Genomic DNA, 54,717 nt, shown 5'->3' with positions numbered 1-54,717 from the left:
TTTGTTGTCATGCCCGGGCTTGACCCGGGCATCCAGAGATGTCGAGGCTGCTCTGGGTGGCCCCCGGATCGCCGGGTCAAGCCCGGCGATGACAGACCTGGTCTCGCGAAAGAATCGTACGCGAGCCCACTTGATCCCGGGGCCGGTTGCGGCCACGCTCATTCCCATGAGCTTCACGCTGAACGCCGAACAAGACGCCATCCGCGATGCCGCGCGCGCCTTCGCCGCGGAGCAGATGGCCCCCCATGCCGCCCGCTGGGACGAGGAGCAGATCTTCCCGGTCGACACGCTGCGCCAGGCCGCGGCGCTGGGCTTCGCCGGCATCTATTGCGGCGAGGCGCATGGCGGCAGCGGCCTGACCCGGCGCGACGCCGCGATCGTGTTCGAGGAGCTGGCGGCGGCCTGCGTCTCCACCGCCGCCTATGTCTCGATCCACAACATGGTCGGCTGGATGATCGACAGCTTCGGGTCGGAGGAGCTGAAGGCGCGCTTCCTGCCGTCGATGATGACGATGGAGCGCTTCGCCAGCTACTGCCTGACCGAGCCCGGCTCCGGCTCCGACGCCGCGTCGCTGCGCACCCGCGCGGTGCGCGACGGCGACCATTACGTGCTGAACGGCACCAAGGCCTTCATCTCCGGCGGCTCGACCTCCGACCTCTATGTCGTGATGGCGCGGACCGGCGAGGCGGGGCCGAAGGGCATCTCGGCGATCCTGGTCGAGAAGGGCACGCCCGGCCTGTCCTTCGGCAAGAAGGAGAAGAAGCTGGGCTGGAACAGCCAGGTCACCACCATGGTGATCTTCGAGGATTGCCGCGTGCCGGTCGCCAACCGGCTGGGCGAGGAGGGGCAGGGCTTCACCTTCGCCATGAAGGGGCTCGATGGCGGCCGGGTCAACATCGGCGCCTGCTCGCTGGGGGGCGCCCGGGCCTGCCTGGAGGCGGCGCGCGGCCACATGCTGCAGCGCAGCCAGTTCGGCCGGAAGATCGCGGAGTTCCAGGCCCTGCAGTTCAAGCTGGCCGACATGGCGATCGACCTCGACGCGGCCCGGCTGATGATCCACCGCGCCGCGGATTCGCTGGACCGGCGCGACCCGGACGCGACCCAGCATTGCGCCATGGCCAAGCGCTTCGCCACCGACGCCGGCTTCCGGATCTGCAACGATGCGCTGCAGCTGCATGGCGGCTACGGCTATATCAAGGAGTATCCGGTGGAGCGCTTCCTGCGCGACGTCCGCGTCAACCAGATCCTGGAAGGCACCAACGAGATCATGCGCCTGATCGTGGCCCGCCGCCTGCTGGCGGAGTGAGGCCGGAAGACCTGTCATGACCGACGAGATCCTGATCGACCGCGAGGGGCCGATCGCCATCGTGACGCTGAACCGGCCGAAGGCGCTGAACGCGCTGACGCTGCCGATGTGCCGGGCGCTGCTGCCGCGGATGGCGGAATGGGCGGAGGATCCGGAGCTGCATGCCGTGGTGGTGCGCGGCGCCGGCGACCGCGCCTTCTGCGCCGGCGGCGACATCCGCGCCGTGTATGAGCGGGGGCCGCAATCCGGCGTGCCGGGCGACGACCGGGATGAGGACTTCTTCTGGGTCGAGTACCGGCTGAACCACTCCATCCACCATTTCCCCAAGCCCTGGATCGCACTGCTGGACGGCGTGACCATGGGCGGGGGCCTGGGCCTGTCGGTGCACGGCTCGCACCGGGTGACCACCGGCAAGACGCTGAGCGCCATGCCGGAATGCGGCATCGGCCTGTTCCCGGACATCGGCGGCGGCTGGTTCCTGTCGCGCTGCCCGGGGGAGGTCGGCACCTATCTGGCCCTGACCGGGGCGCGGATCGGTGCCGCCGACATGCTGTACAGCCGGATGGGCACGCATCACGTCGCCTCCGACCGGGTCGACGATCTGGTCGCGGCGCTGGCCGATGCAGAGTGGATCGGCCAGGGCGGGGTGGTGGCGGAGCAGGTGCTGCGGCGCTTCGCCGTCGACCCGGGCACGCCGGCGCTGGCGCCGCTGCGCCCGGCGATCGACCGCTGCTTCGGCCATGACACGGTCGAGGCGATCCTGGCGGCGCTGGATGCCGAGCCCGGCGACTGGGCGCAGGAAGCGGCGGCGCAGATCCGCGCCGGGTCGCCGACCAGTCTGAAGGTGACGCTGCGGCAGATCCGCCAGGGCAAGACCATGATCTATGACGCGGTGGCGGCGATGGAATACCGCATGGTCCACCGCTTCCTCGCCAAGCCGGACTTCTTCGAGGGCGTGCGGGCGCAACTGGTCGACAAGACCCGCGACCCCACCTGGCGGCCTGCGACGCTGGGCGAGGTGGACGACGCCGCCGTCGCCGCCTATTTCCAGCCGCTGCCCGGCCGCGAGCTGAGCTTCGACTGAACCAAGGACGGGCGGCTCACGCCTGGTTGGGAGGACTCCGATGTCGCTGCGTATCGCCTTTCTCGGGCTCGGCCATATGGGCCGGCCGATGGCGCTGAATCTGGTCAAGGCCGGGCACCAGGTGACCGGCTTCGACCCGGTGGATGCGGTGCGCGAGGCGGTGGCGAAAGAGGGCATTGCCGCCAAGCCGTCGATCGCCGCGGCGGTGGACGACGCCCAAGTGGTGATCAGCATGCTGCCGACCGGCGGCCATGCCCGCGAGGCCTATCTCGGCGACAAGGGCGTCTGCGCCGGCGCGCCGGCGGGGGCGCTCTTGATCGACTGCTCGACCATCGATGTCGACAGCGCCCGGCTGATCGCGAAGGAGGCGGCATCGCGCGGCTTCGCCATGGTCGATGCCCCGGTCTCCGGCGGCACCGGCGGCGCCGCGGCCGGCACCCTGACCTTCATGGTCGGCGGCGCGGACGACGCCTTCGGGCGGGCCGAGCCGGTGCTGCAGGCGATGGGCAAGGCGGTCATCCATACCGGCGGCCCCGGCACCGGCCAGGCGGCCAAGATCTGCAACAACATGGTGCTCGGCATCTCGATGATCGCGGTGTCGGAGGCCTTCGCTTTGGCCGACAAGCTGGGGCTGGAGCGGCAGAAGCTGTTCGACGTGTCGTCCAAGAGCTCCGGCCAGTGCTGGTCGCTGACGACCTACTGCCCGGTGCCGGGGCCGGTGCCGACCTCGCCGGCCAATCGCGACTACAAGCCCGGCTTCACCGCGGCGATGATGCTGAAGGATCTGCGCCTGTCGCAGGCTGCGGCCCAGGCCGCCGGCGCCGCCACGCCGCTCGGTGCCGCGGCCGCTTCGCTCTACACCCTGTTTGTGAACGACGGGCAGCAGGACACTGATTTCTCTGGCATCTTCAAGATGATCTCCGGTGAGTGAGCCGGCCGGGCTGCAGCGTGACCGGCTGACCCGGGTCGGGCCCGACCGGCGCATCACGGTCCGGCTGGTGGCGCCGGCCGCCCGGTCGGTGACGGTCAACTTCCATCCGGTCGGCTCCGTGCCGCTGGCCCGGAACGGAGAGGGCGTGTGGGAGGCGGTGCTGGGCCCGCTCGAGCCCGGACTGTACGAATATGGTTTCAATGTCGACGGCTTCGCCGCGCCCGACACCGGCACGGCGACGCCGAAGCCGCAGCGCCAGCTCGACGCCAGCCTGATCCTGGTGCCGGGCAGCATCCTCGACACGCGGCCGGTGCCGCATGGCGACCTGCGGGTGGTGACCCGGCACAGCATGGCCCTGGGGATGGAGCGGCAATTCCTGGTCTGGACCCCGCCGGGCTATGGCGACGCCTCCGCCCCGCTGCCGGTGCTGGTGCTCTATCACGGCTATGGCGACACGGCGTGGTCCTGGGTGCTGCAGGGCCGGGCGCCGCAGATCCTCGACAACCTGCTGGCCGAGGGCCGGATCGCGCCGATGCTCGTGGTCTTCGCCGGGACTGAGGCGGATATCCCCGGCGCGGTCCCGGAGGAGTTCCCGGACGCCACCCGCCGCCGCGACTTCTACCCGCCCAACGCGGCCGCGGTGGACCGCGAGCTGATGCAGGACATCCTCCCGCATCTGGAAGCCCAATACCGGGTGCGGACCGATGCGGCGGGGCGGGCGATCGCCGGCCTGTCCCAGGGCGGCTACCAGGCGGTGGTCTCCGGCCTCGGCCATCTCGGCCGTTTCGCCTGGCTGGGCACCTTCAGCGGCGTGTCGCAGGCGACGGTGCCGCATGACGGCATCGCCCGGGCGCTGGCGGAGCCGGACCGGGTCAACGCCACGCTGCGCGACTTCAGCATCACATTGGGCGCGGAGGACACGATAACCGGGGACGACACCCGCGGCCTGCTCCGGGCGCTGGACGCGGCCGGCATCCGCCACCGCTACACCGAATATCCCGGCCTGGCCCATGAGATGGCGGTGTGGCGGCCGTCGCTGATCGACTTCCTGCAGGTGATCTTCAAGACGTGACCGGATCGGTTCCTTCCGCTCGTCGGGCATAATCGCAGCCTGACGACTCGGGAGAGCCTCCAATGCGCAAGATCTCCGTCTCCATCGCGGTTCTCCTGGCGCTGAGCGGGGCGCCGTCGATGGCCGCCGATCCCGGCATCCCCGCCCTGCCGCCGACCGACCAGCCGCTGCGCGACTTCGTCACCCGGGTCGAGGCGGACCGCCGCATCACCTTCCGGCTGTTCGCGCCGGAGGCGAAGGCCGTCTCGGTCGTGTTCGGCTCGATGGACCCGGCCAAGGTAAAGGCGACGCCGATGACGAAGGACGGGCGCGGCGTCTGGAGCGTCGCGGCCGGCCCGGTCGAACCCGACCTCTACGAGTACTACTTCAACGTCGACGGCTTCCGCGCCACGGACATCGGCACCGCCGGGCCGAAGCCGCAGCGCCAGGTCAACACCAGCCTGATCCTGGTGCCGGGCAGCATCGTCGACACCAGGCCGGTGCCGCATGGCGACCTGCGGGTCGTGACCCTGTCCAGCCAGGCGCTGGGTTCCGAACGGCAGATGCTGGTGTGGACGCCGCCGGGCTATGGCGACGGGTCAGCGCCGCTGCCGGTGCTGTACCTCTATCACGGCTTCGGCGACACGGTGTGGTCCTGGGTCACCCAGGGAAGGGCGCCGCAGATCCTCGACAATCTGTTGGCCGAGAAGAAGATCGTGCCGATGATCGTGGTGATCCCGGACACCGAGACCGACATCGCCGCGGCGGTGGCGGAGGATTTCCCGGGCGCGACCCGGCGCCAGACCTTCTATCCGGCGAACGCGGCCGCCGCCGACCGCGAGCTGATCGGGGACATCATTCCGTATATGGAGGCGCATTACCGGGTCCGCACCGACGCGACCGGCCGGGCGCTCGCCGGCCTGTCGCAGGGCGGCTACCAGGCGCTGGTGTCCGGCCTCGGCCATCTCGGCACCTTCGCCTGGCTGGCGACCTTCAGCGGCGTGTCGCAAACCACGGTGCCCGATGCCGGCATCGCCAAGGCACTGGCCGAGCCGGCCAAGGTCAATGCCGGCCTGCGCGGCTTCATCGTCACGGTCGGCAGCGACGACACCATCACCGGCAAGGACATCGCCGGCCTTCGCAAGGACCTCGACGCCACCGGCATCCGCTACGACTACAAGGAATATCCCGGCCTTTATCACGAGATGGCGGTGTGGCGCCCCTCGCTGGCCGATTTCCTGCAGAAGATCTTCCGGGACTGACCGGGGATCAGAGCGAGTCGTCCTGCCGCTCGACCAGCTGCCAGCAGCCCTGCTTGCGGAAGACGTAGGTCAGCTGCAGGTCGGTGTCCGGCTTGGCCAGCCGCAGCACCGCCCGCTGGTCGCCGCGCTCCAGCCACGTCTGCTCGAGGCCCAGCGTCGCCCGTTCGTTGCGGGTCGGGATCACCGGGAAGGTCAGCGCGGGCTCGGACAGCATCTGGGTCACCGGCCGCGGCTCGGGATCCGCCGTGGCGTCGACATATTGGTCGTGCAACGGCTGCGCCGTGAAGGCGCGCTGCACGGCGACATCGTCGATGAAGGCCTTGAGGAAGGCGTCGATGTCGGTCGACGGGCAGGCAGGAGCGGCGGCTTCGGCCGGAGCGGCGGCGCCGATGCCGGCGGCGAGCAGCAGGGCAGGGAGCAGCCGGCGCATCAGCGGAAATCCCGGGTCAATTGCCAGCAGCCGTCGCGCGGCTCGAACAGATACGCACCGGGCTGGCCGTAGGTGCGGATCAGCTCGCCGATCTCCTCATCCTCGCCGGGCGGGCCGTATTCGGCCTTCACATAGGCGACGCGATAGGAGCCGCCGGGCTGCTCGGTGATGTCGAGCTTCAGGGACTCCAGCGCCTCGGACTGGCCTGCGTCGAAGCGGTCGGCCGATTCGGCATCGAAGAAGCCGTAGTCGATCATCGCGATCTTGAAGTCGCGATACTCCGCGCCCTTGACGGTGCGCTGGACCTGACTTGGCTTGGCGAGGCTGCGGATCTGCACTTCGGGCGCGGTGAGGGCGGCCCGCACGCCGTCATTCTGGGCGAAATAGCCGAACATCATGGTGAAGTCCCTGGCCTTGCAGGCGTCCTTCGCCAGCTGCAGGACCTCCGCCTGCGACAAGGCTTGTGCCGCCGCCGGGCCGGCCGCCAGGGCCAAGGCCAGCGCGATCATCGCCATGCGTGTCATTTCGCCGTTCTCTCCCCCAAGGAACCGCGGGCACTCTTCAGCGCAAATGTGAAGAGATTATGGGGACCCTAGTCCCAGTCGGCGACCTTGCCGGCGGCGAGGCCGTCCTCCGACAGCAGCCGGGCCGTCAGGCGGTCGGCGGCGGCGTCGGGCGCCGGCTGGGCATTGGCGGCCTCGCCCGGGAAGCCCTGCTCGCGCAGGCGGGTGGCCATCGGGCCGGGATGGAACAGCGCCACGCGCAGCGGCGTCTTCGCCGTCTCCGCCGCATAGAGCCCGGCGAGCGTGTCCAGCCCTGCCTTGGCCACGGCATAGGCGCTCCAATAGGCGATGCCGCTGCGGGCGATGCGGTCGGTGACGAAGACCGCGCGCGGCGCCGCGGCGGCGCGCAGCAGGGCGTCGACCGAGCGGATCAGCCGGTAATTGGCGTTGAGGTTGAGGTCCAGCACCTGGCCCCAGACCTTCTGGTCGCTGTAGGCGACCGGGCCGAGATGGCCGAGCATCGCGGCGTTGGCGACCAGCAGGTCGAGCTTGCCGAAGCGCTGAGCCAGCGAGCCGCCGAGCAGGTCGATCTGTTCGAACTTGAACAGGTCCATCGGCACCAGCGTGGCGCTGCCGCCGACGGCCTTGATGGCATCGTCGGTCTGCTCCAGCCCGCCGACAGTGCGGGCGGCGCAGACGACATGGGCGCCGGCAGCGGCGAGACGCACCGCGACCGCGGCGCCGAAGCCGCGCGACGCACCGGTGACGAGCGCGATCCGGCCTTCCAAAGGCCTGTTGGTCCCAGCCATCAGGTCAGACGCGCTCGGAGAGGGCGGAGCTGCGGCGCGGCGCCGCCGTGTGGTCGGTCAGCGGCGTCGGATAGTCGCCGGTGAAGCAGGCATCGCAGAACTGGCGGGCATTGCCGGCCCGCTTCGGCGCGCCCATGGCCCGGTACAGCCCGTCGATCGAGATGAAGGCCAGGCTGTCGACACCGATCAGCTCGGCCATCTGCTGCACCGAATAGTTGCTCGCCAGCAGCTTCGACTTCTCCGGCGTGTCGACGCCGTAGAAGCAGGGGTTGGTCGTCGGCGGGCTGGAGATCCGCATATGGACCTCCTTGGCGCCGGCGGCGCGCACCATCTTCACGATCTTCTGGCTGGTGGTGCCGCGCACGATCGAATCATCGACCAGCACCACCCGGCGGCCCTCGATCATCGCCCGGTTGGCGTTGTGCTTCAGGCGCACGCCGAGATGGCGGATCTGGTCGGTCGGCTCGATGAAGGTGCGGCCGACATAGTGGTTGCGGATGATGCCCAGCTCGAACGGCACGCCGCTCTGCCCGGCGAAGCCGATGGCCGAGGGCACGCCCGAATCCGGCACCGGGATGATGACGTCGGCATCGACCGGCGATTCGATCGCCAGCTCGGCCCCGATCCGCCGCCGCGCCTCGTAGACCGAGGTGCCCTCGACCACGCTGTCGGGCCGGGCGAAGTAGATGTATTCGAAGATGCAGAAGCGCCGCTCGGCCGGCTGGAACGGCTTGATGCTGGTCATGCCCTCGGCGGTCAGCACCACCATCTCGCCCGGCTCGACGTCGCGCACGAACTCGGCGTCGATGATGTCGAGGGCACAGGTCTCCGACGCCAGCACATGGCTGGTGCCCGACGCGGTCTCCAGCTTGCCCAGCACCAGCGGGCGGAAGCCCATCGGGTCGCGGATGCCGATGACGTGATCGGGCGACAGGGCGATCAGCGAATAGGCGCCCTCGACCTGGCGCATCGCCTCGACCAGCCGGTCGATCACGTTGCCGCCGCGGGCCGTCGCCATCAGGTGCAGGAACACCTCGGTGTCCGAGGTCGACTGGAACAGGCAGCCGCGGCTGACCAGCTGGTGCCGCAGCCGGCCGGCATTGGTCAGGTTGCCATTGTGCGAGATGGCGAAGCCGCCGAACTCGAAATCCGCGAACAGCGGCTGGACGTTGCGCAGCCCGGCGCCGCCGGTGGTGGCGTAGCGGTCATGACCGATCGCGGCGTTGCCCTTGAGCTGGCCGACCACCGACTGGGATGAGAAGGCGTCGCCGACCAGGCCGTTGGCGCGGTGGACATGGAACTGCTCGCCGTCATGGGAGACGATGCCGCAGGCTTCCTGACCCCGGTGCTGCAGCGCGTGCAGCCCCAGCGCCGTCATCGCGGCGGCCTCGGGATGCCCCATGATGCCAAAGATGCCGCACTCCTCACGGAGCGTGTCACCGGTGAGGTCGAAGGGGTCGGTCGTCAGCATATCGCCGCGAGGGCTCCTGGTCCTGGGCGCCATCGGCGCCATTCGGAACGTCTGCGGCCTATATAATGTCAACCGCCACCGGTTGCACCCGCGTTCGACGGGGGGGCCTAATGCGTCGACGTCTTGGGTGTCGGAGTCACAGCCGGCGAAGCCGGCGCCGGAGCGGCCGGCTGGACGTGCTGCGGCTGGGTTTGCTGAGGCTGGGCCGGCTGTGGTTGGGCCGGGGCAGGCGCGGGGGCCGGCGGCTGGCCCTGGGGCTGCGCCTGATTCTGGTTCAGCAGGCTGCCGATCGGGTCGGTGATGGTCTGCGGCGTCAAGGCCGGCGCAGCCTCCTTGGCCTTGTCCAGGGCGCCGGCCAGCGCCTCCTGCGGCACCAGGCTCTTCAGATACTCGGCGCCGGCCTGCACCCAGGGCAGCATCCGGGCGTTCTCCAGCCAGGGCGGCCGGCGGGTCTCGGGGAACACCCAGGTCAGCAGCAGATAGGCCAGGCAGACCAGCACAGCGCCGCGGACGATGCCGAAGACGAAGCCGAGCGAGCGGTCGACGGCGCTGAGGGCCGAGCCCTTCACCACCCGGGCGATCAGGTGGCTGATGGTGGAGAAGATCACCAGCGCCACGACGAAGATGCCGACCCCGGTCAGGATGTCGGCCAGCAGCTGCATCTGGATGTATTGGCGCAGATAGGGCTTGGCGTCGCCATAGGTCCACAGCGTCACCAGCGCGGCGCCGAGCCAGCCGGCGATCGACAGCACCTCGGCCACGAAGCCGCGCGCCAGCGCCAGGAAGGCGGAGATGGCGAGGATGATCAGGATTGCGATGTCGCCGGCGGCGATGGGAAGGCTATCCAGGATCGGTCTCCTCGAAACTCCTGCGGCGGCCTGAAGAAGCGCCGCGCCCGTCGACATGGAACAGCGCCACCAGCTCCTCCAGCCGGGCGATGCTGCGCCGCTCGATCGGCAGTGCGTCGCGGCTGGGGGCACGGCCCCGCTTCGGGTGCCCTTGTGGCACGATCGCGGCGGCGAATCCAAGCTTCGCGGCTTCCTTCAGCCGCGCGTCGCCCTGGCCCACCGCCCGGATCTCGCCGGACAGGCCGATCTCGCCGAACACCACGGTGTCACGCGGCACCGGCACGCCGGTGAGGGAGGAGAGCAGGGCGGCCGCCACCGCCAGGTCCGCCGCCGGCTCGGCGATGCGCAGGCCGCCGGCGACGTTGAGGTAGACGTCGTTCATGCCGATGGCGACGCCGCAGCGCGCCTCCAGCACCGCCAGCACCATGGCGAGGCGGGCATTGTCCCAGCCGACCACGGCGCGGCGCGGGGTGCCGAGCGGCGAGGGCGCGACCAGGGCCTGGATCTCGACCAGCACCGGCCGGGTGCCCTCGAGCCCGGCGAAGACCGCGGCGCCTGAGACGTCGCCGCTGCGGTCGGCCAGGAACAGCTCGGACGGGTTGCTGACCTCGGCCAGCCCGCCATCGGTCATCTCGAACACGCCGATCTCGTCGGTCGCGCCGAAGCGGTTCTTGACCGCGCGCAGGATGCGGAACTGGTGGCCGCGCTCGCCCTCGAAATAGAGCACGGTGTCGACCATGTGCTCCAGCACGCGCGGGCCGGCGATGGCGCCGTCCTTGGTGACATGGCCGACGATCAGCAGGGCGGTGCCGCGGCGCTTGGCGTGGCGGATCAGCTCGGCGGCGGAGGCGCGGACCTGGGCCACGGTGCCCGGCGCGCTTTCCAGCGCGTCGAGGAACATGGTCTGGATCGAATCGATCACCACGACCTTCGGCCCGTCGGCCCGATCCATGGCGGCGATGATGTCGCGGACATTGGACGAGGCGGCGAGGCGCACCGGCGCCTGGGCCAGGCCGAGGCGTTGCGCCCGCATGCGGATCTGGTCGACCGCCTCCTCGCCGGACACGTAGGCGCATTCGATGCTGCCGGCCAGGCGGCACAACACCTGCAGCAGCAGGGTCGACTTGCCGATGCCCGGATCGCCGCCGATCAGGATGGCCGAGCCGGGGACGATGCCGCCGCCGCAGACCCGGTCGAACTCGTCATTGCCGCTGCGCCAGCGCGGCTCGTCGATCGTGGCCGAGGCCAGGTCGGTGAAGGCGATGGCCCGGCCGCCGCCAGCCTTGGCGCCGCCGAAGGCCTTGGGCGCGGCCTCGACCACCTCCTCGACCAGGGTGTTCCACTCACCACAGGAATCGCAACGCCCGGCCCAGCGGGTGTAGCTGGAGCCGCAGTTCTGGCAGATGTATCGGGTCGCGTTCTTCGCCACGGAGAGATCCTATTGGGGAAGGCGAACGGGAAGGCGCTGCATTCTCATCCGTTCCGCTCCCGAGACCAGTCGAGCCGCGTGAGCCCCGGTATCCGGTCGAACTCGCCGGCATTGGCGGTGACGATCGGCGCCTGCCACCGCAATGCTTGGCCGGCGATCAGGACGTCGAACGGTCCGATGGGAGTCCCCGCTTTCTCCAGGGCAGCGCGCAGCTGCCCCGCTTCCCTCGCATCCTCCTGCTCGAAGGGCAGAACCTCGATCTGCCCAGACAGGAATGTCCTGATCCGCTCGGCATTTTCCGCGGGACGACCGCTTTTTGCCGCGCCGTACCAGAGCTCGAACAGGACGATGGAGGAGACGGTGACCTGTTCACCCGCCGCAAGCGCCGCGGCCAGGTTTCGCCGTACCGGTTCCGGCCGCCCGTTGAGGATGCCGATCACGACATTGGTGTCGAGGCAGAGCATCACTCGAGGTCGATCTTCTTGATCGGCATGTCGGGCTGTTCCCGGCCTTCCGGCATGAAAGGCTCTTCGACGAAGTGGTCCAGGCTGGCGAACCAGGCGGTGATATCCGTCTCGATCGGCTCCAGAAGGACGCCGTTGCCGACGCGGGTCACACGGACGGCCTCACCGGGAAGGCGGAACTCCTTGGGCAAGCGCACGGCCTGGCTGCGTCCATGTTGGAACAATCGGGCGGTTCCGGATTTCGACACGATCCGCCTCCAAATTGGTATCTATCAACAGTAGATATCATTCGGGCTGGAGAGCCGCAAGGCTGGGTCAGGACACCCGGACCTGCATCTGGATCGGCCCGTCGGCGCGGCCATGCACGAACTGGTCGACATAGGGGTTGCCGGACTCGTTGACCTGCGCCGCCGGACCGGCCCAGATGATCCGGCCCTCCCAGATCATGGCGATGCGGTCGGCGATCTTGCGGGCGCTGGCCATGTCGTGGGTGATCGACAGGGTGGTGGCGCCCAGCTCGCGGCGGCATTTCACGATCAGGTCGTTGATCACGTCGGCCATGATCGGGTCCAGGCCCGTGGTCGGCTCGTCGAAGAAAATGATCTCCGGCTCGGCCGCGATGGCGCGGGCCAGGCCGACGCGCTTCTGCATGCCGCCCGACAGCTCGGCCGGGTAGAGGGCGGCGACATCGGGGCCGAGGCCGACCTGGGCCAGCTTGTCGACCGCGATCTCCTTGGCCCGCCTGCGGGATTCGCCGCGGCCCTGGATCAGCCCGAAGGCCACGTTCTCCCAGACGCTCAGGCTGTCGAACAGGGCGGCGCCCTGGAACAGCATGCCGAAGCGCCGCATCAGGGCGACCCGGTCGCCGCCCGACAGGTCCTGGGTCTCGGCGCCGTCGATCAGGATGCGGCCACGATCCGCGCGGATCAGGCCGAGGATCGACTTCAGCAGCACCGACTTGCCGGTGCCGGAGCCGCCGATCACCACCAGGGATTCGCCGGAAGCGATCTCCAGGTCGATGCCGCGCAGCACCTGCTTCGGGCCGAACGCCTTGGTGACGCCTTCCAATCTGATCTTGGGGGTGGTCGCCATCGCCGTCACCCCACGTACAGGCCGGTGATCATGAAGTCGAACAGCAGGATCAGGATCGAGGAGGAGACCACCGCATTGGTGGTCGCCGCGCCGACGCCCTGGGCCCCCCCGCGCGAATTGTAGCCGTGGTAGCAGCCCATCAGCGCGACGACGAAGCCGAAGGCCGCCGCCTTCATCAGGCTCAGCACGACATCCTCGACCTCCAGCGCCTGCCAGGTCGCCGTCATATAGGCCGAGGGGTTGTCGCCCAGCCGGTAGACGCTGATCAGGAAGCCGCCGAACACGCCGATGATGTTGGCCACGATCACCAGGCAGGGCAGCATCAGCAGGCCGGCGATCAGCCGCGGCGCCACCAGGTACTTGTACGGGTTGGTCGACAGGGTGCTGAGCGCGTCGATCTGCTCGGTCACGCGCATGGTGCCGATCTCGGCGGCCATCGAGGCGCCGATGCGGCCGGCGACCATCAGCCCGGCCAGCACCGGCCCCAGCTCGCGCACCACCGACAGCAGCACGACGCTGGCGCCGAAGCCGCCGGCGCCGAAGCGGCTGAAGCCGGCCTGGGTCTGCAGCGCCAGCACCATGCCGGTGAACAGCGCCGTCAGCCCGACCACCGGCAGCGAGTAGTAGCCGATATCGATCACCTGGCGCAGGAACAGCCGCGGATAGAAGGGCGGCTTCAGGCACTGCGCCAGCGCGGTCAGGGTGAACAAGGCGAGGCGGCCGACCGCGGCGAGGAAGCCGAGGAAGGTGCGCCCGATCGTGGCGAGGAAGTTCATTCCACCCCGCCGACATAGCGCCGGGCATAGCGCAGCCCGAGGCTGGTGAGGATCTCGTAGCCAATGGTGCCGGCGCTCTCGCCCAGCCGGTCGGGCGTCAGCTCCGGGCCGAGGACCTCGGCCAGGGCGCCGGGCGCGGCCAGCGTTTCGGGAATGTGGGTCACGTCCACCGTGATCAGATCCATCGAGATGCGGCCGGTGATCGGCGCGGTGAAGCCTGCGATGCGCACGGCGCCGCGACCACTGGCGGCCCGCGGAACCCCGTCGGCATAGCCGACGGCGATCGTCGCGAGCCGGGCCGGACCCTTTACGCGGTGCGCGGCACCGTATCCAACGGTCATGGGGGTGTCAACGCGGCGGGTCTGCAGGATTCGGGCCTCGACCCGCACCACGCCGGCCATCGGATTCGGCCGGTCCGGCGTCGGGTTGATGCCGTAGAGCGCGGCGCCCGGGCGGGTCAGGTCGCCATGGAAGTCCTGGCCCAGGAAGATGCCGGAGGAATTGGCGATGCTGACCGGGGCCGGCGGCAGCCTGGCCACGGCGCGATGGAAGCGGTCGAGCTGGGCCCGGCTCATCGGGTTCCCGGTGTCCTCGGCGCAGGCGAGGTGGGTCATCCAGGTGATCGGCCCGATGCCGTCGAGCACGCTTGGATCCGCCGCCAGCCGGTCCTGGTCATCCGGTGAGAGGCCCAGCCGGTTCATGCCGGTGTCGAGATGAACGAAGCCGGGCAGGGCGGTGCCCAGCGCCCGGGCATGGCCGGCCCAGGCGGCGATCTCTCCGGGATCGTTCAGCGCCGGGATCAGGTCGTGCGCCGTGTAGTCGGCGGCCAGTCCCGGCAGCAGGCCGTTGAGGACGACGATGCGAGGTTCGTCGAGGACAGCCCGCAGGGCGATGCCCTCTTCCAGATGCGCGACGAAGAAGCTGCGGGCACCGGCCGCGGACAGCGCCCGGCCGACCGGCGCGGCACCCAGGCCGTAGGCGTCGGCCTTGAGCACGGCGCCGCATTCCGCCGGTGCGCCCCGTGCCTGGAGGCGGCGCCAGTTCTCAACAATGGCGTCGAGGTCGATGGTCAGCAGGGCGCCGGCCCGGCCGAGCGCAACCTCACTGGTCATCGAAGCTGGGGTCGGTCTGCAGGTTGGAGAACTTGGTGTACTGGCCCTCGAAATGCAGCCGCCGCGTGCCGGTCGGGCCATGGCGCTGCTTGGCGACGATGACCTCGGCAACGTTGTGCACCCGGTCCATCGCCGCCATCCAGTCCTGGTGCTCCGGCGTGCCCTCGGGCGGCTCGCCCTTCGACAGGTAATAGGCCTCGCGATACACGAACATGACGACGTCGGCGTCCTGCTCGATCGAGCCGGATTCGCGCAGGTCGGCCAGCTGCGGCCGCTTGTCCTCGCGGTTCTCGACCTGGCGCGACAGCTGGGACAGGGCGATGACCGGGATGCTGAGGTCCTTGGCCAGGATCTTCAGGCCGCGGGTGATCTCCGAGATCTCCTGCACCCGGTTGTCGGTCTTCTTCGACCCGCCGGCGCTCATCAGCTGGATGTAGTCGACCACCAGCATGCCGAGATTATGCTGGCGCTTCAGGCGCATGGCGCGGGTTCTTAAGGTGCTGATCGAAACGCCGGCGGTGTCGTCGATGAAGAACGGCGTCTGCCGGATCAGGTTCGCCGCCTCGACCACCCGCGGGAAGTCCGACCGCTTCATGTCGCCCTTGCGGATCCGCTCCGACGCGATCTCCGCGACCTCGGACAGGATACGGACGGCGAGCTGGTCGGCCGACATTTCCATCGAGAAGAAGCCGACCACGGCGCCTTCCTTGCCGTGCTTGCGCAGATAGGCGGTGGCGGCGTTGAAGGCCATGTTGGTGGCCAGCGCCGTCTTGCCCATGCCCGGCCGGCCGGCCAGGACAATCAGGTCCGAGGGCTGCAGGCCGCCCATCATCTTGTCGATCTCGGCCAAGCCGGTGGTGACGCCGGTCAGCGGCGTGTCACGCTCCAGCGCCTTGCCGGCGGCCTCGACCGCGCGCGCCAGGACATCGCCGAAGGGCTCGAAATCCTTGCGCAGCACGCCCGAGCTGGACAGGCGGTACAGCTTCTCCTCGCCCTCCTGGATCTGGGCGGGGCCGTCCATCTCGTTGTCGAGCTTGTAGGCGTCGTTGACGATCTCCTCGCCGGCCAGGATCAGCTGGCGCCGCAGCGAGAGGTCATAGATCGTCTGGGCGTAATCCTCGGCGTTCATCACCGACACGACGCTGGCCGCCAGGTCGGTCAGGTACTGGGCGCCGCCGACGCCTTCCAGCTCGTTGTCGGTCTCGAAATACTGCTTCAGGCTGATCGGGTCGGCGACCCGGTTCTGCTCCGCGAGTCGCATCGCCGCGCCGTAGATCCGGCCGTGGGCGGGCACGTAGAAATGCTCCGGACGCAGGAAGTCCGACGCCTTCTCCAGCGCGGTGTTGTTGGCCAGGATGGCGCCGAGCAGCGCCTGTTCGGCTTCCTCGTTCGCCGGCATCCGGCGGTAGGTCGGGCTCGCCATCGGGTCGGCGTTGTGAACGAGGGTGAGGGGGGATTCGGGACGCGACTTCTCCATCGCCCCACCCTAGCGCAGCCGGCGGGGGCACCGCCAGAAATCGACGGCCCCGCGACCCTGTGGATAGCGGGACCGAATGTGGACGGATCTGTGGACAACCGGAATCCGGCTGTTGGATCAGGGGTTTGCTGGTTTGGTTGTCGTTGCCGCAGAGGCCGCCTGCTGCCGTTTGGCGGCGCCATCCATGATGGTGCGGGCGAGGCTGTCATAGTCGCCGTCGAAATGGTGCCCGCCGGTGGTCTTGATCACCTCGGCGCCGGCCATGGCGGGGGTCGGGCAGACGGTGTCGTCCTCCTCCTCGCCGTAGAAGCACTGGATGCGGGCCGGGTCGATCGATTTCAGCTCCGGCGCCACCGGCGGCGCGTCGTCATCGGCGCTGACGCCGAGCCAGCCGGTCACGCGAATCTCGAAGTCGGTCCGCTCGGCGAGCCCCAGCAGGCTGATCTGATCGATCTTCGCTTTCTCCGCTGCCGGCAGCCGGTTGTAGGCGAAAGGCAGGACATTGGCGCCGAAGGAATAGCCGATCAGGATCACCCGCTGGGCGCCCCAGGCCTTGCCGTAATGGTCGATGATGTGGGCCAGGTCCTTGGCCGTCTGCTCCGGCGTCTGCTGGCTCCAGAAATAGCGCAGGCTGTCGACGCCGACGACGGAAACCCCTTTGCTCTGAAGGGCTTCGCCGATGGTCTTGTCGAGATCCTGCCAGCCGCCATCGCCGGAATAGATGATCGCCAGAGTGGGCGAGGGGCCGTCGGCCTTGAGCTCCTCCAGCGGCAGGCTGCTGACGGCGGAGGCATCGGCATCCGCCGGCGCGTCCTGGTGCAGCATCGCCACGACCTGGTCGGCCAGCGGGGCGTCCGGCGGCAGCGTCATCACCTCACCGCCGGAAGTCCCGGCAAAGGCACTGGCGGCAGCGTCAGGCTGCTGCAGGCCGAGGCGCCACCAGCCGGGAATGTGCGGCTGCGGGCCGTAGGTGAAGCCGCCGCCCGGCGCCGGAGTCGCCGCCGGCGCGTCGCCCGGGCCGGTGCACAGCGGCAGCTTGGTCTTCAATGCTGGCAATGGACCGATGCTGGCGCCGCCCGCGATCGTGGTCTTGGCCGCCGCCTGCGCCACCGCGCCATAGGCCACGGTCGCGCCCTGGCCCCGGCCGACCACGATCGGGGCATGGTAGGTGGCGAACTTGTATTCGCGCTCGAGCCGCTGGCTCAGATCCTCGAAATCGCCGGCCGGGGAGTGGCAGTCCTGGTCGTCGCTGCGATCCAGCCCGTCGAGATAGCCCTTCAGGTCGACGCCGACGACGAAGGCGCCGTTGCCCTGCAGCGTCCGGGCCGCCGTGTCGAATTCCGGCGTCCAACCGGTGTCGTCCGACAGCAGGAAGACCATGGAATTCGGCTGCCCTTCCGGCTGCCACAGCCTGACCGAGCCGAGAGGGCCGCCATCGTAGCTGCGCGGCGCCGCGGCCGAGGCGCGCTGGTCCGGGATCAGCCAGGCCGCCGCGGCGACGGCGACGCAAGCCGTCACCGCCAGGCCGGCGGCGACCAGCCAGGAGGTCCGCTTCATCGCGCCACCAGCCCCTTGATCCCGCCGCCGATCAGCGCCGCGATGTCGGAGATGGCCAGGGCCGGGGCCAGGCCGCTGGGGGTCGCCAGATAGCGCGGCTCCCACACCGGGTCGTATTTCTGCTTGAAGGCGCGTAGCCCCTCGAAATTGTAGAAGCGGGCGCCGCTGCGGTACACGAAGCGGCCGATGCGGTGCCAGAGCGGCGCCAGCGGGTGGCTTTCCAGCCCAGACAGGGGCGCCATGCCGAGGCTCAGCGCCTCGTAGCCCTGCTCCTTGAAGTGCACGATCAGCTTGGTGATCAGATACTCCATAACCAGCTTCGAATTCGCCTCGGTGTGCCGCATCAGGTCGATGGCGACCTCGCTCTTGGCCTCCGTCACCATCAGGGTGGCGAAGGCCACCAGCCGGCCGTTCTCGCGCACCAGGGCCGTGGGCGAGCCGTGGACGTAGCCGGGGATGAAGGCGCCGAGCGAGAACCGCTTCTCCTTGGCCGCCTGCTTGTGCAGCCAGTCGTCGGAAACGGCGGCGAGCTCGCTGATCAGGGCCGAGCCGGTGCCCGCGGGCACGATCTCGAAGGTCAGCCCGTCCTTCTCGCCGCGCGACAGGGCGTAGCGCAGCGCCTTCTTGCGGCTGCCGCCCTCCAGCGTGAAGCTGCGCAGCGGCACCCGCGCCTCCTCGCCGAGCTTCGACAAGGTCATGCCGGTGTCGAGATACAACGGCAGGGTCTCGGCCCGGACGCCGTAATGGGCCGGGCGGCCGCTGGTGGCCTCGGTCATCTCGCGGAAGCGCCAGATCAGCTCCGGCCAGTCCTCGCGCGCGCCAATGGGGTCGCCCAGCGCGGCCCAGGTCCGGCCCTGGATGGCGTACATCAGGAAGGCCCGGCCGCTGTCCGAGAACAGCAGGGCCTTGTCGCCCATGCGCACCAGGTTGGCCTCGGCGCGGGGCTGCTGCCGCAGGATCTGCTCGGCCTGGTGGATCTCGGCGGCGGTCGGCGCGGCCATCCGGCCGCGCTGCGCCCGCACCAGGTGCCACAGGCCGTACAGCGTGGCCAGCAGGCTGACCGCCACCATGGCGCGCAGGGCGCGCGACGCCTCGTCATGGATCTCGAAGGTCCACCACAGATCGTTGGCGTAGGCGACGTGGCGGAAGGAGAAGAAGGTCAGCCAGGCCATGCCGCCGACGACGCTGCCGAGCGCGATCAGCCAGCCCGGCGTCATCGGCTGGTCGAACAGGGCCGAGCGACGCCAGAATTCCTCCCGGCACGGCAGCATGATGACGAGACAGAGCAGCAGCAGCAGCGCCTCGCGCCAGGCGAAGCCCTTGCCCAGCGCCAGCACGGCGCTGGCGGCCAGCAGCAGCAGGGTCAGCCAGTAGGCGGCGATCAGGCGGCGGAACAGGCCCCAGGCGACGACCAGCAGCGCCAGCCCGGTCACCGCCGCGAGGATGTGCGACAGCTCGACCACCGCGACCGGCAGGTTCTCCAGGATCTCGAAGCGGCTCTTCAGCGTCGGGGTCGCGGCCGACACCAGCAGCAGCGTGCCGACGACGAAGATCAGCGCCGCCATCACCGACGGCATCAGCCGGCCGGCGACGTCGAGGGTCAGGCGGGTGGGGGCGTGGTTCTGCAGGCGGCGCAGGCCGCGCGCCGTCTCGGCGCTGGCGAGGATGCCGACCGCCAGGATCACCGGGATCAGGAAGTAGACCGCGCGGTAGACGACCAGCGCCGCGGCAATGGCCTGCGGCGGCAGCACCGGGCCGAGGCCGAGCAGCATCACCGACTCGAACACGCCGACGCCGCCCGGCACATGGCTGATGATGCCGGCCACGGTGGCGACAACGAAGACGACGAAGAAGGCGCTGAACGCCACGCTGCCATGCGGCAGCAGCACCCAGAAGGCGAGGCCGGCGAACAGCAGCTCGACCGTCGAGATCACCAGCTGGCCGGCGGCGATGCCGAAGCTGGGCAGCGGGATGCGGCCCAGGAAGGGCTGATCGGGACGGCGGCGGGCGCAGAGCAGCAGGAACAAGGCTGCGACGGCCAGGATCGCGGCGGCGCCGGAGTTGGTCCAGACGCTGTGGACGCCGAGCGCGCGGGTCAGCAGATGCGGCTGCAGCAGCACGGCCGCGGCGCCGACGGTGACGATGCCGAAACCGAAGGCGAGGGCGCAGAAGCCGGCAACCCTGGCGATGTCGCCGAATTCCAGCCCGGTCGCAGTGTAGACGCGATAGCGCACCGAGCTGGCGGTGACCAGGCCGCCGATGGTGTTGCCGACGGCATAGCCGCAGAAGCTGGCCAGGGCCATGGTCCGCAGCGGCACCCGGGCGCCGACATAGCGCAGCGCCGACCAGTCATAGCCCATCAGCGCGATGAAGCTGCCGATCGTGCCCAGCAGCGCCAGCCCGACCGAGGTCCAAGGCAGGGCGCGGATGCGCGCGATCAGGTCGTGCCAGCTCATCGCCGCCAGCTCCTGCCGGATCGCATAGGCGGCGCCAGCGAACAGCAGCAGGGTGATGATCGTCAGCAGGGCCGGCTTCAGGCGCTGATGCATGGGCCGAAGGGTCACGGTGCCGGCGACGCCGGCCGCGTCGACAGTCGGAAGGGAAACCGCCTGCGGCTGTGCCGTGGACATGGACGGGAACTCGATTGGACCGGATTGGCCGGACGCTAATCCTGCCCGGTCCCCGGATCACGTTAAGAGTTTGCAACGTCCAGTTCAGGTTGCGCCTGCTGCGCCTCGAAAGCGGTCACCCCTAAGAAAAAGGCGCGGATCCGAAGATCCGCGCCTCCTCGATACAGGACGATATCGGCTGGTTACGCCGGCTCGCCTTCCGTGCTCTCGGACTCGACCTCGGCCTCGGCAAGGGCGGCCGCAGCAGCCGCCTCGGCCGCCGCTTCCTCTTCCTCGAGGACCGAGGCGACGACCATGCCGCCGCGCTGGCGCTGCATCTCGGCCTCTTCGGCCGAGCGGGCGACGTTCACGGTGACGACGACGCTGACCTCGGGGTGCAGCCGGATCCGGACCTTCTCCAGGCCCAGGGTCTTGATCGGCTGCTCGATCGCGACCTGGCCGCGCGAGACGGTGTAGCCGGCCTCGGTCAGGCCCTCGGCGATGTCACGGGCCGACACCGAACCGTAGAGCTGGCCGCTGTCGCCGGCCTGGCGGATGACGACGATGTTCACATCGTCCATCCGGCCCGCGACCTGCTCGGCCTCGCCCTTGGCCTGGAGGTTGTTGGCCTCGATCTGCGCCCGCTGCTTCTCGAACACGGCCAGGTTGGCCTTGGTCGCGCGCAGCGCCTTCTTCTGCGGCAGGAGGTAGTTGCGGGCGAAGCCAGGCTTCACCTTCACCACGTCGCCGATCTGGCCGAGCTTCTCGACCCGCTCCAGCAGGATGATTTCCATCGGACCCTCTCCCTTACTTCACGATGTAGGGCAGGAGGCCGAGGAAGCGCGCGCGCTTGATGGCGCGGGCCAGCTCACGCTGCTTCTTGGCCGAGACCGCGGTGATGCGGCTCGGGACGATCTTGCCGCGCTCGGAGATGAACCGGCCCAGCAGCTTGGTGTCCTTGTAGTCGATCTTCGGCGCGTTGGCGCCGGAGAACGGGCAGGTCTTCCGGCGGCGGAAGAACGGACGGCGTGCACCCATCGCGCTCATGCCTGGGCTCCTTCACCTTCGGCCTGGTCGCGCGGGGCGCCGAAGCCACGATCCCGGCGCTCGCCACGGTCACGATCGCCACGGGGGCCGTCACGGTCACCGCGGCCATCACGGTCGCGACCGTCACGGTCCCGGCCGGCCCGGCTCTGCATCATCGCGGACGGGCCTTCCTCGAGGACGTCCATGCGCAGGGTCAGGGTGCGCAGCACGTCCTCGTTGATGCCCATCAGGCGCTCCATCTCGGCCACGGCGGCCGCGGGGGCGTCGATGTTCATCAGGACGTAGTGGCCCTTGCGGTTCTTCTTGATCCGGTAGGCGAAGCTCTTCAGGCCCCAATACTCGGTCTTGGTGACCTTGCCGCCATTCTCGGTGAGGATGGCGGTGAAGCCCTCGGTCAGGGCCTCCACCTGCGCGGCGGACACGTCCTGCCGCGCGATGTACACGCTCTCATAAAGTGGCATGGTAACTCCTTATGGCTGTTCCCGGCATGGCGCTGTGCGGCGGACCGCCAGCCGCCCATACCAAAGCCGACCGCTATGCCGTGCGGCCGGCAAGGAGCATCGACGAAGGCGCGCACTATACTCATGCGCGACCGAAGATCAAGCTCGATCGAGCCCTGTATCGCTGATCAGGCTTGACTTGCAGTGGCGAGGCTCTAAGACCAGCGCCCTCATTGTGATGCGGGGGAACGCCGCCATGGCGCGCGCTTTCGTGTTTCCGGGACAGGGCAGCCAGGCTGTCGGCATGGGCAAGGCGCTGGCCGACGGCTCCGCCGCCGCCCGTGAGGTGTTCGCCGAGGTCGACGCGGCACTGGGCCAGAAACTGTCCGAGCTGATGTTCGGCGGCGATATCGAGACCTTGACGCTGACCGAGAATGCCCAGCCGGCGCTGATGGCGGCTGCGGTCGCCGCGGCGCGGACGGTGGCGGAGCGGTCGGGCAAGTCACTGGCCGATTTCGCCGGCTTCGTCGCTGGCCACAGCCTTGGCGAGTATTCGGCCCTGGCGGCGGCCGGCGCGGTCAGCGTCGCCGATGCGGCCCGGCTGCTGCGTCTGCGCGGCCGATCGATGCAGAAGGCGGTGCCGGTCGGCGTCGGCGCCATGGCGGCGCTGCTGGGCCTCGACCTCGACCAGGCGCGCGACGTCGCCGCCCGCGCCTCGACCCCGGACTCGATCTGCTCCGCGGCCAACGACAACGCGCCCGGCCAGGTCGTGGTCAGCGGCCACAAGGAAGCGGTGGAGCGGGCGATGGCGCTGGCGGCCGAACTCGGCGCCAAGCGCAGCATCCTGCTGCCGGTCAGCGCGCCCTTCCATTGTCCGCTGATGGCGCCGGCCGCCGAGGCGATGCGCGCGGCGCTGGCGGAGGTCGAGATCAAGGCGCCGGCCGTGCCCGTGGTGGCCAATGTCACCGCAGCGCCGGTCACCGCACCGGACGAGATCCGCCGCCTGCTGGTCGAGCAGGTCACGGGCACCGTGCGCTGGCGCGAGTGCGTGCTTTACATGAAATCCACGGGCGTGCAGGAACTGGTCGAGCTCGGGGCCGGCAAGGTGCTGGCCGGCCTCGCCAAGCGCATCGATCGCGACCTCGCCGCGGTGTCGCTGCAGACGCCCGAGGAGATCGACGCCTGGATCGCATCGACCGGCGCCTGAACCGCAAGGCCTGACGCACAAGGGAAGAGAGCATGTTCGATCTGAACGGCAAGTCGGCGCTCGTCACCGGCGCCTCGGGCGACATCGGCCGCGCCATCGCGACCCTGCTGCACGCCCAGGGCGCCGTCGTCGCCCTGTCCGGCACCAAGGTCGAGAAGCTGGAGGCGCTGGCCCGCGAGCTGGGTGAGCGCGCCCATGTGACTCCGGGCGACCTGTCGAGCGCCGAAGGCGCCGAATCGGTGGCCAAGGCGGCAGAGGCGGCGACCGGCGGCCTCGACATCCTGGTCAACAATGCCGGCCTGACCCGCGACGGCCTGGCGATGCGGATGAAGGACGAGGATTTCGAGACCGTCCTCGACGTCAACCTGGTGTCCGGCTTCCGCCTGGCGCGCGCGGCGCTGCGCGGCATGATGAAGAAGCGCTGGGGGCGGATCGTGTCGATCACCTCGATCGTCGGCCACACCGGCAATCCCGGCCAGGCGAACTACGCCGCGTCCAAGGCGGGCCTGACCGGCATGACCAAGGCGCTGGCGCAGGAGGTCGCGAGCCGCGGCATCACCGTCAATTGCGTCGCCCCGGGCTTCGTCACCAGTGCCATGACCGATGCGCTGAACGACGAGCAGAAGGCGCGGATCTCCGCCACCATCCCGATGGCGCGGATGGGCGACCCGGCGGAGATTGCCGCGGCGGTCCTGTACCTGGCCAGCAACGAGGCGGCCTATGTCACCGGCCAGACCATCCATGTGAATGGCGGGATGGCCATGGTTTGAGGTCGCCTGGGCTGGACATGGCCAGATGCTTGGCCATGTTCGATCAGGTGTGTTATGTGACCGCGGGTTACGGGGCGGTCACTCGTGCGGGGGTTCAGCACTGCGGAATACAGCCCCGTTCCGCTCTCTTGAAAGGTAGAACGAATGAGCGACATCGCCGAGCGCGTTAAGAAGATCGTCGTCGAGCATCTCGGCGTCGAAGAAGGCAAGGTCACTGAGTCGGCCAGCTTCATCGACGATCTGGGCGCCGACAGCCTCGACACCGTCGAGCTGGTCATGGCGTTCGAGGAGGAGTTCGGCGTCGAGATTCCGGACGACGCGGCCGAGAAGATCCTGACGGTGAAGGACGCGATCCAGTTCATCGAGCAGCATTCGGCCGGCTGATCGCAGGCCCTTGTCACACGTTCCGCCGCAGAACCGGATGAAATGATGCGACGTGTCGTAATCACCGGCATGGGGATGGTCACGCCTCTCGGTGCCGGTGTGAAGACCAATTGGGATCGACTGATCGCCGGCAAGTCCGGCATCGGGGCGATCTCGACCTTCGACGTCTCGGATCTGCCGGCGCGGATCGCGGGCATGGTGCCGCGCGGCACCGGCCCGGGTGATTTCGATGCCGACAGCGCGGTCCCGCCCAAGGACCAGCGCAAGAACGACGTCTTCATCCACTACGCGATCGCCGCGGCCAACGAGGCGATCGCGAATTCGGGATGGGTGCCGCCGAACGACGAGGCGCGCGACCGCACCGGTGTCATGATCGGCTCGGGCATCGGCGGCCTGCAATGGATCGCCGAAGGCTCGCTGACCCTGGAGGAGAAGGGACCCCGCCGGATCTCTCCCTTCTTCATCCCGGCGGCGCTGATCAACCTGGCGTCCGGCCAGGTCTCGATCCAGCACGGCTTCCGCGGTCCGAACCATGCCGTGGTCACGGCCTGCTCGACCGGCGCGCACGCGATCGGCGACGCGACGCGGCTGATCATGTGGGACGATGCCGATGTCATGGTGGCGGGCGGGGCGGAGGCGGCGGTGTGCCGGCTCGGGCTCGCCGGCTTCGCCGCGGCCCGGGCGCTGTCCACCGGCTACAACGAGACCCCCGACCAGGCCTCGCGCCCCTATGACAAGGGCCGCGACGGCTTTGTCATGGGCGAGGGCGCCGGCGTGGTCGTGCTCGAGGAGCTGGAGCACGCCAAGGCGCGCGGCGCGACGATCTATGCCGAGGTGGTGGGCTACGGCCTGTCGGGCGACGCCCATCACATCACCGCCCCGCCCGAAGACGGCAATGGCGGCTTCCGGGCGATGTCGGCCGCGCTGAAGCGGGCCGGGCTGACGCCGTCGGACATCGACTACGTCAACGCCCACGGCACCTCGACGCCGCTCGGCGACGAGATCGAGCTCGGCGCGGTCAAGCGCTTGTTCGGCAACGCCATCGAGACCGTGTCGATGTCCTCGACCAAGTCGGCGATCGGGCATCTGCTCGGCGCGGCCGGCGCGGTCGAGGCGATCTACTCGGTGCTGGCGGTCAACCATGATGTGGTGCCGCCGACGCTGAACCTCGACGACCCGTCGGACAGCTGCCTCGGCGTCGACCTGGTGCCGAAGCAGGCCAAGGAGCGGCCGGTGCGCGCCGCGCTGTCGAACAGCTTCGGCTTCGGCGGGACCAACGCGTCGCTGATTTTCCGCGAGTATCCCTGAGGGCATGCTTCGGGCCCTTGCCCGCGCGCTTGCCTTCCTGGTGGTCCTGGCGGCCGTCATCGGCGGCGGCGTCGCCTGGTTCCTCCATTCCTACCGCGCGCCGGGGCCGCTGACGGCCCCGGCGACGCTCGTCATCGAGCGCGGCAGCGGCCTGACCGCGATCGCGGCGCAGCTCGAGACGGCGGGGGTGATCGAGAATCGCTGGGTGTTCCTGGCGGGAGCAGCGCTGGACGGCGGCGACCGCAGCCTGAAGGCCGGGGAATACGCCTTCGCGGCCGGGATCTCGCCGGCCGACGCGGCCGACCTGCTGGCCCGCGGCAGCAATGTCTCGCACAAGATCACCGTCGCCGAAGGCCTGACCTCGGCCGAGATCGCGGCCCTGGTCCAGGGCGAGCCGCTGCTGACCGGCGAGGTCGGGGACATCCCGGCCGAAGGCACGCTGCTGCCGGAGACCTACCAGTTCATCCGCGGCGACACCCGCCCGGCCGTGATCGACCGGATGCGCAAGGCGATGCGGCAGGAGCTGGACGCGCTCTGGGCCAGGCGGACCAACGGCCTGCCGTTCAAGTCGCCGCAGGAGGCCGTCACCATGGCCTCGATCGTGGAGAAGGAGACCGGCGTGCCGGCCGAACGGCCGACGGTCGCCAGCGTGTTCCTGAACCGGCTGCAGGCCGGCATGCCGCTGCAGGCCGACCCGACCGTGATCTATGCCCTGACCCAGGGCAGGAAGCCGCTCGGCCGCCCGCTGACCCGGGCCGACTGGAAGCTGGATTCGCCCTATAACACCTACCTCGTAGCGGGCCTGCCGCCGGGGCCGATCGCCAATCCCGGGCGCGACGCACTTGCCGCAGTGCTCAAGCCCGCGGTTACGGACTATTATTACTTCGTAGCCGACGGGTCCGGCGGGCACGTCTTCGCCCGGACGCTCGAGGAGCACAATCGCAACGTCGCCGAATGGCAGAAGCGACGGCAGGCCACCCCGCCGACTTCCGGCGACGCGGCCCCGGACACCGGAGACAAGACGCCTTGAACGGTAAAGACCCCCATCTTCTGCACACGATCCGCGGGGTCCTGGTGCCGATTCATCCGGCCGGCTACCCGTTCATCGGCGTGTTTGCCGTGGTCACCGTGATTCTGTTCATGATCTGGGAGCCGCTGGGCTGGTTCGGCGTGCTGGCGACCGCCTGGTGCATCTATTTCTTCCGCCATCCGCCAAGGGTGACGCCGGGCCGGCCGGACCTGGTGGTGGCGCCGGCCGACGGTGTGGTGCAGATGGTGGTGCAGGCCGTGCCGCCGGCGGAGCTCGGCCTCGGCAGCCGGCCGCTGACCCGGGTCAGCATCTTCCTCAACGTCTTCAACGTGCATGTGAACCGGGTACCGGCCGATGGCGCGGTGATCGACGTGAAGTACCGCCCGGGCAAGTACCTGAACGCCAATCTGGAGAAGGCCAGCGAGGAGAATGAGCGCTGCGCCGTCTCCCTGCGCCTGCCGGACGGGCGGATCATGGTGTTCGTCCAGATCGCGGGGCTGGTGGCCCGGCGCATCATCTGCGACCTGTCCCCCGGTCAGCCGGTGGTGGCGGGTGAGACCTACGGGCTGATCCGCTTCGGCAGCCGCACCGACATCTACCTGCCGGACGGGGTGGAGCCGCTGGTTTCGATCGGCCAGACCATGATCGGCGGCGAGACCGTGCTGGCCGACCTGGCCGCCGCCACCGTCGCCAATCCGGTGGCCATCGCCCGATGATGAGGCCCGAGCATCGCCAGCGCCGGCGGGCCTTCCGCCGCCGCCCGGTCGTCCGCATCCGCGGCCTGACGATCAACCGGCTGCTGCCGAACATCCTGACCACCCTGGCGCTGTGCGCCGGGCTGACCGGTATCCGCTACGCCGTGCATGAGCGGTGGGAGCAGGCGGTGACGGCGATCCTGGTGGCGGCGGTGCTGGACGGCCTCGACGGCCGCGTCGCCCGGCTGCTGCGCGGGTCGAGCAAGTTCGGGGCGGAGCTGGACAGCCTGGCCGACATCGTCAGCTTCGGCGTCAGCCCGGCGGTGATCCTCTATCTCTGGATGATGCAGGATGCCGGCAGCCTGGGGTGGCTGGCGGTGATGGCCTATGCCGTCTGCGCCGCGCTGCGCCTGGCGCGGTTCAACACCGCGCTGGACGACACCACCCTGCCGCCCTTCGCCTACAACTACTTCACCGGCGTGCCGGTGCCCGCGGGCGCCATGCTGATCCTGATGCCGCTGATGATCAGCTTCGAGTTCTCGTCCGGATTCTGGGCGGCGCCGCTGCTGGTCGGGCTGTGGACCGTGTTCGTGGCGCTGCTGCTGGTCAGCCGGATCCCGACCTTCTCGATGAAGGTGGTGCGGATCCCGCAGGAATATATCGTGCCGGTGCTGGTGGGGATCGGGCTGGTGGCCACGCTGCTGGTCACTGCCACCTGGCCGACGCTGGTCGCGCTCGGCCTGATCTATGTCGGCAGCATGTTCTTCAGCGTCCGGCGCTACGCCCATCTCAAGCGCCAGGCGGCGCTGATGATGGGCGATCTGGACGAGGAGGAGGATCGACCGCCGGCTGCCGTTCCGGCGCAGCCGCCTCCGGACCGGCCGGATCAGCCGAACGCGGCGTAGGCCACCAGCAGCAGGGCGAAGGTCGTCGCCACCCAGCCGACGATGGTCACGATCTCGCGGATCAGGTCGAATGGGCTGTCGGTATCTTCGTCATCATGGATCAGGTGCATGGTCGTGCTCTCACTGTGCTTGGGAGCACCATGCACGGTCCCGCGTGAACGCACCGTGACGGCAGTCACACCCGCATGACGCGGCGGATCAGGGCATCGCCCCAGGCCGCGGGCAGGGCGGCCAGCAATCGGGTGCCGATGTGGATCGGCCAGGGGAAGGCGAGCAGCGGCCGCCCGCGCTCCAGCCCATGCCGGATAAGGACCGCCGCGGCGTCGCCCTCCATCATCATCGGCATCGGGAACGGGGCGCCGTCAGTCATCGGCGTGCGGATGAAGCCGGGGCAGACCACCGAGACCCGCACGCCGCGCGGCCGCAGCTCGACCCGCAGCGCCTCGCCATACACCCGGACCGCGGCCTTCGAGGCGGTGTACGGCCCCATGCCGGGGAAGCCGTGGAAGCCGGCCAGCGAGCTCATCAGCGCGATCTGCCCGGCGCCGCGCGCCGCCATGCGCGGCCGGATCGGATCGACGGTGTTGAGCACGCCGTCGAGATTGACCGCCAGGATGCGGCGGCCCTTCGCCGCCGCGCCGTCGCCCTCGGCGCTGCCCGGGCCGACGCCGGCATTGGCGATGACGAGATCGAGCGGGCCGGCCTCGTCGGCCGCGGTCACCGCCGCCGCCATCGTCGCCTGGTCGGTGACATCCACAGCCACGGTCTCCGCCGCGGCGCCGCGGGCGCGGACCTCCCCGGCCACTGCCGTCAGCCGGGCTGCGTCGCGGCCGAACAGCACCAGCCGGACGCCAGGAGCTGCGTATGCCTTCGCCAATGCGGTGCCGAGGCCGCTCGATGCGCCGGTGATCAGGATCGCGGCGGGCCCGGCCATGGCGTTCTCCTATGAGCGGAATGGATATTTCCTATCGGCGGGAAGCGCAGTCAGCCGGAAAAATGGCCTTTTCCTTATGGCGACCCATCCGGGCGACCGCTATAAGCCGGTCATGACTCAGGATAAGTCCGCCTCGGCCCAGCTTTCCAGCATGACCGGCTTCGCCCGCAGGGAGGGCGGCGTCGGCGCCGTGGCCTGGGTGTGGGAGGCGCGCAGCGTCAACGGCAAGTCGCTCGACCTCCGCCTGCGCAGCCCGGCCGGCTTCGAGCGGCTGGAGGCCGCGGCGCGGGTCGAGCTGGCCAAGCGCTTCCGCCGCGGCAACGTCACCCTCAACCTGTCGATCAGCCGCAGCGAGACGGCGGCGCAGCTGCGCATCAACCGCGAGGTGCTGGACCAACTGATCGCCCTGGTGCGCGAGGTCAATGGCGACACCGTGCCGGTCCAGGTCGATGCGCTGCTCGCCGTGCGCGGCGTCGTCGAGAACGGCGACACCGCCTCGGCCGAGCTGAACGCGGCCGTCGAAGCCGAGGCCGGGGCGGCGATCGCGCCGCTGCTCGACGACCTGCTGGCGACGCGGCTGGAGGAGGGGGCCCGCCTGCGCGATGTTCTCGCCGGCCAGATCGACCAGATCACCGAGCTCGTCGGCCAGGCCCGGGCCTCCGCCGCCGCCCAGCCGGAGGCGCTCAAGGCGCGGCTCAAGGCCCAGCTCGACCTGCTGCTCGAAGCGCGGCCGCCGCTGGCCGAGGACCGGCTGGCGCAGGAGGTGGCGCTGCTGGTGGGCCGCAGCGACGTGCGCGAGGAGCTCGACCGGCTCGACGCCCATATCGGCCAGGCCCGTGGCCTGCTCGCCGCCGGCAGCGGCGTCGGGCGCCGGCTCGACTTCCTGTGCCAGGAGTTCAACCGGGAAGCCAACACGCTGTGCTCGAAGGCGGCGGATGTGGCGCTGACCCGCATCGGCCTCGACCTCAAGGCCGTGATCGAGCAGTTCCGCGAGCAGATCCAGAACATCGAATGACCACGACCGTTTCCCGACGCGGGCTCATGCTCGTCCTGTCCTCGCCCTCCGGCGCGGGGAAGACCTCGATCACCCGGGCCGTGCTGGCGCAGGACCCGAACCTGACGATCTCCGTCTCGGTCACCACCCGCGCCCAGCGGCCGGGCGAGGTCGACGGCACGCATTACCGTTTCATCGACCAGGCGGCCTATGACGCCATGGTCACCAAGGACGAGCTGTTCGAGCATGCCAAGGTCTTCGGCAACGGCTACGGCACGCCGCGAGCGCCGGTCGAGGCGGCTTTGGCGGCCGGCCGGGACGTGATCTTCGACATCGACTGGCAAGGCACCCAGCAGCTGGCGCAGAAGGCGCGGACCGACCTGGTCAGCGTCTTCGTGCTGCCGCCGACGGTGGAGGCGCTGGAGCAGCGGCTGCGCGCCCGCGCGCAGGACAGCGACGAGGTGATCGCCGGGCGCATGGCCAAGGCCGCGGACGAGATGAGCCACTGGCCGGAATACGACTACGTCATCGTCAACCGGGACCTCGACGCCAGCATCGCCCAGGTGCAGGCGATCCTGGCGGCGGAACGGCTGCGCCGCAGCCGCCAGACTGGCCTGCCGGACTTCGTCCGCGCGCTTCAGGACAAGCTTTAGTCTTTCGGCGGGCGGGCGGCCACGGCCCGTGCCAGGCGGACGAAGCCGGCGATGTCGATCTCCTCGGCCCGGGCGGTCGGCGGCAGGCCGGCCTCGGCCAGCAGGGCTTCCGCGTCGCCCAGGCTGCGCAGGCTGGCGCGCAGCATCTTCCGGCGCTGGCCGAAAGCGGCGGCCGTGACGGCCTCCATCACCGCGAAGGGCACATCCTCGCGGTTCGGGCGCGGCCGCAGCCGGACCACGGTCGAATCGACCTTGGGCGGCGGCGTGAAGGCGCGGGCCGGCAGGGTCAGCAGCGGATCGACCTCGGCCCGCCACTGGGCGATCACCGACAGCCGGCCATAGGCGCCGCTGCGCGGCTCGGCCACCAGCCGGTCCGCCACCTCCTTCTGGAACATCAGCGTCAGCGACCGGAATTCGTCGATCCGGCGCAGCCAGCCGATCAGCAGCGGCGTCGCCACGTTGTAGGGCAGGTTGGCGATGACGGCGCGCGGCGCCGGAACCAGCGCCGGGATATCGGTCGCCAGCGCGTCGGCCTCGATGATGCGCAGCCGGTCGCCGGCCACCGCCGCCAGCTCCTCCAGCGCCGGCCGGAAGCGCCGGTCGCGCTCGACCACGGTGACGCTCTCGACGTCGGAGGCCAGTAGCGCGCGGGTCAGGCCGCCGGGACCCGGCCCGATCTCGACCGCATGCGCCCCGGCCAGGTCGCCGGCCTCGCGGACGATGCGGGCGGTGACATTGAGGTCGAGGAGGAAGTTCTGGCCGAGCGACTTCTTTGCCGCCAGGTCGTGCCGCGCGATCACGTCGCGCAGCGGCGGCAGGGCGGCGATCGCGTCGCGGACGGCGTCTCCGGACAGGGTCAGCGGCCCAGCCGGATGTCGATATAGGCATTGCCGCGCAGGTCGCGCAGCAGCCGGCGCTGCATCATGTCCAGCTTCTGCTCGGCCAGGCCGGAGCGGATCTGGTCGCGATCGACGCCGTCGCCGCCCGCATCCTGGCGCGAGCAGATCATCATCACCGCGACGCCGTCCGGCCCGCGGATGGGCGTGCTGACCTGGCCGTCGGGCAGGGCGCTGGCCACCTGGCGCATCCCGTCGGGCAGGCGGCTGAGCAGGACGTCGCCCAGGTCCGGATTCGCGGTCACGCCGAGCTCCTTGGCCTTGGCGCGGAACGCCTCGCAACCATTCACCCCGTTGAAGTCGTTGCGCATCTGCGCCACCACGGTCTGCACCCGGTTGGCCGGCGCGGTCGCCGGCACCGGGACGACGATCTGGTTCAGCCGGACCTTGACGCCGGTCGCGGTGGCGGCGTTGATCGTCCGCTTGTCGCGCAGCAGCAGGATATTGTAGCCGCCGAGGGTGCGGATCGGATCCGACACCTGGCCCTGCTGCATGGTGCCGAGAACCTGATCGAGCGCCGGCTCCAGCTGCCCGGCCAGGACCCAGCCCATGTCGCCGCCGGTCTGGGCGCCGGCGGCCTGGCTGAACTGGCGCGCCACGGCCGGGAAGGGGGCGCCGCGGCGGATTTCCGAGACCAGCCGGTCGGCCAGCGTCTTGACCTGGGCTTCGCCTGCGTCCTGGTCGACCGCGAGGAAGATCGAGGCGACGAGGTATTGCGGCTTGCCCTGGTTGGCCTTCAGCCGCTCCACCACCTCGTCGACCTGGGTGTCCGAGACTTCGACCTGGGAGACGAAGCGGCGCTGCACCAGCTGGCGCCAGGCGAGCTGGGACCGCACCTGGTCCTCGAGCGCCGCCTGCGGCACCCCGGTGCCCTTCAGCATGGTGAACAGCTGCTGCGTGCTCATGTGGTTCTGGCCGGCGATCGAGGCCAGCGCCTTGTCCACATCCTGGGCCGGAACGGCGATGCCGGCGCGCTTGGCTTCCTGTCCCTGCAGCTTCTCGTCGATCAGCAGGCGCAGCACCTGGGGCAGCAGCCGCTGCTGGTTGTCCGGCGTCGCCGGCAGGCCGCTGCTCATCAATGCCAGCCGCAGGCGCATCTGCAGGTCGGCCACGGTGATCGCGTCGTCATTGACCACCGCGGCGATGGTGCCGACGGCGGAAGCCGGGGCCGGGCGCGTCTGCGCCATGGCGGAGGGGGCGGCGAGGGAAGTGGTGGCCAGGACCAGGGCGATGATCGGGGCCGACAGACGACGGATCATGAGGGCGACACGGCCTCGCAGTTGAAAGGCGCAGATACAGCACGTGACTTTGGCCGACTCAAGGCAAAAGCGGCCGGACCGACGACGGGCTCAACCATCCTCGAGGTGAAGCAGCACCGCGACGCCGAACATCAGGGCGACGCCGGAGGTGGCCCAGGCGGCCATCGGCACCGGCAGGGAGCCCTGGCGTCCGAGCGCCGCCACGATGTCGCCGAGCACGAAGATCGAGAAGCCGGTGACGATGGCGCCGACGATCATCAGCACCGTGTCGACCCGCCGGCCGGGCCGCAAGCTGAAGGCCGCGGCGACCAGGATCATCGCCGCCATCAGCAGGGGCTGCGACAGCAGCGACTGGTAGGCGATGCGGTAGCGGGTCGAGGAGAAGCCGGTGGCCTCGAGGTTGCGGATATAGTCCGGCAGGTCCCAGAAGGAGATGGTCTGCTGCGAGGCGAAGCGTTCCTGGATGCTGTTCCGCGTCAGGCTGCTGGGGATCGAGGTGGTGTCGACATGCTGGGCTGGCTGCTCGCCGTTCATCACCCAGGCATCGTTGATCACCCATTTGCCGTCCTGCAGATGGGCGCTGGCGGCGTCGATCCGGCCGCGATAGGTCTCGTCCGGATTCAGCAGCAGGAACATCGCGTTCTGCAGTTCGTCGCCGTTGCTGCTCACCGTCTCGGCATGGATGACGACGATCTCGCCCTCGTCCTTCTGGCGCAGCCAGAAACCGGTCTTGGCCACCTTCATCACGTCGCCGGTGCCGCCGAGGAAGTCGAGATCCAGGCGCTCGAAGCGGCTGTACATGGCCGCCGAGATCGGGTTGACCACGGTGATCTTGACCACCCCCAGCACCATTGCCGCGGCGATCACCGGGGCCAGGAACTGCCAGGCCGACAGGCCGGCGGCGCGGGCGACCACCAGCTCGCGGCTGCGGGTCATGCGCCAGAAGGTCACCATCGCCGCGATCAGCACGGCGAAATGGAACAGGATCTCGACATCGCTGGGCAGCTTGAACGCGGCCAGGGTGAAGGCCAGGCTGACCGGCAGGTCAGGGATCGAGCTGACCTGGCGGACGAACTCGACGAATTCGAACACCGCGATCACGCTGCTCAGCACCAGCAGCACGGCCAGGAACCAGAACAGGAACTGCCGCACGATATAGGCGTAGAGGGTGGGGGAACGGAGCATCGGGTGCGGCTGGCCTGCAGTGCCGAGGAAACGGGTTGGGCGGATCTTCTACCTCAGACCGCGCGCCGCCGCGACCTCCAACGAGGTCGCAGCCGGGCGGCGGGCCATTTTCGCCGGGTGACGATTGTGAAACCCGCTGTTACGGTGCGGGTTCCGCCGCCTTGGCCGCGGCCATCGGAAATCGCCCGGAAGACGACAAGATGCAGATCTCCTTCGCTCCGCCCGCTTCCGTGGAAGCCGGCGCCCTGGTGCTCGGCGTGTTCGCCGACGGCGTGCTGTCGAACGCCGCCGGCGCGGTCGACCGGCGCTCGAAGGGCGCCCTGTCCCGCGCGCTCAAGGCCGCGTCGAAGTTCAAGGGCGGCCGCGACGAGACGCTGGCGCTGTACGGCATCGCCGGCTTCGACCAGATCGTGCTGTTCGGCCTCGGCAAGCCGGAGGATGTCGACGCGGTCCGGCTGCAGCGGGCCGGCGGCGCGGTCGCCGCGCTGCTGAACCATGCCGGCATCGGCTCCGCGACGGCGCAGTTCGAAGGCATCGTCCTGGCCGGCCACGGCGCCGGCGCGGCGGCGGCCGAGTTCGCCTTCGGCGCCCGGCTTCGGGCCTGGCGCTTCGAACGCTACCGCACCAAGGAGAAGGCCGAGGCGAAGCCCAGCCTGAAGACCCTGGTCGTCCAGACCAGCGACGCCGCGGCGGCGAAGAAGGCCTTCGCCCGCGCCGACGCCGTCGCCCAGGGCGTGTTCCTGACCCGCGAGCTGGTGTCCGAGCCGGCCAACATCCTGTATCCGGAGAGCTTCGCCGCCAAGGCCAAGGAACTGGCGGATCTCGGGGTCGAGGTCGAGATCCTGGGCGAGAAGCAGATGCGCAAGCTCGGCATGGGCGCGCTGCTCGGTGTCGGCCAGGGCTCGGTGCGCGAGAGCCAGCTGGTGGTGCTGCAGTGGAAGGGCGCCGGCGGCAAGCGCAAGGGTGAGGCGCCGGTCGCCTTCGTCGGCAAGGGCGTCACCTTCGACACCGGCGGCATCTCGCTGAAGCCCGGCCAGGGCATGTGGGACATGAAGTGGGACATGGGCGGCGCCGGCGTGGTCACCGGCCTGTTCAAGGCGCTGGCCCTGCGCAAGGCCAAGGTCAACGCCGTCGGCGTGCTCGGCCTGGTCGAGAACATGCCGTCGGGCGATGCGCAGCGGCCTGGCGACATCGTCACCTCGATGTCCGGCCAGACCATCGAGGTCTGGAACACCGACGCCGAGGGCCGCCTCGTCCTCGCCGACGCGCTCTGGTACACGCAGGACCGGTTCAAGCCGAAGGCGATGGTCAACCTGGCGACGCTGACCGGCGCGGTGATCATCGCGCTGGGCACCGACCATGCCGGGCTGTTCTCGAACGACGATGCCCTGGCCGAGAGGCTGGCCGCGGCCGGCAAGGCGGTCGAGGAGAAGCTGTGGCGCCTGCCGCTGGGCGACGCCTATGACAAGCAGATCGACAGCGACATTGCCGACATGAAGAACATCACCGGCAGCCGCGACGCCGGGTCGATCATCGGCGCGCAGTTCCTGCAGCGCTTCGTCAACAAGGTGCCCTGGGCCCATCTCGACATCGCCGGCACCACCTGGTCCGGCAAGGACACGCCGACGGTGCCGAAGGGCGCGACCGCCTTCGGCGTGCGCCTGCTGGAGCGGTTCGTGACCGACAATTACGAAGGCTGATGGCCGAGATACGGTTCTATCACCTGACCGCGCGGACGTTCGAGCAGACCCTGCCGGTGCTGCTCGACCGGACGTTGCAGCGCGGCTGGAAGGCGGTGGTCTGCGTCGGCTCGGAGGAGCGGGTGGAGAGCCTGGCCGGCCATCTCTGGACCTATTCCAAGGAAGGCTTCCTGCCGCATGGCACGAAGCGCGACGGCTTCGCCGAGGAGCAGCCGGTCTGGATCAGCGACCGGGTCGAGAACCCCAACGGCGCCCAGGTGCTGTTCCTGGGCGATGGCGCGGATTCCGATGGCGACGGGGCCTTCGCCACGGTCTGCGACCTGTTCGACGGCAACGACCCGGACGCGGTGCAGGCCGCCCGCGGCCGCTGGAAGCGGTTCCGCGATGCCGGCCACACCCTGGTCTACTACCAGCAGGACGAGGGCGGGGCCTGGAGCGAGAAACAGCGGGTGGGCGGGTGAACGCTCATCCGTGTAGTTTCTGCGGGGCCGGAGCCGCCCCCTCACCCGAAAGCGCTGCGCGATTTCGACCTCTCCCCAAGGAGAGGTGTAAGGGCGCGGCTCCTGTACCCTCTCCTCGGGGAGAGGGAGGGGCCCGACGCCGAAGGCGGCGGGAGGGTGAGGGGGCTGGCACCGGCTTCGATGATCAGAGGCAATCACCATGCTAACGCCCCGCGCGGCGCTGTGGAGCGCGGTCGCGGTCTGTGCCCTGCTGGTCCTGGTGCCCGGGATCGACCTCGTCGTCTCCGGCTGGTTCTACGACGCGGGACGCGGCTTCGCCTGGGACAGCGCGCCGCTGGCGGAGGCGCTCCACGAGCTGGTGCAGGTCGTCGTCCGCACCTGCGGCATCCTGCTGCTGCTCGCGGCGTTCTGGACCTGGTTGGCAGAGCGGCGGCTGCTCGGCCTTGATGCGCGGCGCTGGACCTTCCTGGCCCTGGCGTTGGCGATCGGGCCCGGCCTGGTGGCCAACGCCGTGCTGAAGGACCATTGGGGCCGGGCCCGGCCGCGCCAGGTCGAGGCCTTCGGCGGCAGCGCCGTCTTCACCCCGCCGCTGATCCCGGCCGGCCAGTGCGGCCGCAACTGCTCCTTCGTCGCCGGCGACCCGACGGTCGGCTTCGTCGTCCACAGCGTCGCCTATCTGGTGCCGGCGCGGCGCCGGCGCCGGATCTTCTGGGGATCGATGGCGCTGGGCGGCCTGCTGGGCCTGCTGCGCATCGGCATGGGCGGGCATTTCTTCAGCGATGTGGTCTTCGCCGTCGCCGTCACCCTGCTGGTCAGCGCCGGGCTGCACGCCCTGCTGTTCGACCGCTGGCGCACCGCCGCCGCCTGGCGCGACTTCACCCGCGGCCTGATCCGCTGGCCGCAGCCAGGGTGAGTTGCCGCCGTAGCCATTTTGGCCGGACTGTGGTGCGCGGGCGTCATCCGCGCCCATATAGAATGACAGCCAAGGCCGCGGCGGGTTTGCGACTCGCGCGGTTCCCCAGCCAAGGTGACGAGTGATGACGGACGGATCGACGGTCGGCCGGTTCGGCAGCGGGCGCGAGGTGCGGCGGATCGAGGATGCCGGGCTGCTGGCCGGCGCCGGCCGGTTCAGCGACGACATCTCCCTGCCCGGGCAGAGCTATCTCGGCTTCCTGCGCTCGCCGCACGCCCATGCCCGGATCGTGTCGATCGACGCCTCCGCGGCGCTGGCGATGCCCGGCGTGGTGGCGGCGATCACCGGCGCCGACCTGGCCGCGGACGGGGTCAAACCGCTGCCGCTGGCGCCGATCTTCAAGCGGCCGGACGGGTCGCCCGGCGCATCGCCGCTGCGGCCGGCGCTGGCGCATGAGGTGGTGCGCTTCGTCGGTGAGGCCGTGGTCGCCCTCGTGGTCGAGAGCCGCGCTGTGCTGAAGGACGCTCTCGACACCATCGTCGTCGACTATGACGAGCTGCCCGCCGTCGCCGGCGTGGCGCAGGCCCTGGCGCCGGAGGCGCCGCAGGTCTGGCCGGCGGCGACCGGCAACATCGCGGCGCAGATGCGGCATGGCGATGCGGCGGCGACCGACGCCGCCTTCCAGGTCGCCGCGCACATCGTCTCGCTCGACATCGTCAACCAGCGGCTGGCGCCGACACCGATGGAGCCGCGCAGCTCCCAGGCCGAGTACGATTTGGAGACCGACCGGCTGACGCTGCGCCTGTCCAGCCAGATGCCGTCCGGCGCCCGCGACACGCTGTGCGACGCGGTGCTGGGCATCCCGCGCGAGAAGGTGCGGGTGGTGGTCGACGATGTCGGCGGCGGCTTCGGCATGAAGACCGGCCTCTATGCCGAGGACATCATGGTCGCCTATGCCGCGCGTAAGCTGCGGCGGCCGGTGAAATGGACCGCCGAGCGGATTGAGGAGTTTCTGGCCGCCACCCATGGCCGCGACGTCGAGAGCCATGCCGAGCTGGCGCTGGACGCGACCGGCAAGGTGCTGGGCTACCGGGTGCGCTCGCATGCCAATGTCGGCGCCTATGCCACCACGGCGGGCATCATCATCCAGCTGATGATCGGGCCCTGGGTGTCGACCAGCATCTACGACATCCGCACCATCGACTTCGATTTCACCGCCGTCCTGACCCATCAGGCGCCGACGGGAGCCTATCGCGGCGCCGGGCGGCCGGAGGCGATCTACCTGATCGAGCGGCTGTTCGACGCCGCGGCGCGGCAGCTGGGCCTGGACCCGGTCGAGATCCGGCGCCGCAATCTCGTCCATCCCGGGCAGATGCCCTACACCAACGCCATGGGGCAGACCTATGACAGCGGCAGGTTCGGCTCGATCATCGACCAGGCCGTGGGCCTGGCCGACTGGGACGGCTTCGCCGCGCGCGAGGCCGAATCCAGGGGCCGCGGCAAGCTGCGCGGCCGCGGCCTGGCCTCGTTCCTGGAATGGACCGGCGGCAATGTGTTCGAGGAGCGGGTGACCGTCCGGGTCTCCGGCGACGGCGACATCGAAGTCTACGCCGCGACCATGCCGATGGGGCAGGGGATCGCCACCTCCTACGCCCAGCTGGTGGTCGACGTGTTCGGGGTGCCGATCGAGAAGATCCGCATCGTCATGGGCGACACCGACCGCGGCCAGGGCTTCGGCAGCGCCGGTTCGCGGTCGCTGTTCACCGCCGGCTCGGCGATCCGCCATGCCTCGGAGCAGGCGGTCGACACCGGGCGCGAACTGGCCGGCGATGCGCTGGAGGCCGCGGCGGCCGACATCGAATATGCCGAGGGCGTGTTCCGCATCGCCGGCACCGACCGTGCCATCGGCCTGTTCGAGCTGGCCGACCGCCAGCCCGACCGGCGCATCTTTATCGACGCGACCAGCACGGTGAAGGGGCCGAGCTGGCCGAATGGCTGCCATATCTGCGAGGTCGAGCTGGACCCCGAGACCGGCACGGTCGACATCGTCTCCTACGTCTCGGCCAATGATGTCGGCCGGGTGGTCAACCCGATGATCGTGCGCGGCCAGCTCGACGGCGGCGCGGTCCAGGGCATCGGCCAGGCGCTGGGCGAGCGGATGGTCTACGACCCCGAGACCGGGCAGGTCATGACTGCCACGCTGATGGATTACGGGGTGCCACGGGCGGACATTGTCCGCGACTTCGTCCATGTGCTCGACGAATCGACGCCGTGCCTCAACAACCCGCTCGGGGTGAAGGGCGTGGGCGAGCTCGGCACCATCGGCGCGACGCCGGCGGTGGTGAACGCCGTGGCCGACGTGTTGGCGCGGGCCGGCCATGGCGCGGCCGCCGACCGCCTGCAGATGCCGCTGACTCCGGCGACGGTCTGGGCGGCGCTGCAGTCGTAAGCGGAGGGGCCGGAGCCGCCCCCTCACCCGAAATCGCCCCGCGATTTCGACCTCTCCCCAAGGAGAGGTAAGAGGGTCGCGGCTCCGATTTCCCTCTCCTCGGGGAGAGGGAGGGGCCCGTCGCGTTGGCGACGGGAGGGTGAGGGGGATGGCTCCGCCTCAGCCCGCCAGCGCCTGCGCCTCTTCCAGCTTGCCGTTGGCCTCCAGCCAGGCTTCCTCGGCGGCGTCCAGTTTGCCCTGCACCTCGTGCAGCGCGATCTGCTGCTCGGTGGCGGCCGCCGGATTGTTGTAGAGCGCGGTGTCGGCCAGCTTCGCCTCGATCGCCTTCTTCTCCCGCTCCAGCCCCTGGATCCGCTTCTCGATGTCGCGGATCGCCAGCCGCAGCGGCGCCAGTTGGGCCCGGGCCTCGGCAGCTGCGCGGCGCTGCTCCTTGCGGTCGGCCTGGCTCAGCTTCTCCGCCTGTCGCCCGGCGCGCTCCTGCCGCCGCTGCTCGGACAGCAGGCGGCGATAGTCGTCGAGGTCGCCCTCGAACGGGCTCACGGCCCCGTCCTTGACCAGCAGCAGCCGGTCGGCGGTCAGCTCGATCAGATGCGGGTCGTGGGTGATCAGCACCACCGCGCCGTCATACTCGTTCAGCGCCTGCACCAGCGCCTGGCGGCTGTCGACGTCGAGATGGTTGGTCGGCTCGTCGAGCAGCAGCAACTGCGGCGCCTCGCGCGCCATCAGGGCCAAGAGCAGCCGCGCCTTCTCGCCGCCCGACATGTCGCCGATCCGGGTCTCCGACCGGCGCTGGACGAAGCCGAAGCGGCCGAGATGGGCGCGGATCTTCTCGTCGGTCTTGTCCGGCATCACCCGGCGCGCCTGGGCGATGGCGTTCAGCGACAGGTCCAGCTCCTCCGCCTGGTGCTGGGCGAAATAGCCGACCTTCAGCTTGCCGGATTTGCGCAGCTGTCCCGCCATCGGGTCCAGCCGGCCGGCGAACAGCTTGACCAGCGTCGACTTGCCGTTGCCGTTGGCGCCCAGGAGCGCGATGCGGTCGTCCATGTCGATCCGCATGTCGAGATTCTTCAGCACCGGCCGCTCGTCATAGCCGACGGTCACCTTGTCCAGCACCAGGATCGGCGGCGCCAGCTCCTCCGGCGGCGGGAAGTCGAAGCTGATCGACTGGTCCTCGACCAGGGCGACGATCGGCTCCATCTTCTCCAGCGCCTTGACCCGGCTTTGCGCCTGGCGGGCCTTGGTGGCCTTGGCCTTGAACCGGTCGATGAAGCTCTGCATATGGGCGCGCTGGGCGATCTGGCGCTTCTGCAGCGCCGCCAGATGCTCCAGCCGCATGCGGCGCGTCTGCTCGAACTGGTCGTAGCCGCCGGTGTAGGCCGTCAGCTTGCCGTTCTCGAGATGGATGGTGGTGTCGACCACGCGGTTCAGCAGGTCGCGATCGTGGCTGACCATCAGGATGGTGTGCGGATACGATTTCAGCCAGGTCTCGAGCCACAGCGTCGCCTCGAGGTCGAGGTGGTTGGTGGGCTCGTCGAGCAGCAGCAGGTCGGGCTGCAGGAACAGCGTCGCCGCCAGGGCCACGCGCATCCGCATGCCGCCCGACAGGTCGCCGACCGGCCGCGCTTGCGCCTCGGTGTCGAAGCCGAGGCCGGCCAGGATGGTGGCGGCGCGGGCCGGGGCGGTGTGGGCGTCGATATCGGCCAGGCGGGTGTGGATCTCGCCGATCCGGTTCGGATCCTCGGCGGTCTCCGCCTCCTCCAGCAGGCTGGCGCGCTCGGTGTCGGCGGCCAGCACGGTGTCGAGCAGGCTGGCCGACCCTTCCGGCGCGTCCTGGGCGACGCTGGCCATCCGCCATCGCCCGGGATAGCTGATCCGGCCGCCGTCTAGCCCGATCTCCTTGCGGATCGCGCGCAGCAGCGTCGACTTGCCGGTGCCGTTGTGGCCGACGAGGCCCGCCTTGTGCCCGGCCGCCACCGCCACCGAGGCGGAGTCGAGCAGCACGCGGCCGGCGATGCGGATGGTGATGTCCTGGATCTGAAGCATGGCGGCGCGGTCATAGCACGACCTGACCGGATTCGCGCACTCCGGTTGCCGGATCGAGGCCGCCCGTCTATAAGGCCGCGCAATTCCGATCCGCCAACGCCTGAACACCGAGGATCCAATGGCCGAGCGCACCTTCTCCATCATCAAGCCGGACGCCACCCGCCGCAACCTGACCGGCAAGATCAACGCCAAGTTCGAGGAGGCCGGCCTGCGCATCGTCGCGCAGAAGCGGGTCCAGCTGAGCCGCGCCCAGGCCGAGGCCTTCTACGGCGTGCACAAGGAGCGGCCGTTCTTCAACGACCTGTGCACCTTCATGACCTCGGGCCCGGTCGTGGTCCAGGTCCTCGAGGGCGACAACGCCGTGGCCCGCAACCGCGAGATCATGGGCGCCACCAACCCGGCCAACGCCGCCGAGGGCACCATCCGCAAGGAGTTCGCGGAATCGATCGAGGCGAATTCGGTGCACGGCTCCGATTCGCTGGAGAATGCGGCGATCGAGATCGCCTTCTTCTTCGCCGGCACCGAGATCGTCGGCTGATCCGAAGCGTGTTCGGCCATCCCCGCTGCGGCGGGGATGGCCGGACGCCGCCTCCGGGCAACAAAAAAGGCCGGTCCGTCGGGACCGGCCTTTTTCGTGCCGATGGCGAAAATCAGAGCAGGAACAGCGCCATGCCGATCAGCAGGATGGCGACGGCGACGATGCCCCAGGTGCTGAAGCGCACGAAGCTGGCATACATCTGCTTGCGCGAAGCCAGCAGTTCTTCGGGAACCTGATTCGTGCCTTCGCTGGCCATCGCGCCCATCCTCATCACGCTTTCGTATGTTTGCGATCGAGGACCATTTACGGGTGGCCCCCGACCTTGTCCAGTGAAATAGGGTTTAATTGTCGCAGCGTCGAGTTGGGCTTTGTGACAATTATCACAATGGGTTGCGAATTGTGTCTGCGGCCGCGGCCGTGCCGTCGATCCGGACCCGTCCGTTCTCGATCCGGACCCGCCCTTCGGCCACCCAGCGCAGCGCCAGCGGATAGCAGCGATGTTCCTCCACCAGGATACGCGCTGCCAGGCTGGCGGCATCGTCGCCGTCCAGCACCGGCACCGCCGCCTGGACCAGGATCGGCCCGTCATCGACCACCGGTCGCACGATATGCACGGTGCAGCCGGCCAGCCTGACCCCGGCGGCCAGCGCCCGCTCATGCGTGTGCAGGCCCGGGAAGGCCGGCAGCAGCGAAGGGTGGATGTTGAGGATGCGGTCCTGCCAGCGGCCGACGAAATCGGCGCTCAGCACCCGCATGAAGCCGGCCAGGCAGACCAGCTCGACCCCCGCGGCGTGCAGCGCCTCGTCCATCGCCGCCTCGAAGGCGGCTTTGCCGGGATAGGCCTTGCGGTCGACCGTGGCGGTGGCCAGGCCGCGGCCTTCGGCGACGGCCAGGCCGCCGGCGCCGGGGATGTCGGACAGCACCAGCGCGATCTCGGCCGGGAAGTCCGGCGCGCTGCAGGCCTCGGCCAGGGCCGCCATGTTGCTGCCCCGGCCGGATATGAGAACGCCAACCTTCAGACGGCCCATGCCGCGTCCGTCCCCGCGATTGCCACGGAATGGGCGGCGTCGGCCACGACCCGGCCGATCCGGTGGGCGCTCTCGCCCTGGCCGGCCAGGATCGTCGACACCGCTTCTGCCTGGTCCGGCGCGACGATCACCACCATGCCGATACCGCAGTTGTAGGTGCGGGCCAGCTCGGCGGCGTTGAGGCCGCCCTGCGCCTTCAGCCAGCGGAACACCGGGGGCAGGGGCCAGGCGCCGGCGTCGAGGGCGACGCCCAGCCCGTCCGGCAGCACCCGGGGAATGTTCTCGGTCAGCCCACCGCCGGTGATATGCGCCAGGGCATGGACGCCGCCGGCGCGGATGGCGGCCAGCGTGCTCTTCACATAGATCCGGGTCGGGGTCAGGAAGGCCTCGCCGACCGACTTGTCGTTGGCGAAGGGCGCCGGCTCGTCCCAGGCCAGGCCGGCATCGGCGACGGTGCGGCGGACCAGCGAGTAGCCGTTGGAATGGACACCGGTCGAGGACAGGCCCAGCACCACATCGCCGTCGCGCACGTCGCGGCCGGTCAGGGCCTGCTCGCGCTCGACCGCGCCGACGGCGAAGCCGGCCAGGTCGTAGTCGCCGGCGGCGTACATGCCCGGCATCTCCGCCGTCTCGCCGCCGATCAGGGCGCAGCCGGCCTGGCGGCAGCCCTCGGTGATGCCGCGCAGCACGCCGACGCCGACCGAGCGGTCGAGCTTGCCCGAGGCGAAATAGTCGAGGAAGAACAGCGGCTCGGCGCCCTGCACCACCAGGTCGTTGACGCACATGGCGACGAGGTCGATGCCGACCGTGTCATGCCGCCCGGTCTCGATCGCCACCTTCAGCTTGGTGCCGACGCCATCGGTCGCGGCGACCAGGATCGGGTCGCGGAAGCCGGCGGCCTTGGGGTCGAACAGCGCGCCGAATCCGCCCAGCCCCTCCATCATGCCCTTGCGGCGCGTGCTCTCGGCCAGGGGCTTGATGTCGCCGACGAAGGCCTCGCCCTCGGCGATGTTGACGCCGGCCCGGGCATAGGCGTCGGAGCTGTCTTTAGTCCGCATGTCTCACCCTCCATGTGGCCTGCGTTGTCTTGCGGCGAGGTGAATGCGGTTCCGGGCGGCGAAGAGCGTATAGGGACATACGGTCGAGCCGCCCGGGGCCGCAGGCGCCCGCCGCAAGGCAACCCTTCGGGCCGGTTGAAGACGCCGGCAGGGTGCGTCGCCGCGCTTGCCCGATGCGCTGCATCGCGCCGCGCGCGCCTCCTACCCTGCCGGCGTCTTGAACCGGCGCAGGCCACATCGAGGGTGAGGCATGCGGACTATGGTCGACCGGCGGGCACATGATGACCTCGCAATGAGGGGTGCTATATAAAGGCGGATTATCCGTGCGGATGCGCGCGGACCATAGCGGAACCGGAAGGCTTTGCAATGATGCTTCGCATCGGATCGACCCTGGCTCTGGCGGCCGCGCTTCTCTGCGCCGGGCTGGTGCCGGTGCGTGCCCAGACCTCAGGCGGCGCGCCGATCGCGGGCAGCGCCTCCGGCTACTCCGTCGACAATGTCGCGGTCGAGGCGACGGCGGCGAACGCGACCGAGGCGCGGACCAAGGCCTTCGCCCAGGGCCCACGCAAGGCGCTGCAGCAGCTGCTGCAGCAGATCGGCGCCGATCCGGCCCGCGCCTCCCGCATGTCCGATGGGGATGTCGAGCGGCTGGTGCAGAGCTTCCAGGTGAAGTCCGAGCAGGCCTCGCCCGGCCACTACGCCGCCACCCTGGCCTACACCTTCCGCAGCTCCGGCGTGCAGCAGCTGCTGGCCGGTGCATCCGCCGCGCCGCCGGTCACCGCCACCCTTCCGCCCGGCGCGGCGCCGGGAACGCTGCCGGGGACCCTGCCGCAGCCTGGCGCCGTGCCCGGCTTCGCGGCGCGAGGCTCCGTCACCGTCACCGTGCCGATCGCGGCGCCGGCCGACTGGTACGATGTGCAGGGCCGGCTGACCCGCCTCGGTGGCGTGGTCACGTCCTCCCTGGTCAGCCTGACCTCGCGGCAGGCGGTGCTGGAGCTGCATTTCCCCGGCGACCAGACCCAGCTCAACCAGATCCTGTCGCAGCAGGGGCTGACCGTGCAGCAGGGCGCCCAGGCGCTGGAACTGCACCGAACCGGCGGGTAATAGCGCCGGCGTGACGACACTTCTGGCATCGAGGTCAGACTACTTGCGCCTCCTGGTCCGATCCCTGCCCAACCTGCTCAGCCTGGCCCGGCTCGTCCTGGCGCCGGTGACGATCTGGCTGATTCTGGACGGCCGCCTGGTCACCGCCTTCTGGATGTTCGTGGTGGCGGCGCTGACCGACGCAATCGACGGTATCCTGGCCCGCCGGCTGGAGGCGCGCACGGCGCTGGGCAGCTATCTCGACCCGATCGCCGACAAGCTGCTGGTGGTCGGGACGTATCTGGCGCTGAGCTGGATGGCGGCCCTGCCGGTCTGGCTGGTAGTCCTGGTGGTGGCGCGCGACATCGGCCTGGTGCTGGGCGTGGTGGTGCTGCATTTCGCCGGCCGCGGCACCCGCTCGCTGACGCCGTCGATGATCAGCAAGCTCAACACCGTGATGCAGGTGGCTCTGGTGGGGCTGGTGATGGCGGCGCCGGGGCTGCATGTCGACGCCCGCGGCGCGATCGCGCTGCTGGTCTGGGTCGTGGCCGCGACCACGATCCTGTCGGCGATCGGCTATCTGCGCGAGACCATCCGCCGCTTCCTCACCCCGGCGGGGGCGCACGCGTGAACGGCTCCGCCCAAATCCGCTTCTGGCTGATCGGCTTCGTCGTCTTCTGCCTGCTGGTCTGGCTGCTCAGCGGCGTGCTGGCGCCCTTCGTCACCGGCATGATCATCGCCTATCTGCTCGACCCGGTGGCGCGGCGGCTGCAGGCGATCGGCATGGCCCGCTGGCTGGCGACCACGGTGCTGCTGCTGCTGTTCGTGCTCGCCGCCGTGCTGGTGACGCTGATCGTCCTGCCTATCCTCTTGAACCAGGTGACCGGGCTGCTCTCGGCCGTGCCCGACTATGTCGCCCGGGCCGCGACGCGGCTGCAGCCGCTGATCGCCGAGCTGCGGCACCGCGTCTCGGCCGCCAATTTCAACGAGATCCAGAAGGCGGTCAGCCAGTATGCCGGCAGCGCCGTGTCCTGGATCGGCACGGTGATCGGCAGCCTGTGGCAGGGCGGCATGGCCCTGATCGACCTGCTGTCGCTGGTCTTCATCACTCCCGTGGTCGCCTTCTACATGCTGCGCGACTGGGACCACATGATCGGGGTGATCGACCACAACCTGCCGGTGGCGCAGCGCGAGACCATCCGCGGCCTGGGGCGCGAGGTGAACCACACCTTGTCCCGCTTCATCCGCGGCCAGCTGATCGTCTGCCTGCTGCTGGGGCTGTTCTACGCCATCGCCCTGACCATCGTCGGGCTGAATTTCGGGCTGCTGGTCGGGTTGATGACCGGCCTGCTCTCGATCATTCCCTATGTCGGCTCGCTGGTCGGGCTGGTCAGCTCGGTCGGTATCGCCCTGGTGCAGTATGACGACTGGACCATGTGGGCGCTGGTGCTGGGCATCTTCCTGCTCGGCCAGTTCCTCGAAGGCAACTTCGTCACGCCGAAGCTGGTCGGCGAATCCGTCGGCCTGCACCCGGTCTGGGTGATCTTCGCGCTGCTGGCCGCCGGCAGCCTGTTCGGTTTCACCGGCGTGATGCTGGCGGTGCCGATGGCGGCGGTGATCGGCGTCCTGACCCGCTTCGCCCTGCATCGCTACCGGCAGAGCGCGCTGTACCGCCAGCCTCCCGCCGACCCTCCCGACATGGACCTCCCCACCGTTTCATGAGCAAGAGCACCGAAGGGGTGGCCCAGTTCGTCTTCGACCTGTCGCTGCCCCCGGCCCTGGGGCCGGAGGATTTCATCGTCGCCGACAGCAACCGCGAGGCCGCGGGCTGGATCGGGCGCTGGCCGGACTGGCCGGGGCCGGCCCTGGCCCTGCATGGCGCGCCGGGGGCGGGGAAGAGCCATCTGCTCGGCATCTGGGCGCAGCGGGCCGGCGCCCGCATCCTGGCGGGCGGAGCGCTGGCCGAGTCGGACCCGGCCGAGCTCGCCGCCGCCGGAGCCGTGGCGCTGGACGATGCCGACCGGGTGGCCGGCGACGCGGCGGCGGAGCGGGCGCTGTTCCACCTGCACAACCTGCTGAAGGAGGCCGGCGGCTTCCTGCTGGTGGCGGCGCGCGAGCCGCCGGCGCGTTGGCGGGTGGCGCTGCCGGACCTGGCCTCGCGGCTGAAGGCGGCGCCGGCCGTGGGGCTGGGCGAGCCGGACGACGTGCTGCTGGCGCAGGTGCTGGCCAAGCTGTTCGCCGACCGCCAGTTGGCGGTGGGGCCGGAGATCGTGCAGGCGATGCTGGCGCGGATGGAGCGCAGCTTCGCCGAGGCGCGCCGGCTGGTGGCCGAGATCGACGCCGCCAGCCTGGCGCAGGGCCGCTCGATCACCCTGCCGCTGGTGCGCGCGATCCTGGCGGGGCAGGGCAAGGGCTAGGATTTCGGCAGGCGGGCGGAGGCCGGTCCCGTCAGGCCGCGATCCAGCGCGGCGCGATCGGCGACAGCCGGGCGCCGGGGAAGCGATGCAGCCCGGTCCGGCCGATCAGCCAGACGTGGAAGATAGGGGCGAGCAGCCGGCGGATCGCGGGGTCGAGCACGTCGAGGCCGCCGGTGTAGGCGCCGAAGGCCGGCAGCACTAGCCGGTGCTCGTCGGCGACGAAGCAGCGCCCGGTCACCCGCCCGGCGCGGCCGCTGATCGCCGCCTTGGGGTGGTAGTGGCCGGAGATCTCGCCGCCAAAATCAGGTTGCTTGGGCGCCCCGGCATGGGCGGCGTGGCGGCAGACCAGGCCATCGACCTGCAACTCCTCGGTCCGGTCGCCCGGCAGCGCCGCCGGCAGGTCCGGGTCGTGGTTGCCCAGCACCCAGATCCAGTCACGGCCCCGGGCCAGCCCGGTCAGCGTCGCCAGATCCTCGGCGGCAAGGCGGTCAGCCCCGTCCGAATCATGGAAGCTGTCGCCGAGCGCCACCACGGCGGCCGGGTCCAGCCGGTCGATCGCGGCGCCGAGCCGGACCAGCGTCTGGGCGCTGTCATACGGCGGCAGCAGCCGGCCCGAGCGCCGGGCCAGCGCCGTCGCCTTCTCCAGATGCAGGTCGGCCACCAGCAGCCAGCGCCGCTCCGCCCACCACAGCACGCCCGACGGGTCGGGCCGGAAGGCGTGGTCGCGGAGCGGGATGGTGCGCGTCGGCATGACTCCGGTTTAGGCGCCCGGCCCGTGCTCGGCAACTGGTTTTGTTCGGCTTCTGTTCCGTTCAGGCGCCGGGCGTCCGTTTCGGCTCCAGGATCGCCCCGATCTCCCGCGCCTTGCTGTGGCCCAGCCAGAACAGCACCGACGCCAGGCCGACGAACACGGCGAGGAAGACCCACAGCGCGATCGCCAGGTAGTCGTACATCGGGTCGGCCGCCGCCGGGCGGATCATCAGCAGCCCGAGGACCAGGATGAACAGCACGAAGGCGATGACGCTCAGGTTGACGGCATAGGTGTGCCAGGTCGCCAGCCGCCGGTACTCGATCCGGCACTCGATGATGGCGCGCTTCTGCGCCTCGTCGCCGGCGAAACGGTTCAGCTCGACCTTCTGGCGCAGCGCCACCAGGTCGCGCAGCCATTGGCTGAGCTGGATGTAGAAGAAGCTGCCGACCAGGCCGGCCAGGGTCAGCAGCGGGCTGAGCAGCGACAGCGGGTTGGTCGGCGTCATCGCAGGTCCTCGCGGCGCAGGGCATCGAGCAGGACGAGGATCGTCTCCGCCGTGATCGAGAACCAGGTGAGGGTGGGCGAGGAGGGCTTCCTCGCCGGCGGCGCCGGACGGTCGCTGTTGGTCACCGCCGCCGCGACCGAATCATAAAGGGTGACGAGCTCATCATAGGCGCCGCGCGACAGGCTGAGGTCGAAGCGCAGCGTCTGGTCCTGGCGGGGATCGGCCGTCGCCGCCGCGTGGGCACGGGCCTCGGCGCTTTCCAGAACCCGGCGCAGCTCGATCCTGGCAGCCGCCCGCCACTGCGCGGAACGTCGGGCGCGAAGCAGCCGGGCCAGATACTGCGCCCGCGGCAGGCCGAGCTGGAACCGGGCATAGATCCGGGCAGGGTCCGGCTGCTCGTCGCTGTGCAGGTCGTCGTAGAAGCGGGCGATCCAGGCCTCGGCCTGCTGCCCCTGGCTCTCATGCCGGCGCTCGCCCAGCACCCATTCGCTGACCAGGTCGACGCACAGCGCCTCGTAGCCGGAGTCGATCCGCGCCCAGCTGGCCGGCGAGGCGTCGATCGCCAGCGCCGCCTTGGCCCGGGCCAGGCGGTTCCGCCTGTCCGTATCCTCCGCCATCGATTCCCTCCGAGTCCGCGGTGCGGACGATCCTAGCGAATCCGGCGAATGGCGGCAGGACACATCTCGTAAGCCTCGGATCAGGCAGGCAGCCCGGCCTTGAGCAGGCCGTCGCGGCAGTGGGCGCGGTCCTCGTCGCCCTTGTAGTGTAAGGTGGCGAGGAACGCCTCCGCGGTGAAATCGGGGTTGGTCCGCAGCACTGCCTGGGCATGGGCACCGGCGGCGGTGGCATCGCCCATCCAGGCCAGAGCGGCGGCGAGGAAGGCGTGATGGGTGTGGTCGGGCCTGGTGATGTGGCTGTAGGCCTCCACCGCCTCGGCATAGCGCTTCGCGGTGTAATAGGCCCGGCCAAGATGGCTCCAGAACCGCTCCGGGTGATGCGGATTGAGCCGCATCGCCTTGCGGATCCAGTCGATGCCTTCCTCCGGCCGGCCGAGCCAGGTCAGGATCTCGCCCTGCTGCACCACGATCAGGTCGTAGTTCGGGTTCGAGGCGATCGCGCGTTCCTGGTGGTACAAGGATCTGTCGAACTCGTGGCGCGTCAGGGCGACCGCGGCGAGGATGCGGTGGACATCGGCGTCGTTGTCGTCGAGGGCGATGGCGGTCTCGAGCTCGCCGACCACCGCGTCCCAGGTGGCGTCGCGGTCGGCGCACCAGCCATTGACCCAGCTCTGGCCCAGCACGCAGGCGCGCCAGGCATGGGCGTGGGCATATTTCGGGTCGAGGGCGACGGCGCGGTCGAGCATCGCCAGCGCCTGGACATTGTCGTCGCGGGTCGACCGGTGGTGCAGGATCTTGCCGGCCAGCAGGCACTCATAGGCTTCCAGATTGCCCGTCGTCTTCCGCTTCGCCCGGTCGCGCGCCGCGGCCTCGACCCGGCCGGGCAGGGTGGCAGCGATCGCCGCGGTGACCTCGTCCTGGATGGCGAAGATATCGGCCAGGTCGCGGTCGTATCGCTCGGCCCAGATGTGGCGGTCGGTCTCGCCATCGATCAGCTGCACCGTGACCCGCACCCGGCCGCCGGCCTTGCGCACGCTGCCCTCGACCACGTAGTGGACGCCGAATTCGCGAGCGATGTCCTGCACCCTCACCGGCTTGCCCTTGTGCACGAAGGCGGAGTTGCGGGAAATCACCAGCAGTTCGTGAAAGCGCGACAGCTCGGTGATGATGTCCTCGGTCAGGCCGTCGGCGAAGAACTCCTGCTCGGCGTCGCCGCTCATATTGTCGAAGGGCAGCACGACGATGGAGGGCTTGGTCGCGACCGGAGCGGCGGTTGCGGCCGCCTCGGACGGGGCCTCCGGCGCCGTCGCGTCGAGCCGCACCCGGTAGACGCGGATCGGCCGGGAGATGTTCTTGACCGACTGCTCGCCGAGATCCTCGAAGCCGACATCGAGCCGGTCTCCGACCTGGTCGCGTACGGCGCCGGACACGCAGATCCCGCCCGGCTCGGCCAGCGCCTCCAGCCGCGCCGCGACATTGACGCCATCGCCGAACAGGTCGCCGTCCTCGACGATCACGTCACCGAGATTGATGCCGATGCGGAACTGGATCCAGCGCGCCGGCGAGACGTCGCTGTTGCGTCGGGCCATGCGACGCTGGATCTCCGAGGCGCAGGCCAGGGCATCGACGATGCTGGCGAACTCGACCAGCAGGCCGTCGCCCGTGGTCTTGACGATGCTGCCGCGGGTCTTGGCAATCGCCGGGTCGATCAGCTCCAGCCGGTGGGTCTTCAACCGCGCGAGGGTGCCGGCCTCATCGGCTTCCATCAGCCGGCTGTAGCCCACCATGTCCGCCGCCAGGATCGCCGCCAGCCTGCGCTGGACCTCGGGCTGTTCCATGGGCTCGTCCTCGCCCCGAAGGGCGCAATTTTAGCAAAACCGGGCCGAGGCGACAAATGATGTTGTCCCGTCACGCCCGCCGCCGGCCTTTCTCGCCCCGCTTCGGCGTGGCCTCGGCGATCATCTCCGCGGCGCTCTCCTCCAGCATCGCGTCGATGGCGCCATCGGCGATGCTGACGCGGCCGATCTCCAGCAGCACCGGCACGGCCAGGGGCGAGATCCGGTCGAGCGCCCGCAGGGTCAGCTTGCGCCGGGCGCGCTTCAGCAGCAGGGCGACGCGGCCGAGGTCGACCAGGCCGCGCGCCGCGTCGGCCCGGGTGGCGCGCAGCAGCACATGGTCGGGCTGGTGGCGGCGCAGCACGTCGTAGATCAGGTCGGCGCTGACCGTGACCTGGCGGCCGGTCTTGCGCTCGCCGGGCGTGCGCCGCTCGATCAGCCCGGCGATCACCGCGACGTTGCGGAAGGTGCGGCGCAGCAGGCTGGAATCGCTCATCCAGGCCTCCAGGTCGTCGCCCAGCATGTCCTCGTCGAATAGCACCGCCGGGTCGGTCACCGGCTCCAGGCTCCAGGTCGCCAGCACATAGTCGGTGGCGACGAAGCCGATCGGTCCCAGCCCGGCGCGCTCCATCCGCTTGGTCACCAGCATGCCCAGCGTCTGGTGCGCCTGCCGGCCCTCGAAGCAGTAGGCCACCATGTAGTGCCGGCCGCCGCGCGGGAAGGTCTCGATCATTAGCTCGCCCGGGCCGGGCAGGCCGGAACGCTCGCGCTGCAGCTCCAGCCACTCCCGCGCGTCGTCCGGCAGACCGGCCCAATGGGCGGGGGTGGACAAGAGGCGCCGCACCCGGTCGGCCAGATGGGTGGTCAGCGGCATCCGGCCGCCGGCATAGGCGGGCACCTTCGGCTCGCCGCTGGCGGCGCGGCTGGCGATCACCGACATCTCGCGGATGCCCTCGAAGCGCAGCAACTGGCCCGCGAACATGAAGGTGTCGCCCGGCACCAGCCCCTGGGCGAAATACTCCTCGACCTCGCCCAGCACCTTGCCGAAGCCGCCGGACAGCCGGACCTTCAGCATCTCCTCCTCGACGATGGTGCCGACATTCATCCGGTACTGCCGGGCGACCACGGCGCTGGCCACCTTCCAGCGGCCTTCGGCATCCTGCTTCAGCCGGTGAAAGCGGTCGTAGCTGCGCAGCGCGTAGCCGCCATGGGCGACGAAATCCAGCACGTCGTCGAAGTCGCGGCGGGTCAGGGCGGCGTAGGGCGCGGCTCGCCGCACCTCGGCATACATCGCCTTGGCCTCGAAGGCGGCGGAGCAGGCGCAGCCCAGCAGGTGCTGCGCCAGCGTGTCCAGCGTGCCGGGGGCGGGCGGGTCGCCGTCCAGCGTCATCGCCTCGATGGCGTCGGAGGCGGCGCGGCACTCCAGCACCTCGAAGCGGTTGGCCGGCACCAGCACCGCGACCGAGGGCGCGTCGAAGCGGTGGTTCGACCGGCCGATGCGCTGCAGCAGGCGGCTCGCCCCCTTCGGTGCGCCGATCTGGATCACCAGGTCGACGGCGGCCCAGTCGATGCCGAGGTCGAGCGAGGAGGTGGCGACCACCGCGCGCAGCTCGCCCCGCGCCATCGCCGCCTCGACCTTGCGGCGCTGCTCCGCCGCCAGGCTGCCGTGATGCAGCGCGATCGGCAGCACCTCGTCATTGATCCGCCACAGCGCCTGGAACACCAGCTCCGCCTGCGCCCGGGTGTTGACGAAGAGGAGCGTGGTGCCGGCCTTGCGGATGCGGTCGTACAGGTCCCGGGCCGCGTAGGTGCCCATATGGCCGGCCCAGGGCAGGCGGCTCTCGGTCTCCATGATCTCGACGATCGGCTTGATCCCGGGCGGCCCGCGCACCGTGCGCACCAGGGCCGGGTCGGCGTGGCCGGTCGGCGACAGCCAGGCGACCAGCGCGTCGGGATGCGCCACCGTGGCCGACAGCCCGACACGGCGGGCCTCCGGCGCCAGGGTGGCCAGCCGGGCGAGGCCCAGCGCCAGCAGGTCGCCGCGCTTGGTGCCGGCCAGGGCATGCAACTCGTCGACGATGACGCAGCGCAAGGACCCGAAGATGCGGTCGGCATCGCCATAGGACAGCAGCAGCGCCAGGCTTTCCGGCGTCGTCATCAGGATCTGCGGCGCATGGCGGCGCTGGCGCTCGCGCTTGACCTGCGGCGTGTCGCCGGTGCGGGTCTCGGCCCGGATCGGCAGCCGCATTTCGGCGATCGGCTGCTCCAGGTTGCGATGGATGTCGACCGCCAGCGCCTTGAGCGGCGAGATGTAGAGCGTGTGCAGCCCCTCGCGCGGCCGCTCCGCCAGCTCGGTCAGGGTCGGCAGGAAGCCGGCCAGGGTCTTGCCGCCGCCGGTCGGGGCGATCAGCAGGGCATGGGTGCCGTCGCGTGCCGCCTGCAGCATCTCCAGCTGATGCGGGTGGGGCGTCCAGCCCTTGTGCCGGAACCAGCCCTGGAAGGCCGGCGGCAGCAGCGGTTCGGCGGTTTCCGCCAGTGCGGTCATGGGCCTGCGCCTCGACATCCAACCGCCACGGCACCGTGCCGTTTCGGCCATGATCCGGGGCCAGCCTGCGCCGGCCCCATCACCCGGACAGATCAGCCCATGACCCGCCGGACACGCAAGCGTTTAGTGTTTGTTCTCGCCGCCCTGGGTGTGTTCGCCGCGGGTGTGTTCATCAACAACAGCTCATGGCTGCACGGCGCGCCGGGTGGGGCGCCGGTGCTGCTGGCGCATCGCGGCCTGGCCCAGGGCTTCGACCGGACGGGGCTGACCGGCGAGACCTGCACCGCCGCCCGGATGCTGCCGCCGGAGCATCCTTATCTCGAGAACACCATCGCCTCGATGCGCGCCGCTTTCGATCTCGGCGCCGGTGCGGTGGAGCTCGACATCCAGCCCACCACGGACGGGCATTTCGCCGTGTTCCATGACTGGACGGTCGATTGCCGCACCGACGGCCATGGCGTCACCCGTGCGCACAGCCTGGCCGGGCTGCAGGCGCTGGACATCGGCCATGGCTATACCGCGGATGGCGGCCGGACCTTCCCGTTCCGGGGCAAGGGCACCGGGCTGATGCCGTCACTGGACCAGGTGCTGGAGGCCTTTCCCGGCCGCCGCTTCCTGCTGAACGTCAAGAGCAACGACCCGGCGGAAGGAGAGATGCTGGCCCGGTATCTCGCGGCCCTGCCGGCGGAGCGCCGCGACCTGCTGGCCGCCTATGGCGGCGACAGGCCGGTTGCGGTGCTGCGCGAGCGGCTGCCCGACTTCCGCTCGATGTCCCGGGCGTCGATCAAGGATTGCTTCGTCAGCTATGCCGCGTGGGGCTGGACCGGCCAGGTGCCGGAGTCCTGCCGGCGATCGG

General features: G+C 70.0%; 55 protein-coding genes (1 of these 55 cut by a window edge). 24 read left to right on the top strand and 31 right to left on the bottom strand.

Features of this window, described 5'->3' with window-relative positions; all coding sequences use genetic code 11:
- The first annotated feature begins 166 nt into the window (after window positions 1-166).
- The 5 genes from BWR60_RS11575 (at window position 167) to BWR60_RS11555 (ending at window position 5,634) form a co-directional block, all read left to right on the top strand.
- Window positions 167-1,306, top strand: coding sequence for an acyl-CoA dehydrogenase family protein (locus BWR60_RS11575; protein WP_088151167.1), 1,140 nt, complete (start codon window positions 167-169; stop codon window positions 1,304-1,306).
- 16 nt (window positions 1,307-1,322) lie between these two features.
- Window positions 1,323-2,390, top strand: coding sequence for an enoyl-CoA hydratase/isomerase family protein (locus BWR60_RS11570; RefSeq protein WP_088151166.1), 1,068 nt, complete (start codon window positions 1,323-1,325; stop codon window positions 2,388-2,390).
- Window positions 2,391-2,430: 40 nt separating this feature from the next.
- Window positions 2,431-3,321 (top strand): 3-hydroxyisobutyrate dehydrogenase, encoded by an 891-nt coding sequence (gene mmsB, locus BWR60_RS11565; RefSeq protein ID WP_088151165.1) that lies wholly within the window; start codon window positions 2,431-2,433, stop codon window positions 3,319-3,321.
- Window positions 3,314-4,393, top strand: coding sequence for an alpha/beta hydrolase-fold protein (locus BWR60_RS11560; RefSeq protein WP_088151164.1), 1,080 nt, complete (start codon window positions 3,314-3,316; stop codon window positions 4,391-4,393). The genes mmsB and BWR60_RS11560 overlap by 8 nt, the downstream gene beginning before the upstream one ends.
- A 62-nt stretch (window positions 4,394-4,455) precedes the next feature.
- A complete protein-coding gene (locus BWR60_RS11555) occupies window positions 4,456-5,634 on the top strand; it encodes an alpha/beta hydrolase-fold protein (protein ID WP_088151163.1) in 1,179 nt (392 codons plus the stop codon).
- 7 nt (window positions 5,635-5,641) lie between these two features.
- Here the strand turns inward: BWR60_RS11555 and BWR60_RS11550 are convergent, their stop codons facing one another.
- From BWR60_RS11550 to rpsF, 17 genes are all read right to left on the bottom strand, one after another.
- The gene (locus tag BWR60_RS11550; protein ID WP_088151162.1) at window positions 5,642-6,064 is read right to left on the bottom strand and encodes a hypothetical protein; all 423 of its coding nucleotides are present in this window, start codon (window positions 6,062-6,064) and stop codon (window positions 5,642-5,644) included.
- Window positions 6,064-6,588: a hypothetical protein gene (locus BWR60_RS11545; RefSeq protein ID WP_144445590.1), complete on the bottom strand. Its 525-nt coding sequence runs from the start codon at window positions 6,586-6,588 to the stop codon at window positions 6,064-6,066. The genes BWR60_RS11550 and BWR60_RS11545 overlap by 1 nt, the downstream gene beginning before the upstream one ends.
- A 68-nt stretch (window positions 6,589-6,656) precedes the next feature.
- Window positions 6,657-7,376 carry an SDR family NAD(P)-dependent oxidoreductase gene (locus BWR60_RS11540; protein ID WP_088151160.1) on the bottom strand — a complete coding sequence of 240 codons (720 nt, stop codon included), beginning with the start codon at window positions 7,374-7,376 and terminating at the stop codon, window positions 6,657-6,659.
- 4 nt (window positions 7,377-7,380) lie between these two features.
- Window positions 7,381-8,847, bottom strand: coding sequence for an amidophosphoribosyltransferase (purF, locus tag BWR60_RS11535; RefSeq protein WP_088151159.1), 1,467 nt, complete (start codon window positions 8,845-8,847; stop codon window positions 7,381-7,383).
- 107 nt (window positions 8,848-8,954) lie between these two features.
- A complete protein-coding gene (locus tag BWR60_RS11530) occupies window positions 8,955-9,752 on the bottom strand; it encodes a CvpA family protein (RefSeq protein WP_088151158.1) in 798 nt (265 codons plus the stop codon).
- Window positions 9,688-11,124 (bottom strand): DNA repair protein RadA, encoded by a 1,437-nt coding sequence (gene radA, locus BWR60_RS11525; protein WP_088151157.1) that lies wholly within the window; start codon window positions 11,122-11,124, stop codon window positions 9,688-9,690. The genes BWR60_RS11530 and radA overlap by 65 nt, the downstream gene beginning before the upstream one ends.
- A 44-nt stretch (window positions 11,125-11,168) precedes the next feature.
- Entirely contained in the window at window positions 11,169-11,588 is a 420-nt protein-coding gene (locus tag BWR60_RS11520; protein WP_088151156.1) for a type II toxin-antitoxin system VapC family toxin, read from the bottom strand.
- Complete coding sequence (locus BWR60_RS11515) at window positions 11,588-11,836, bottom strand: antitoxin (RefSeq protein WP_088151155.1); 249 nt, start codon at window positions 11,834-11,836, stop codon at window positions 11,588-11,590. Before BWR60_RS11515 ends, BWR60_RS11520 begins: the two co-directional genes overlap by 1 nt.
- 67 nt (window positions 11,837-11,903) lie before the next feature.
- Complete coding sequence (locus BWR60_RS11510) at window positions 11,904-12,680, bottom strand: ABC transporter ATP-binding protein (protein WP_088151154.1); 777 nt, start codon at window positions 12,678-12,680, stop codon at window positions 11,904-11,906.
- Between the two features lie 5 nt (window positions 12,681-12,685).
- On the bottom strand, window positions 12,686-13,456 hold the full coding sequence (locus BWR60_RS11505; protein ID WP_088151153.1) for an MlaE family ABC transporter permease: 771 nt from the start codon (window positions 13,454-13,456) through the stop codon (window positions 12,686-12,688).
- Window positions 13,453-14,568, bottom strand: a complete 1,116-nt coding sequence (gene alr / locus BWR60_RS11500) for an alanine racemase (RefSeq protein ID WP_088151152.1) — start codon at window positions 14,566-14,568, stop codon at window positions 13,453-13,455. Before alr ends, BWR60_RS11505 begins: the two co-directional genes overlap by 4 nt.
- Window positions 14,558-16,045: a replicative DNA helicase gene (locus BWR60_RS11495; protein ID WP_088151151.1), complete on the bottom strand. Its 1,488-nt coding sequence runs from the start codon at window positions 16,043-16,045 to the stop codon at window positions 14,558-14,560. The genes alr and BWR60_RS11495 overlap by 11 nt, the downstream gene beginning before the upstream one ends.
- Before the next feature lie 117 nt (window positions 16,046-16,162).
- Window positions 16,163-17,602: a virulence factor family protein gene (locus BWR60_RS11490; RefSeq protein WP_218823445.1), complete on the bottom strand. Its 1,440-nt coding sequence runs from the start codon at window positions 17,600-17,602 to the stop codon at window positions 16,163-16,165.
- The gene (gene mprF / locus BWR60_RS11485) at window positions 17,599-20,151 is read right to left on the bottom strand and encodes a bifunctional lysylphosphatidylglycerol flippase/synthetase MprF (protein WP_179221721.1); all 2,553 of its coding nucleotides are present in this window, start codon (window positions 20,149-20,151) and stop codon (window positions 17,599-17,601) included. The genes BWR60_RS11490 and mprF overlap by 4 nt, the downstream gene beginning before the upstream one ends.
- Window positions 20,152-20,414: 263 nt before the next feature.
- Window positions 20,415-21,005 carry a 50S ribosomal protein L9 gene (gene rplI, locus BWR60_RS11480; protein WP_088151149.1) on the bottom strand — a complete coding sequence of 197 codons (591 nt, stop codon included), beginning with the start codon at window positions 21,003-21,005 and terminating at the stop codon, window positions 20,415-20,417.
- 13 nt (window positions 21,006-21,018) lie between these two features.
- The gene (rpsR, locus tag BWR60_RS11475) at window positions 21,019-21,249 is read right to left on the bottom strand and encodes a 30S ribosomal protein S18 (RefSeq protein WP_306770208.1); all 231 of its coding nucleotides are present in this window, start codon (window positions 21,247-21,249) and stop codon (window positions 21,019-21,021) included.
- 5 nt (window positions 21,250-21,254) lie between these two features.
- On the bottom strand, window positions 21,255-21,719 hold the full coding sequence (rpsF, locus tag BWR60_RS11470) for a 30S ribosomal protein S6 (protein WP_088151148.1): 465 nt from the start codon (window positions 21,717-21,719) through the stop codon (window positions 21,255-21,257).
- Between the two features lie 235 nt (window positions 21,720-21,954).
- Here rpsF and fabD point away from each other — a divergent pair, with 235 nt between their 5' ends.
- The 7 genes from fabD to pssA all read left to right on the top strand — a co-directional run bounded on the left by fabD (window position 21,955) and on the right by pssA (window position 27,997).
- Window positions 21,955-22,905 (top strand): ACP S-malonyltransferase, encoded by a 951-nt coding sequence (gene fabD, locus BWR60_RS11465; RefSeq protein WP_088151147.1) that lies wholly within the window; start codon window positions 21,955-21,957, stop codon window positions 22,903-22,905.
- 32 nt (window positions 22,906-22,937) lie between these two features.
- The gene (fabG, locus tag BWR60_RS11460) at window positions 22,938-23,675 is read left to right on the top strand and encodes a 3-oxoacyl-[acyl-carrier-protein] reductase (protein ID WP_088151146.1); all 738 of its coding nucleotides are present in this window, start codon (window positions 22,938-22,940) and stop codon (window positions 23,673-23,675) included.
- Between the two features lie 144 nt (window positions 23,676-23,819).
- The gene (locus tag BWR60_RS11455; RefSeq protein WP_088151145.1) at window positions 23,820-24,059 is read left to right on the top strand and encodes an acyl carrier protein; all 240 of its coding nucleotides are present in this window, start codon (window positions 23,820-23,822) and stop codon (window positions 24,057-24,059) included.
- A 45-nt stretch (window positions 24,060-24,104) separates the two neighbouring features.
- Window positions 24,105-25,367 (top strand): beta-ketoacyl-ACP synthase II, encoded by a 1,263-nt coding sequence (gene fabF, locus BWR60_RS11450; protein ID WP_088151144.1) that lies wholly within the window; start codon window positions 24,105-24,107, stop codon window positions 25,365-25,367.
- Between the two features lie 4 nt (window positions 25,368-25,371).
- Window positions 25,372-26,397 (top strand): endolytic transglycosylase MltG, encoded by a 1,026-nt coding sequence (gene mltG / locus BWR60_RS11445; RefSeq protein WP_088151143.1) that lies wholly within the window; start codon window positions 25,372-25,374, stop codon window positions 26,395-26,397.
- Between the two features lie 44 nt (window positions 26,398-26,441).
- Window positions 26,442-27,113, top strand: a complete 672-nt coding sequence (locus BWR60_RS11440) for a phosphatidylserine decarboxylase (RefSeq protein WP_230983024.1) — start codon at window positions 26,442-26,444, stop codon at window positions 27,111-27,113.
- Window positions 27,110-27,997, top strand: a complete 888-nt coding sequence (gene pssA / locus BWR60_RS11435) for a CDP-diacylglycerol--serine O-phosphatidyltransferase (RefSeq protein WP_230983023.1) — start codon at window positions 27,110-27,112, stop codon at window positions 27,995-27,997. The genes BWR60_RS11440 and pssA overlap by 4 nt, the downstream gene beginning before the upstream one ends.
- Here pssA and BWR60_RS38655 read toward each other — a convergent pair.
- Together BWR60_RS38655 and BWR60_RS11430 are read right to left on the bottom strand one after the other, a co-directional pair.
- Window positions 27,979-28,107: a hypothetical protein gene (locus BWR60_RS38655; protein ID WP_275542378.1), complete on the bottom strand. Its 129-nt coding sequence runs from the start codon at window positions 28,105-28,107 to the stop codon at window positions 27,979-27,981. The two genes, pssA and BWR60_RS38655, sit on opposite strands and share 19 nt — an antisense overlap.
- Window positions 28,108-28,172: 65 nt before the next feature.
- Window positions 28,173-28,931, bottom strand: coding sequence for an SDR family NAD(P)-dependent oxidoreductase (locus BWR60_RS11430; RefSeq protein ID WP_088151140.1), 759 nt, complete (start codon window positions 28,929-28,931; stop codon window positions 28,173-28,175).
- 112 nt (window positions 28,932-29,043) lie between these two features.
- Here BWR60_RS11430 and BWR60_RS11425 point away from each other — a divergent pair, with 112 nt between their 5' ends.
- On the top strand, window positions 29,044-29,946 hold the full coding sequence (locus tag BWR60_RS11425; RefSeq protein ID WP_230983022.1) for a YicC/YloC family endoribonuclease: 903 nt from the start codon (window positions 29,044-29,046) through the stop codon (window positions 29,944-29,946).
- Window positions 29,943-30,578 carry a guanylate kinase gene (gmk, locus tag BWR60_RS11420; protein WP_088151139.1) on the top strand — a complete coding sequence of 212 codons (636 nt, stop codon included), beginning with the start codon at window positions 29,943-29,945 and terminating at the stop codon, window positions 30,576-30,578. The genes BWR60_RS11425 and gmk overlap by 4 nt, the downstream gene beginning before the upstream one ends.
- Here gmk and rsmA read toward each other — a convergent pair.
- The 3 genes from rsmA to lptG form a co-directional block, all read right to left on the bottom strand.
- Entirely contained in the window at window positions 30,575-31,438 is an 864-nt protein-coding gene (rsmA, locus tag BWR60_RS11415; protein WP_230983027.1) for a 16S rRNA (adenine(1518)-N(6)/adenine(1519)-N(6))-dimethyltransferase RsmA, read from the bottom strand. The genes gmk and rsmA overlap by 4 nt on opposite strands.
- Window positions 31,435-32,733 (bottom strand): peptidylprolyl isomerase, encoded by a 1,299-nt coding sequence (locus BWR60_RS11410; protein WP_088151138.1) that lies wholly within the window; start codon window positions 32,731-32,733, stop codon window positions 31,435-31,437. The genes rsmA and BWR60_RS11410 overlap by 4 nt, the downstream gene beginning before the upstream one ends.
- A 90-nt stretch (window positions 32,734-32,823) precedes the next feature.
- Window positions 32,824-33,918: an LPS export ABC transporter permease LptG gene (lptG, locus tag BWR60_RS11405; RefSeq protein ID WP_088151137.1), complete on the bottom strand. Its 1,095-nt coding sequence runs from the start codon at window positions 33,916-33,918 to the stop codon at window positions 32,824-32,826.
- A 200-nt stretch (window positions 33,919-34,118) separates the two neighbouring features.
- Between lptG and BWR60_RS11400 the strand changes: the two genes are divergently transcribed.
- The 4 genes from BWR60_RS11400 (at window position 34,119) to BWR60_RS11385 (ending at window position 39,441) form a co-directional block, all read left to right on the top strand.
- On the top strand, window positions 34,119-35,618 hold the full coding sequence (locus tag BWR60_RS11400; protein ID WP_088151185.1) for a leucyl aminopeptidase: 1,500 nt from the start codon (window positions 34,119-34,121) through the stop codon (window positions 35,616-35,618).
- Window positions 35,618-36,079 carry a DNA polymerase III subunit chi gene (locus BWR60_RS11395; RefSeq protein ID WP_088151136.1) on the top strand — a complete coding sequence of 154 codons (462 nt, stop codon included), beginning with the start codon at window positions 35,618-35,620 and terminating at the stop codon, window positions 36,077-36,079. The genes BWR60_RS11400 and BWR60_RS11395 overlap by 1 nt, the downstream gene beginning before the upstream one ends.
- A gap of 199 nt (window positions 36,080-36,278) precedes the next feature.
- Window positions 36,279-36,992 carry a phosphatase PAP2 family protein gene (locus BWR60_RS11390; protein WP_088151135.1) on the top strand — a complete coding sequence of 238 codons (714 nt, stop codon included), beginning with the start codon at window positions 36,279-36,281 and terminating at the stop codon, window positions 36,990-36,992.
- Window positions 36,993-37,116: 124 nt separating this feature from the next.
- Entirely contained in the window at window positions 37,117-39,441 is a 2,325-nt protein-coding gene (locus BWR60_RS11385; RefSeq protein ID WP_088151134.1) for a xanthine dehydrogenase family protein molybdopterin-binding subunit, read from the top strand.
- Window positions 39,442-39,600: 159 nt separating this feature from the next.
- On the opposite strand, the gene BWR60_RS11380 is transcribed toward BWR60_RS11385, so the two are convergent.
- Entirely contained in the window at window positions 39,601-41,484 is a 1,884-nt protein-coding gene (locus BWR60_RS11380) for an ABC-F family ATP-binding cassette domain-containing protein (protein WP_088151133.1), read from the bottom strand.
- Between the two features lie 118 nt (window positions 41,485-41,602).
- On the opposite strand from BWR60_RS11380, the gene ndk reads away from it, so the two are divergent.
- Window positions 41,603-42,022 (top strand): nucleoside-diphosphate kinase, encoded by a 420-nt coding sequence (ndk, locus tag BWR60_RS11375; RefSeq protein WP_034834707.1) that lies wholly within the window; start codon window positions 41,603-41,605, stop codon window positions 42,020-42,022.
- 112 nt (window positions 42,023-42,134) lie between these two features.
- Here ndk and BWR60_RS11370 read toward each other — a convergent pair whose 3' ends face one another.
- The 3 genes from BWR60_RS11370 to purM all read right to left on the bottom strand — a co-directional run bounded on the left by BWR60_RS11370 (window position 42,135) and on the right by purM (window position 44,108).
- On the bottom strand, window positions 42,135-42,278 hold the full coding sequence (locus BWR60_RS11370) for an aa3-type cytochrome c oxidase subunit IV (protein ID WP_202964615.1): 144 nt from the start codon (window positions 42,276-42,278) through the stop codon (window positions 42,135-42,137).
- Window positions 42,279-42,402: 124 nt separating this feature from the next.
- Window positions 42,403-43,050 (bottom strand): phosphoribosylglycinamide formyltransferase, encoded by a 648-nt coding sequence (purN, locus tag BWR60_RS11365; protein WP_088151131.1) that lies wholly within the window; start codon window positions 43,048-43,050, stop codon window positions 42,403-42,405.
- A complete protein-coding gene (gene purM / locus BWR60_RS11360) occupies window positions 43,038-44,108 on the bottom strand; it encodes a phosphoribosylformylglycinamidine cyclo-ligase (protein WP_088151130.1) in 1,071 nt (356 codons plus the stop codon). The genes purN and purM overlap by 13 nt, the downstream gene beginning before the upstream one ends.
- A 366-nt stretch (window positions 44,109-44,474) precedes the next feature.
- Here purM and BWR60_RS11355 point away from each other — a divergent pair, with 366 nt between their 5' ends.
- From BWR60_RS11355 to BWR60_RS11340, 4 genes are read left to right on the top strand one after another with little or no spacing between them, the layout of a single operon-like run.
- Window positions 44,475-45,212 carry a hypothetical protein gene (locus BWR60_RS11355; protein WP_088151129.1) on the top strand — a complete coding sequence of 246 codons (738 nt, stop codon included), beginning with the start codon at window positions 44,475-44,477 and terminating at the stop codon, window positions 45,210-45,212.
- 43 nt (window positions 45,213-45,255) lie between these two features.
- Window positions 45,256-45,822, top strand: coding sequence for a CDP-alcohol phosphatidyltransferase family protein (locus tag BWR60_RS11350; protein WP_179221720.1), 567 nt, complete (start codon window positions 45,256-45,258; stop codon window positions 45,820-45,822).
- Window positions 45,819-46,913: an AI-2E family transporter gene (locus BWR60_RS11345; RefSeq protein WP_088151127.1), complete on the top strand. Its 1,095-nt coding sequence runs from the start codon at window positions 45,819-45,821 to the stop codon at window positions 46,911-46,913. The genes BWR60_RS11350 and BWR60_RS11345 overlap by 4 nt, the downstream gene beginning before the upstream one ends.
- Window positions 46,910-47,608, top strand: a complete 699-nt coding sequence (locus tag BWR60_RS11340) for an HdaA/DnaA family protein (protein WP_088151126.1) — start codon at window positions 46,910-46,912, stop codon at window positions 47,606-47,608. Before BWR60_RS11345 ends, BWR60_RS11340 begins: the two co-directional genes overlap by 4 nt.
- 31 nt (window positions 47,609-47,639) lie before the next feature.
- Here BWR60_RS11340 and pdeM read toward each other — a convergent pair whose 3' ends face one another.
- The 5 genes from pdeM to BWR60_RS11315 all read right to left on the bottom strand — a co-directional run bounded on the left by pdeM (window position 47,640) and on the right by BWR60_RS11315 (window position 53,861).
- Complete coding sequence (pdeM, locus tag BWR60_RS11335) at window positions 47,640-48,359, bottom strand: ligase-associated DNA damage response endonuclease PdeM (RefSeq protein WP_088151125.1); 720 nt, start codon at window positions 48,357-48,359, stop codon at window positions 47,640-47,642.
- A 61-nt stretch (window positions 48,360-48,420) separates the two neighbouring features.
- A complete protein-coding gene (locus BWR60_RS11330) occupies window positions 48,421-48,864 on the bottom strand; it encodes a hypothetical protein (protein WP_088151124.1) in 444 nt (147 codons plus the stop codon).
- Window positions 48,861-49,481 (bottom strand): hypothetical protein, encoded by a 621-nt coding sequence (locus BWR60_RS11325; protein WP_088151123.1) that lies wholly within the window; start codon window positions 49,479-49,481, stop codon window positions 48,861-48,863. Before BWR60_RS11325 ends, BWR60_RS11330 begins: the two co-directional genes overlap by 4 nt.
- Before the next feature lie 80 nt (window positions 49,482-49,561).
- Window positions 49,562-51,319, bottom strand: a complete 1,758-nt coding sequence (locus BWR60_RS11320) for an adenylate/guanylate cyclase domain-containing protein (protein ID WP_088151122.1) — start codon at window positions 51,317-51,319, stop codon at window positions 49,562-49,564.
- A gap of 70 nt (window positions 51,320-51,389) precedes the next feature.
- A complete protein-coding gene (locus BWR60_RS11315) occupies window positions 51,390-53,861 on the bottom strand; it encodes a ligase-associated DNA damage response DEXH box helicase (RefSeq protein WP_088151121.1) in 2,472 nt (823 codons plus the stop codon).
- Between the two features lie 99 nt (window positions 53,862-53,960).
- Between BWR60_RS11315 and BWR60_RS11310 the strand changes: the two genes are divergently transcribed.
- On the top strand, window positions 53,961-54,717 hold the 5' portion of the coding sequence (locus BWR60_RS11310) for a glycerophosphodiester phosphodiesterase family protein (protein WP_088151120.1). The gene runs 230 nt beyond the window's last position; 757 of the gene's 987 nt are visible here — the first part of the coding sequence; the start codon lies at window positions 53,961-53,963; its stop codon lies beyond the right edge, outside the window.

It is taken from the genome of Inquilinus limosus, assembly GCF_002195995.1.
Classification (GTDB): domain Bacteria; phylum Pseudomonadota; class Alphaproteobacteria; order DSM-16000; family Inquilinaceae; genus Inquilinus; species Inquilinus limosus_C.
The sequence above is the reverse complement of the archived record's forward strand: the minus strand, read 5'-3'. Positions and strand labels throughout refer to the sequence as shown.

What these genes read in the sequence shown, in the direction of transcription:
- BWR60_RS11320 (WP_088151122.1), bottom strand. Translation starts at nt 51,319, where the DNA reads ATGGAACAGCCCGAGGTCCAGCGCAGGCTGGCGGCGATCCTGGCGGCG.
- pdeM (WP_088151125.1), bottom strand. Translation starts at nt 48,359, where the DNA reads ATGCCGACGCGCACCATCCCGCTCCGCGACCACGCCTTCCGGCCCGAC.
- purF (WP_088151159.1), bottom strand. Translation starts at nt 8,847, where the DNA reads ATGCTGACGACCGACCCCTTCGACCTCACCGGTGACACGCTCCGTGAG.
- BWR60_RS11395 (WP_088151136.1), top strand. Translation starts at nt 35,618, where the DNA reads ATGGCCGAGATACGGTTCTATCACCTGACCGCGCGGACGTTCGAGCAG.
- BWR60_RS11325 (WP_088151123.1), bottom strand. Translation starts at nt 49,481, where the DNA reads ATGGCGGAGGATACGGACAGGCGGAACCGCCTGGCCCGGGCCAAGGCG.
- BWR60_RS11545 (WP_144445590.1), bottom strand. Translation starts at nt 6,588, where the DNA reads ATGACACGCATGGCGATGATCGCGCTGGCCTTGGCCCTGGCGGCCGGC.
- purN (WP_088151131.1), bottom strand. Translation starts at nt 43,050, where the DNA reads ATGGGCCGTCTGAAGGTTGGCGTTCTCATATCCGGCCGGGGCAGCAAC.
- BWR60_RS11575 (WP_088151167.1), top strand. Translation starts at nt 167, where the DNA reads ATGAGCTTCACGCTGAACGCCGAACAAGACGCCATCCGCGATGCCGCG.
- BWR60_RS11540 (WP_088151160.1), bottom strand. Translation starts at nt 7,376, where the DNA reads ATGGCTGGGACCAACAGGCCTTTGGAAGGCCGGATCGCGCTCGTCACC.
- fabD (WP_088151147.1), top strand. Translation starts at nt 21,955, where the DNA reads ATGGCGCGCGCTTTCGTGTTTCCGGGACAGGGCAGCCAGGCTGTCGGC.
- BWR60_RS11430 (WP_088151140.1), bottom strand. Translation starts at nt 28,931, where the DNA reads ATGGCCGGGCCCGCCGCGATCCTGATCACCGGCGCATCGAGCGGCCTC.
- mprF (WP_179221721.1), bottom strand. Translation starts at nt 20,151, where the DNA reads ATGCATCAGCGCCTGAAGCCGGCCCTGCTGACGATCATCACCCTGCTG.
- lptG (WP_088151137.1), bottom strand. Translation starts at nt 33,918, where the DNA reads ATGCTCCGTTCCCCCACCCTCTACGCCTATATCGTGCGGCAGTTCCTG.
- ndk (WP_034834707.1), top strand. Translation starts at nt 41,603, where the DNA reads ATGGCCGAGCGCACCTTCTCCATCATCAAGCCGGACGCCACCCGCCGC.
- purM (WP_088151130.1), bottom strand. Translation starts at nt 44,108, where the DNA reads ATGCGGACTAAAGACAGCTCCGACGCCTATGCCCGGGCCGGCGTCAAC.
- BWR60_RS11495 (WP_088151151.1), bottom strand. Translation starts at nt 16,045, where the DNA reads ATGGAGAAGTCGCGTCCCGAATCCCCCCTCACCCTCGTTCACAACGCC.
- BWR60_RS11570 (WP_088151166.1), top strand. Translation starts at nt 1,323, where the DNA reads ATGACCGACGAGATCCTGATCGACCGCGAGGGGCCGATCGCCATCGTG.
- BWR60_RS11520 (WP_088151156.1), bottom strand. Translation starts at nt 11,588, where the DNA reads ATGCTCTGCCTCGACACCAATGTCGTGATCGGCATCCTCAACGGGCGG.
- rpsF (WP_088151148.1), bottom strand. Translation starts at nt 21,719, where the DNA reads ATGCCACTTTATGAGAGCGTGTACATCGCGCGGCAGGACGTGTCCGCC.
- mltG (WP_088151143.1), top strand. Translation starts at nt 25,372, where the DNA reads ATGCTTCGGGCCCTTGCCCGCGCGCTTGCCTTCCTGGTGGTCCTGGCG.
- BWR60_RS11355 (WP_088151129.1), top strand. Translation starts at nt 44,475, where the DNA reads ATGATGCTTCGCATCGGATCGACCCTGGCTCTGGCGGCCGCGCTTCTC.
- BWR60_RS11385 (WP_088151134.1), top strand. Translation starts at nt 37,117, where the DNA reads ATGACGGACGGATCGACGGTCGGCCGGTTCGGCAGCGGGCGCGAGGTG.
- BWR60_RS11330 (WP_088151124.1), bottom strand. Translation starts at nt 48,864, where the DNA reads ATGACGCCGACCAACCCGCTGTCGCTGCTCAGCCCGCTGCTGACCCTG.
- BWR60_RS11550 (WP_088151162.1), bottom strand. Translation starts at nt 6,064, where the DNA reads ATGCGCCGGCTGCTCCCTGCCCTGCTGCTCGCCGCCGGCATCGGCGCC.
- BWR60_RS11340 (WP_088151126.1), top strand. Translation starts at nt 46,910, where the DNA reads ATGAGCAAGAGCACCGAAGGGGTGGCCCAGTTCGTCTTCGACCTGTCG.
- BWR60_RS11490 (WP_218823445.1), bottom strand. Translation starts at nt 17,602, where the DNA reads ATGAAGCGGACCTCCTGGCTGGTCGCCGCCGGCCTGGCGGTGACGGCT.
- BWR60_RS11315 (WP_088151121.1), bottom strand. Translation starts at nt 53,861, where the DNA reads ATGACCGCACTGGCGGAAACCGCCGAACCGCTGCTGCCGCCGGCCTTC.
- gmk (WP_088151139.1), top strand. Translation starts at nt 29,943, where the DNA reads ATGACCACGACCGTTTCCCGACGCGGGCTCATGCTCGTCCTGTCCTCG.
- BWR60_RS11555 (WP_088151163.1), top strand. Translation starts at nt 4,456, where the DNA reads ATGCGCAAGATCTCCGTCTCCATCGCGGTTCTCCTGGCGCTGAGCGGG.
- BWR60_RS11380 (WP_088151133.1), bottom strand. Translation starts at nt 41,484, where the DNA reads ATGCTTCAGATCCAGGACATCACCATCCGCATCGCCGGCCGCGTGCTG.
- BWR60_RS38655 (WP_275542378.1), bottom strand. Translation starts at nt 28,107, where the DNA reads ATGCACCTGATCCATGATGACGAAGATACCGACAGCCCATTCGACCTG.
- BWR60_RS11370 (WP_202964615.1), bottom strand. Translation starts at nt 42,278, where the DNA reads ATGGCCAGCGAAGGCACGAATCAGGTTCCCGAAGAACTGCTGGCTTCG.
- pssA (WP_230983023.1), top strand. Translation starts at nt 27,110, where the DNA reads ATGATGAGGCCCGAGCATCGCCAGCGCCGGCGGGCCTTCCGCCGCCGC.
- mmsB (WP_088151165.1), top strand. Translation starts at nt 2,431, where the DNA reads ATGTCGCTGCGTATCGCCTTTCTCGGGCTCGGCCATATGGGCCGGCCG.
- BWR60_RS11505 (WP_088151153.1), bottom strand. Translation starts at nt 13,456, where the DNA reads ATGAACTTCCTCGCCACGATCGGGCGCACCTTCCTCGGCTTCCTCGCC.
- BWR60_RS11455 (WP_088151145.1), top strand. Translation starts at nt 23,820, where the DNA reads ATGAGCGACATCGCCGAGCGCGTTAAGAAGATCGTCGTCGAGCATCTC.
- BWR60_RS11530 (WP_088151158.1), bottom strand. Translation starts at nt 9,752, where the DNA reads ATGTCGACGGGCGCGGCGCTTCTTCAGGCCGCCGCAGGAGTTTCGAGG.
- BWR60_RS11410 (WP_088151138.1), bottom strand. Translation starts at nt 32,733, where the DNA reads ATGATCCGTCGTCTGTCGGCCCCGATCATCGCCCTGGTCCTGGCCACC.
- rplI (WP_088151149.1), bottom strand. Translation starts at nt 21,005, where the DNA reads ATGGAAATCATCCTGCTGGAGCGGGTCGAGAAGCTCGGCCAGATCGGC.
- BWR60_RS11400 (WP_088151185.1), top strand. Translation starts at nt 34,119, where the DNA reads ATGCAGATCTCCTTCGCTCCGCCCGCTTCCGTGGAAGCCGGCGCCCTG.
- BWR60_RS11510 (WP_088151154.1), bottom strand. Translation starts at nt 12,680, where the DNA reads ATGGCGACCACCCCCAAGATCAGATTGGAAGGCGTCACCAAGGCGTTC.
- BWR60_RS11425 (WP_230983022.1), top strand. Translation starts at nt 29,044, where the DNA reads ATGACTCAGGATAAGTCCGCCTCGGCCCAGCTTTCCAGCATGACCGGC.
- alr (WP_088151152.1), bottom strand. Translation starts at nt 14,568, where the DNA reads ATGACCAGTGAGGTTGCGCTCGGCCGGGCCGGCGCCCTGCTGACCATC.
- fabG (WP_088151146.1), top strand. Translation starts at nt 22,938, where the DNA reads ATGTTCGATCTGAACGGCAAGTCGGCGCTCGTCACCGGCGCCTCGGGC.
- fabF (WP_088151144.1), top strand. Translation starts at nt 24,105, where the DNA reads ATGCGACGTGTCGTAATCACCGGCATGGGGATGGTCACGCCTCTCGGT.
- BWR60_RS11390 (WP_088151135.1), top strand. Translation starts at nt 36,279, where the DNA reads ATGCTAACGCCCCGCGCGGCGCTGTGGAGCGCGGTCGCGGTCTGTGCC.
- rpsR (WP_306770208.1), bottom strand. Translation starts at nt 21,249, where the DNA reads ATGGGTGCACGCCGTCCGTTCTTCCGCCGCCGGAAGACCTGCCCGTTC.